Origin of the sequence: Enterovibrio norvegicus FF-33, assembly GCF_000286835.2 — a bacterium.
Lineage (GTDB): Bacteria > Pseudomonadota > Gammaproteobacteria > Enterobacterales > Vibrionaceae > Enterovibrio > Enterovibrio norvegicus_A.
Window position 1 is genome coordinate 3,150,795 of the sequence record NZ_AJYD02000038.1, and the last position, 57,671, is coordinate 3,208,465.

General features: G+C 46.6%; 54 protein-coding genes (1 of these 54 only partly in view). 24 read left to right on the forward strand and 30 right to left on the reverse strand.

What is annotated here, in order from left to right; translation table 11 throughout:
• Nucleotides 1–478: 478 nt before the first annotated feature.
• Complete coding sequence (gmhB, locus tag A1OO_RS22050) at nucleotides 479–1,033, reverse strand: D-glycero-beta-D-manno-heptose 1,7-bisphosphate 7-phosphatase (RefSeq protein ID WP_016958043.1); 555 nt, start codon at nucleotides 1,031–1,033, stop codon at nucleotides 479–481.
• Nucleotides 1,034–1,157: 124 nt separating this feature from the next.
• Here gmhB and tsaA point away from each other — a divergent pair, with 124 nt between their 5' ends.
• Both tsaA and A1OO_RS22060 read left to right on the forward strand, forming a co-directional pair.
• Nucleotides 1,158–1,862 (forward strand): tRNA (N6-threonylcarbamoyladenosine(37)-N6)-methyltransferase TrmO, encoded by a 705-nt coding sequence (gene tsaA / locus A1OO_RS22055; RefSeq protein ID WP_016958042.1) that lies wholly within the window; start codon nucleotides 1,158–1,160, stop codon nucleotides 1,860–1,862.
• 66 nt (nucleotides 1,863–1,928) lie between these two features.
• Nucleotides 1,929–3,644, forward strand: a complete 1,716-nt coding sequence (locus A1OO_RS22060; protein ID WP_017004456.1) for a proline--tRNA ligase — start codon at nucleotides 1,929–1,931, stop codon at nucleotides 3,642–3,644.
• A gap of 93 nt (nucleotides 3,645–3,737) precedes the next feature.
• Here the strand turns inward: A1OO_RS22060 and A1OO_RS22065 are convergent, their stop codons facing one another.
• On the reverse strand, nucleotides 3,738–4,670 hold the full coding sequence (locus A1OO_RS22065; protein ID WP_026023994.1) for a GGDEF domain-containing response regulator: 933 nt from the start codon (nucleotides 4,668–4,670) through the stop codon (nucleotides 3,738–3,740).
• Nucleotides 4,671–4,892: 222 nt separating this feature from the next.
• On the opposite strand from A1OO_RS22065, the gene A1OO_RS22070 reads away from it, so the two are divergent.
• The 4 genes from A1OO_RS22070 (at nucleotide 4,893) to A1OO_RS22085 (ending at nucleotide 7,492) form a co-directional block, all read left to right on the forward strand.
• Entirely contained in the window at nucleotides 4,893–6,044 is a 1,152-nt protein-coding gene (locus tag A1OO_RS22070; protein ID WP_017004458.1) for a patatin-like phospholipase family protein, read from the forward strand.
• A 109-nt stretch (nucleotides 6,045–6,153) separates the two neighbouring features.
• A complete protein-coding gene (locus A1OO_RS22075) occupies nucleotides 6,154–7,011 on the forward strand; it encodes a GGDEF domain-containing protein (protein ID WP_017004459.1) in 858 nt (285 codons plus the stop codon).
• A gap of 86 nt (nucleotides 7,012–7,097) precedes the next feature.
• Nucleotides 7,098–7,304, forward strand: coding sequence for a YaeP family protein (locus A1OO_RS22080; RefSeq protein WP_016958037.1), 207 nt, complete (start codon nucleotides 7,098–7,100; stop codon nucleotides 7,302–7,304).
• Nucleotides 7,304–7,492 carry a DUF4250 domain-containing protein gene (locus A1OO_RS22085; RefSeq protein ID WP_016958036.1) on the forward strand — a complete coding sequence of 63 codons (189 nt, stop codon included), beginning with the start codon at nucleotides 7,304–7,306 and terminating at the stop codon, nucleotides 7,490–7,492. The genes A1OO_RS22080 and A1OO_RS22085 overlap by 1 nt, the downstream gene beginning before the upstream one ends.
• A gap of 71 nt (nucleotides 7,493–7,563) precedes the next feature.
• On the opposite strand, the gene A1OO_RS22090 is transcribed toward A1OO_RS22085, so the two are convergent.
• From A1OO_RS22090 to rpsB, 20 genes are all read right to left on the reverse strand, one after another.
• Complete coding sequence (locus A1OO_RS22090; protein ID WP_017004460.1) at nucleotides 7,564–8,913, reverse strand: sodium-dependent transporter; 1,350 nt, start codon at nucleotides 8,911–8,913, stop codon at nucleotides 7,564–7,566.
• Between the two features lie 221 nt (nucleotides 8,914–9,134).
• Nucleotides 9,135–9,446, reverse strand: a complete 312-nt coding sequence (locus A1OO_RS22095; protein WP_016958034.1) for a c-type cytochrome — start codon at nucleotides 9,444–9,446, stop codon at nucleotides 9,135–9,137.
• Between the two features lie 56 nt (nucleotides 9,447–9,502).
• Nucleotides 9,503–10,831 carry a tRNA lysidine(34) synthetase TilS gene (tilS, locus tag A1OO_RS22100; RefSeq protein ID WP_016958033.1) on the reverse strand — a complete coding sequence of 443 codons (1,329 nt, stop codon included), beginning with the start codon at nucleotides 10,829–10,831 and terminating at the stop codon, nucleotides 9,503–9,505.
• Nucleotides 10,832–10,942: 111 nt separating this feature from the next.
• On the reverse strand, nucleotides 10,943–11,905 hold the full coding sequence (accA, locus tag A1OO_RS22105) for an acetyl-CoA carboxylase carboxyl transferase subunit alpha (protein ID WP_016958032.1): 963 nt from the start codon (nucleotides 11,903–11,905) through the stop codon (nucleotides 10,943–10,945).
• A gap of 60 nt (nucleotides 11,906–11,965) precedes the next feature.
• Nucleotides 11,966–15,445 (reverse strand): DNA polymerase III subunit alpha, encoded by a 3,480-nt coding sequence (dnaE, locus tag A1OO_RS22110; protein ID WP_016958031.1) that lies wholly within the window; start codon nucleotides 15,443–15,445, stop codon nucleotides 11,966–11,968.
• 68 nt (nucleotides 15,446–15,513) lie between these two features.
• Nucleotides 15,514–16,116, reverse strand: a complete 603-nt coding sequence (gene rnhB, locus A1OO_RS23670; protein ID WP_017004461.1) for a ribonuclease HII — start codon at nucleotides 16,114–16,116, stop codon at nucleotides 15,514–15,516.
• Between the two features lie 3 nt (nucleotides 16,117–16,119).
• Entirely contained in the window at nucleotides 16,120–17,268 is a 1,149-nt protein-coding gene (lpxB, locus tag A1OO_RS22120; protein ID WP_017004462.1) for a lipid-A-disaccharide synthase, read from the reverse strand.
• Nucleotides 17,268–18,056 (reverse strand): acyl-ACP--UDP-N-acetylglucosamine O-acyltransferase, encoded by a 789-nt coding sequence (gene lpxA, locus A1OO_RS22125; protein ID WP_017004463.1) that lies wholly within the window; start codon nucleotides 18,054–18,056, stop codon nucleotides 17,268–17,270. The genes lpxB and lpxA overlap by 1 nt, the downstream gene beginning before the upstream one ends.
• Before the next feature lie 2 nt (nucleotides 18,057–18,058).
• The gene (fabZ, locus tag A1OO_RS22130; protein WP_016958027.1) at nucleotides 18,059–18,511 is read right to left on the reverse strand and encodes a 3-hydroxyacyl-ACP dehydratase FabZ; all 453 of its coding nucleotides are present in this window, start codon (nucleotides 18,509–18,511) and stop codon (nucleotides 18,059–18,061) included.
• Nucleotides 18,512–18,644: 133 nt separating this feature from the next.
• On the reverse strand, nucleotides 18,645–19,670 hold the full coding sequence (lpxD, locus tag A1OO_RS22135) for a UDP-3-O-(3-hydroxymyristoyl)glucosamine N-acyltransferase (protein ID WP_017004464.1): 1,026 nt from the start codon (nucleotides 19,668–19,670) through the stop codon (nucleotides 18,645–18,647).
• A 12-nt stretch (nucleotides 19,671–19,682) separates the two neighbouring features.
• Nucleotides 19,683–20,192 (reverse strand): OmpH family outer membrane protein, encoded by a 510-nt coding sequence (locus tag A1OO_RS22140; RefSeq protein ID WP_016958025.1) that lies wholly within the window; start codon nucleotides 20,190–20,192, stop codon nucleotides 19,683–19,685.
• Between the two features lie 22 nt (nucleotides 20,193–20,214).
• Nucleotides 20,215–22,614 (reverse strand): outer membrane protein assembly factor BamA, encoded by a 2,400-nt coding sequence (bamA, locus tag A1OO_RS22145; RefSeq protein ID WP_016958024.1) that lies wholly within the window; start codon nucleotides 22,612–22,614, stop codon nucleotides 20,215–20,217.
• A gap of 35 nt (nucleotides 22,615–22,649) precedes the next feature.
• Nucleotides 22,650–24,005 (reverse strand): sigma E protease regulator RseP, encoded by a 1,356-nt coding sequence (rseP, locus tag A1OO_RS22150; RefSeq protein ID WP_017004465.1) that lies wholly within the window; start codon nucleotides 24,003–24,005, stop codon nucleotides 22,650–22,652.
• Nucleotides 24,002–25,198, reverse strand: a complete 1,197-nt coding sequence (gene ispC, locus A1OO_RS22155; protein ID WP_016958022.1) for a 1-deoxy-D-xylulose-5-phosphate reductoisomerase — start codon at nucleotides 25,196–25,198, stop codon at nucleotides 24,002–24,004. The genes rseP and ispC overlap by 4 nt, the downstream gene beginning before the upstream one ends.
• A 66-nt stretch (nucleotides 25,199–25,264) precedes the next feature.
• Nucleotides 25,265–26,113 (reverse strand): phosphatidate cytidylyltransferase, encoded by an 849-nt coding sequence (locus A1OO_RS22160; RefSeq protein WP_017004466.1) that lies wholly within the window; start codon nucleotides 26,111–26,113, stop codon nucleotides 25,265–25,267.
• 10 nt (nucleotides 26,114–26,123) lie between these two features.
• A complete protein-coding gene (locus A1OO_RS22165) occupies nucleotides 26,124–26,894 on the reverse strand; it encodes an isoprenyl transferase (protein WP_017004467.1) in 771 nt (256 codons plus the stop codon).
• Between the two features lie 75 nt (nucleotides 26,895–26,969).
• Nucleotides 26,970–27,527, reverse strand: coding sequence for a ribosome recycling factor (gene frr, locus A1OO_RS22170; RefSeq protein WP_016958019.1), 558 nt, complete (start codon nucleotides 27,525–27,527; stop codon nucleotides 26,970–26,972).
• Between the two features lie 56 nt (nucleotides 27,528–27,583).
• On the reverse strand, nucleotides 27,584–28,312 hold the full coding sequence (gene pyrH / locus A1OO_RS22175) for a UMP kinase (protein ID WP_016958018.1): 729 nt from the start codon (nucleotides 28,310–28,312) through the stop codon (nucleotides 27,584–27,586).
• 86 nt (nucleotides 28,313–28,398) lie between these two features.
• Complete coding sequence (gene tsf / locus A1OO_RS22180; RefSeq protein WP_016958017.1) at nucleotides 28,399–29,244, reverse strand: translation elongation factor Ts; 846 nt, start codon at nucleotides 29,242–29,244, stop codon at nucleotides 28,399–28,401.
• 130 nt (nucleotides 29,245–29,374) lie between these two features.
• Complete coding sequence (gene rpsB, locus A1OO_RS22185; protein ID WP_016958016.1) at nucleotides 29,375–30,103, reverse strand: 30S ribosomal protein S2; 729 nt, start codon at nucleotides 30,101–30,103, stop codon at nucleotides 29,375–29,377.
• Nucleotides 30,104–30,422: 319 nt separating this feature from the next.
• Between rpsB and map the strand changes: the two genes are divergently transcribed.
• The 3 genes from map (at nucleotide 30,423) to A1OO_RS22200 (ending at nucleotide 34,447) form a co-directional block, all read left to right on the forward strand.
• Nucleotides 30,423–31,220 carry a type I methionyl aminopeptidase gene (gene map, locus A1OO_RS22190; RefSeq protein ID WP_016958014.1) on the forward strand — a complete coding sequence of 266 codons (798 nt, stop codon included), beginning with the start codon at nucleotides 30,423–30,425 and terminating at the stop codon, nucleotides 31,218–31,220.
• Nucleotides 31,221–31,280: 60 nt separating this feature from the next.
• Nucleotides 31,281–33,902 carry a bifunctional uridylyltransferase/uridylyl-removing protein GlnD gene (gene glnD / locus A1OO_RS22195; protein WP_017004469.1) on the forward strand — a complete coding sequence of 874 codons (2,622 nt, stop codon included), beginning with the start codon at nucleotides 31,281–31,283 and terminating at the stop codon, nucleotides 33,900–33,902.
• Between the two features lie 167 nt (nucleotides 33,903–34,069).
• Nucleotides 34,070–34,447, forward strand: coding sequence for a DUF3461 family protein (locus A1OO_RS22200; protein ID WP_016958012.1), 378 nt, complete (start codon nucleotides 34,070–34,072; stop codon nucleotides 34,445–34,447).
• Nucleotides 34,448–34,532: 85 nt separating this feature from the next.
• Here the strand turns inward: A1OO_RS22200 and truC are convergent, their stop codons facing one another.
• Together truC and A1OO_RS23390 are read right to left on the reverse strand one after the other, a co-directional pair.
• Nucleotides 34,533–35,264, reverse strand: coding sequence for a tRNA pseudouridine(65) synthase TruC (truC, locus tag A1OO_RS22205; protein ID WP_016959418.1), 732 nt, complete (start codon nucleotides 35,262–35,264; stop codon nucleotides 34,533–34,535).
• 6 nt (nucleotides 35,265–35,270) lie between these two features.
• Entirely contained in the window at nucleotides 35,271–35,597 is a 327-nt protein-coding gene (locus tag A1OO_RS23390; protein WP_026023997.1) for a YqcC family protein, read from the reverse strand.
• Between the two features lie 176 nt (nucleotides 35,598–35,773).
• On the opposite strand from A1OO_RS23390, the gene A1OO_RS22215 reads away from it, so the two are divergent.
• From A1OO_RS22215 to A1OO_RS22230, 4 genes are all read left to right on the forward strand, one after another.
• Nucleotides 35,774–36,817: a DUF3549 family protein gene (locus A1OO_RS22215; protein WP_016959416.1), complete on the forward strand. Its 1,044-nt coding sequence runs from the start codon at nucleotides 35,774–35,776 to the stop codon at nucleotides 36,815–36,817.
• A complete protein-coding gene (locus A1OO_RS22220) occupies nucleotides 36,814–37,122 on the forward strand; it encodes a DUF3301 domain-containing protein (RefSeq protein ID WP_016959415.1) in 309 nt (102 codons plus the stop codon). The genes A1OO_RS22215 and A1OO_RS22220 overlap by 4 nt, the downstream gene beginning before the upstream one ends.
• Before the next feature lie 1,591 nt (nucleotides 37,123–38,713).
• Nucleotides 38,714–38,947 carry a DUF2789 family protein gene (locus A1OO_RS22225; RefSeq protein ID WP_017004471.1) on the forward strand — a complete coding sequence of 78 codons (234 nt, stop codon included), beginning with the start codon at nucleotides 38,714–38,716 and terminating at the stop codon, nucleotides 38,945–38,947.
• A gap of 79 nt (nucleotides 38,948–39,026) precedes the next feature.
• Nucleotides 39,027–39,320, forward strand: coding sequence for a hypothetical protein (locus tag A1OO_RS22230; protein ID WP_017004472.1), 294 nt, complete (start codon nucleotides 39,027–39,029; stop codon nucleotides 39,318–39,320).
• 12 nt (nucleotides 39,321–39,332) lie between these two features.
• On the opposite strand, the gene A1OO_RS22235 is transcribed toward A1OO_RS22230, so the two are convergent.
• On the reverse strand, nucleotides 39,333–40,106 hold the full coding sequence (locus A1OO_RS22235; protein WP_016959411.1) for a Zn-ribbon-containing protein: 774 nt from the start codon (nucleotides 40,104–40,106) through the stop codon (nucleotides 39,333–39,335).
• Nucleotides 40,107–40,111: 5 nt separating this feature from the next.
• The gene (syd, locus tag A1OO_RS22240; protein WP_017004473.1) at nucleotides 40,112–40,657 is read right to left on the reverse strand and encodes a SecY-interacting protein; all 546 of its coding nucleotides are present in this window, start codon (nucleotides 40,655–40,657) and stop codon (nucleotides 40,112–40,114) included.
• Between the two features lie 62 nt (nucleotides 40,658–40,719).
• Here syd and queF point away from each other — a divergent pair, with 62 nt between their 5' ends.
• From queF to xni, 5 genes are all read left to right on the forward strand, one after another.
• Nucleotides 40,720–41,565, forward strand: coding sequence for an NADPH-dependent 7-cyano-7-deazaguanine reductase QueF (gene queF, locus A1OO_RS22245; protein ID WP_017004474.1), 846 nt, complete (start codon nucleotides 40,720–40,722; stop codon nucleotides 41,563–41,565).
• A 65-nt stretch (nucleotides 41,566–41,630) separates the two neighbouring features.
• The gene (locus tag A1OO_RS22250) at nucleotides 41,631–43,901 is read left to right on the forward strand and encodes a GGDEF domain-containing protein (protein ID WP_017004475.1); all 2,271 of its coding nucleotides are present in this window, start codon (nucleotides 41,631–41,633) and stop codon (nucleotides 43,899–43,901) included.
• Between the two features lie 131 nt (nucleotides 43,902–44,032).
• Nucleotides 44,033–45,589, forward strand: coding sequence for a GGDEF domain-containing protein (locus A1OO_RS22255; RefSeq protein ID WP_016959405.1), 1,557 nt, complete (start codon nucleotides 44,033–44,035; stop codon nucleotides 45,587–45,589).
• 238 nt (nucleotides 45,590–45,827) lie between these two features.
• Nucleotides 45,828–47,198: a nucleotide 5'-monophosphate nucleosidase PpnN gene (gene ppnN / locus A1OO_RS22260; RefSeq protein ID WP_016959404.1), complete on the forward strand. Its 1,371-nt coding sequence runs from the start codon at nucleotides 45,828–45,830 to the stop codon at nucleotides 47,196–47,198.
• An 80-nt stretch (nucleotides 47,199–47,278) separates the two neighbouring features.
• A complete protein-coding gene (gene xni / locus A1OO_RS22265) occupies nucleotides 47,279–48,052 on the forward strand; it encodes a flap endonuclease Xni (RefSeq protein WP_026023998.1) in 774 nt (257 codons plus the stop codon).
• Nucleotides 48,053–48,186: 134 nt separating this feature from the next.
• Here the strand turns inward: xni and rlmM are convergent, their stop codons facing one another.
• The 4 genes from rlmM to A1OO_RS22285 all read right to left on the reverse strand — a co-directional run bounded on the left by rlmM (nucleotide 48,187) and on the right by A1OO_RS22285 (nucleotide 51,219).
• Nucleotides 48,187–49,254, reverse strand: a complete 1,068-nt coding sequence (gene rlmM, locus A1OO_RS22270; RefSeq protein WP_017004478.1) for a 23S rRNA (cytidine(2498)-2'-O)-methyltransferase RlmM — start codon at nucleotides 49,252–49,254, stop codon at nucleotides 48,187–48,189.
• A gap of 68 nt (nucleotides 49,255–49,322) precedes the next feature.
• Nucleotides 49,323–49,700, reverse strand: coding sequence for a DUF423 domain-containing protein (locus tag A1OO_RS22275; RefSeq protein ID WP_017004480.1), 378 nt, complete (start codon nucleotides 49,698–49,700; stop codon nucleotides 49,323–49,325).
• Nucleotides 49,700–50,317: an alpha/beta family hydrolase gene (locus A1OO_RS22280; RefSeq protein ID WP_017004482.1), complete on the reverse strand. Its 618-nt coding sequence runs from the start codon at nucleotides 50,315–50,317 to the stop codon at nucleotides 49,700–49,702. Before A1OO_RS22280 ends, A1OO_RS22275 begins: the two co-directional genes overlap by 1 nt.
• Nucleotides 50,314–51,219 carry a transcriptional regulator GcvA gene (locus A1OO_RS22285; RefSeq protein ID WP_016959399.1) on the reverse strand — a complete coding sequence of 302 codons (906 nt, stop codon included), beginning with the start codon at nucleotides 51,217–51,219 and terminating at the stop codon, nucleotides 50,314–50,316. Before A1OO_RS22285 ends, A1OO_RS22280 begins: the two co-directional genes overlap by 4 nt.
• Nucleotides 51,220–51,624: 405 nt before the next feature.
• On the opposite strand from A1OO_RS22285, the gene A1OO_RS22290 reads away from it, so the two are divergent.
• From A1OO_RS22290 to phaC, 6 genes are all read left to right on the forward strand, one after another.
• Complete coding sequence (locus tag A1OO_RS22290; RefSeq protein ID WP_017004484.1) at nucleotides 51,625–52,848, forward strand: aminotransferase class V-fold PLP-dependent enzyme; 1,224 nt, start codon at nucleotides 51,625–51,627, stop codon at nucleotides 52,846–52,848.
• Nucleotides 52,849–52,863: 15 nt separating this feature from the next.
• Nucleotides 52,864–53,286, forward strand: coding sequence for a cysteine desulfurase sulfur acceptor subunit CsdE (csdE, locus tag A1OO_RS22295; RefSeq protein WP_016959397.1), 423 nt, complete (start codon nucleotides 52,864–52,866; stop codon nucleotides 53,284–53,286).
• Nucleotides 53,287–53,837: 551 nt separating this feature from the next.
• Nucleotides 53,838–54,578, forward strand: coding sequence for an SDR family oxidoreductase (locus A1OO_RS22300; protein ID WP_016959396.1), 741 nt, complete (start codon nucleotides 53,838–53,840; stop codon nucleotides 54,576–54,578).
• Nucleotides 54,579–54,628: 50 nt separating this feature from the next.
• Entirely contained in the window at nucleotides 54,629–55,840 is a 1,212-nt protein-coding gene (locus A1OO_RS22305) for an acetyl-CoA C-acetyltransferase (protein ID WP_017004488.1), read from the forward strand.
• A 54-nt stretch (nucleotides 55,841–55,894) separates the two neighbouring features.
• On the forward strand, nucleotides 55,895–56,242 hold the full coding sequence (locus tag A1OO_RS22310) for a phasin family protein (protein WP_017004490.1): 348 nt from the start codon (nucleotides 55,895–55,897) through the stop codon (nucleotides 56,240–56,242).
• 62 nt (nucleotides 56,243–56,304) lie between these two features.
• A protein-coding gene (gene phaC / locus A1OO_RS22315) for a class I poly(R)-hydroxyalkanoic acid synthase (RefSeq protein ID WP_016959393.1) crosses the window boundary here: on the forward strand, nucleotides 56,305–57,671 show its 5' portion. Its footprint extends 451 nt past the window's final position; the window shows 1,367 of its 1,818 coding nt (coding positions 1–1,367); the start codon lies at nucleotides 56,305–56,307; its stop codon lies off the right edge, out of view.

Consider the following 57,671-nt stretch of genomic DNA (forward strand, 5'->3'; position numbering starts at 1 on the left):
CATCCCCATTTCCGAAAAAACAGGTCTAACGCTCAATGAATACTGAATTACTTTTTTGCCCTAAGGCAAATCTGCATTGACTGTGTTGACAGTGTTACTCCGAAGAGCTCAACCATCTTGGGTCACTCAGTTCATTGATAAATCTTATGTCTATCAAGTACGAGTGCCCACACAGATTGTATAGGTCAAATTGTTAAAGAGCTTGCTCAGGCTTGCTGAGCGGAGAGAGATTTAAACTCAACTCCATTTTTGAGTCAAGCACTTTTGCTTTCCTCACGTTAGCTGCGAACTTTGCCGTGCCAACAGGGAGCGCATTATAGGGAGAGAATTCGTATTGGCAATACCTTTCCAGTTAAAAAAACGCTTTTTCTCTAAAAAATCGCTCAACCGTTCAAAAGATCATCAAAGTGATAAAAAAACAGCCCAGACGGGCTGTATTTGGGTCGTATGTATTCGCTTAAGTTTTTTATCGTTACCGCTATCGCGTTTTTAAATACCCTGGCACATCAGCAATACTATCTAATACTACCGTTGCCAATGCTTCACCATCTTCAGTGAGCGACTTACCAGTGCGTACAAGAATTTTAGTTTCCACCCCCGCAGCACTTGCAGCTTTCATATCATCCGCTTTATCACCAATCATTACTGAATGAGTCATATCGATACCAAGGTGCTCTTGCGCGGATAAAAACATACCAGGCTTTGGTTTTCTGCAATCACAGTCTTTTTTGTACTTATCATCACCATGCTCAGGATGATGTGGACAGTAGTAGATGCCGTCAAATTCGACACCTTGATCTTCAAAATTCCAATCCATCCATTCGGTCAGAGAGATAAAATCATCTTCACTATAGTAACCGCGAGCAATGCCAGATTGGTTTGTTACCAATACGAGCAAATAGCCCATTTCTTTGAACACTCGGCATGCATCGAAAACGCCTTCAATATATTCAAAGTCATCGACCTTGCTAATGTAACCATGATCGACATTAATTACGCCGTCTCTATCAATAAATACCGCTGGTTTGGCCAATGCTCTGCCCTCTATTATGCTGAGTGCGCGATTATGACACGCAATTCGCTCATCATCTATTGTCTAGCCGCTGCCCAAGCTAACTATGGTAAAGTCTGTGTTAAAAGAATCAGAGATAAATACTATGAATTACTCACTTACGCCTGTGGGTCACATTCAGTCCCCTTTCAAAGAAAAGTTCGCCGTACCTCGCCAACCCGGTCTTGCACCTAGTGCAACCGCATCTATCGCACTTTGTGGAGAAGCGAATCAAGATGATGCCGTTCGTGGGCTCGAGCAATTTTCACATATATGGTTACTTTTCTTATTCGACCAAAATTTAGCGAAAGGCTGGACACCGACAGTTCGCCCACCACGTCTTGGTGGCAATGAACGAGTTGGCGTTTTCGCCAGCCGTGCGACCTTTCGCCCTAACGGTGTTGGTATGTCCGTTGTCCCCATCACTGGCATTAGAAAGATAGGACGTCAGGTCATTATCGATATTGGCAGTTGTGACCTAGTGGATGGCACACCTGTCGTCGACATCAAGCCTTATATTCCCTATTCCGATTCGATCACTGAGGCAAAAGGCGGATATGCGGCGGAAATACCTGACACGCTCGAAGTTACCTTCAGTGACGACGCTAGAAATCTACTTTTAAAACAAAACGACGGCGCGCACAAAATTCAAGTGATTCAAGAAGTACTCGCTCAGGATCCTCGCCCCGCATATAAAAAGGGGAAATCGGACGACAAGGAGTACGCCGTCCATCTCTTCGACTTAAACATCAAGTTTACCGTTGATGAACCGCTAATCACTGTGAGTACCATAGAAGCCTTTGGCGATTAAGGCTCTCACTGGTAATATGGCGCCCTTATACCTTCCATACTGTAAATAGATAAACGGATAGCTTAGATGCGTACCAGTAAATACCTTCTTTCTACGTTGAAGGAAACACCAAACGACGCCGAAGTAATCAGCCACCAGCTGATGCTACGCGCAGGAATGATCCGCAAACTGGCTTCAGGTCTATATACCTGGCTACCAACCGGCTTGCGCGTTCTTCAAAAGGTTGAAAACATCGTTCGTCAAGAAATCAATAACGCCGGTGCGATTGAAATATTGATGCCTGTTGTTCAACCCTTTGAACTTTGGGAAGAGACAGGTCGTTCTGAAAAGATGGGGCCAGAGCTTCTTCGATTCAGTGATCGTCACGAGCGTCCGTTTGTTCTGAGCCCGACGGCGGAAGAAGTGGTCACTAGCCTTGTTCGTAACGAAGTGAACTCTTACAAGCAGCTGCCATTGAACCTGTATCAAATTCAGACCAAATTCCGTGACGAAGTTCGTCCACGTTTTGGTGTGATGCGTGCACGTGAATTCTCAATGATGGATGCATACAGCTTCGACATCGATAAAGAAGGTCTAGAAAAATCTTACGAAGCTATGCATGTCGCTTACTGCGCTGCATTTGATCGCATGGGCTTGGATTACCGCCCAGTGCTGGCCGATACCGGTGCAATTGGTGGTTCTGCGTCACACGAGTTCCATGTACTGGCAAACAGTGGCGAAGACACTATCGCATTCTCAACGGAATCTGATTATGCAGCCAACGTTGAAATGGCCGAAGCCGTTGCTCCTGCTGGTGAGCGTGCTGCGCCAACTCAGGAAATGACGCTGGTTGACACCCCTGAAGCGAAAACCATCGCACAGTTGGTTGAGCAATTTGATCTGCAGGTTGAGAAAACAGTTAAAACACTGTTTGTTAAAGCCTCTGATGCCGTTGACGCAGATATCGTAGCCTTGCTCGTTCGTGGTGATCATGAACTGAACGAACTCAAAGCCGAAAAATTGGCTCAAATTGCAGCCCCGCTTGAGTTTGCCACTGAAGAAGAAATTCGTGCTGTCGTCAATGCCGGTCCTGGCTCGCTAGGTCCAGTGAACCTGACTGTTCCATTCATTGTTGACCGCAGCGTGGCAGCGATGAGTGATTTTGGCGCAGGTGCAAACATCGATGATAAACACTACTTCGGCATTAACTGGGGTCGTGATGTAGAACTTGGCGAAGTGGCTGATATTCGCAATGTCGTTGAAGGCGACCCAAGTCCTTGTGGCCAAGGTACCATTTTGCTGAAACGCGGCATTGAAGTCGGTCATATTTTCCAATTAGGCACCAACTACTCTGAGAAAATGAACTGCGGCGTATTGGGCACTGATGGCAAGAATGTGATTCTTGAGATGGGTTGCTACGGCATCGGTGTATCTCGTGTTGTTGCGGCAGCCGTCGAGCAAAACCACGATGACAATGGCATCATCTGGCCACACGCAATTGCGCCATTTACCGTTGCTATCGTTCCAATGAATATGCACAAATCTGAGCGGGTTAAAGAAGCGGCAGAGAAATTATATGCTGACCTAACGGCTGCCGGTATTGAAGTATTGTTCGACGATCGCAAAGAACGCCCAGGCGTGATGTTTTCTGATATGGAATTGATGGGCATGCCTCACACCATTATTATCGGCGAACGCAGCATGGAAAACGGTGTGTTTGAATACAAACACCGTCGTGATGGCGAAAAAATGCCTGTCGAAATTGAAAATATGGTTGAGTACATCAAAGCGAAACTGGCTTAAGTTCTCCCCGTATCGAAGAGCGCCTCCTTATGGGAGGCGTTTTTTTTAACAAGGATCTTAAATCCTTATTTGAGCTTTGTTTAAGTCACTTTTTTAAACGATGTTTTCTGAGAATGTCACGTGGTTTCTGCCTGTTTCTTTCGAACGATACAATGCTTCATCTGCTCTCTTGAAATAGGCTTCAACCCTTGCCACTTCTGCACCCGCTTCTATGAATGTAGCGCCAAAACTCATGGTCACTGCAATCAGCTTCTCGTCATAAACAAAGTCATGGTGCTCAATGGCAGACCTAATTCGCTCAAGCACTTTCACCGCATTACAATCATCTTTCACCGAGAACAAAAGAAGAAACTCTTCTCCTCCTATTCGCCCAAGCCGATCATAAGGGCGTAGTTCCTGAGTCAGCAAGTCACCGAGTTGACGCAAGATCGCATCTCCCGCTGGGTGACCATATTTGTCATTAATACGTTTAAACCAATCAATATCACACACCGCAAAACAGAGATTTTCTTTAGCGCGATGAGCTCGTGAAAAATCTTCACGTATCCGCTCAAACAGAACGCGTCGATTAAGGAGCCCCGTCAACTCATCAAAACTCGCGAGATGATCGAGCCTAGTCATGGCATCGACTAAACGCGATTGAAGCTCAAGTGTACGCTTACCGACTTCTACTCGGGCTTTCAGCACTTGGGTATTGAAGGGTTTAGAAATGTAATCATTGGCCCCTTTGTTCAAACCTTGCACAATGTGCTCTGCACTATCTCGAGCCGTACAAAGAATAATATAAGGAGGGTTAGCCGTATCAATTTGACGAATTTTCTCGCAAAGCTCAATGCCACTGTAACTGGGCATCTCCCAATCAAGAAGAAGTAGTGAAGGCGGATCTGCTTGCATCATCACCTCCAACGCTTCCAAACCGTCGTAGGCAACCACCGTTTTGATTCCCCATTTTATCAGCAGCATTTCAACCAACTTGGCCGTTGCTTTGTCATCATCAGCAATTAATGCTGTTAAAGGAGGAGTCATGAATTCGCCAAAGAAATAAAAAGTGAACAGAAATATACCATTTACTGTTCTCTTTCTTCGATGGCATTGATACGCCATGCCGTCTCTTTTGGCGCTTGATCACAATCAATTCAAAAAGTTAGTTGAATAGGCGTAGGTAAAATCGAGTATGGCTCAAATACAACTTTTCTAAGTCATACTTAAAATTGACCCATACGACAGTCCAAGTAGAGTGTTAACACAATGGCATCAAAGACTGATTCAAAAGCACCGCAGAAAAAAATCGCGCTCTTATTGAGCGGAGGTGGGGCTCGCGCGGCTTATCAGGTGGGTGTGATGAAAGCAATTTCAGAATGGTACCCGCGCGTTCACGCCAGTCCTTTCACCATATACTGTGGAACGTCAGCTGGGGCGCTCAATGCAACCTCTCTTGCTTGTCATACGTCATGTTTTCGACTCGGCGTCAAAAAACTGTCATGGCTTTGGTCAAATCTTCACACAAAGCACGTATTTCAAAGCTCTTTCCAAGGCATGCTACTTCACTTAGGTCGACAGGCTTTTGCCCGCACGCAAGCACGTTATCATGATGCGCCGCCATTTGGCTTACTTGATAATCGCCCATTACGTAACCTGCTTAATAATGTCATTAATTTTAGCAAGATAGAACACCAGATACTGGCGGGAAACCTCCACGGATTAGCGGTCACCGCATCAAACTACCACACCAGTAAATCCGTCACGTTTTACCAAGGACACGCTGACATACCGGTTTGGCGTCGATCTCGTGCTATCGGAATAAAAAGTCAAATCAATACCGAGCATCTTCTGGCATCATCCGCGATTCCGATCGTTTTTCCCGCATCCAAGATTGGTCACAGTTTTTATGGCGACGGTTCCGTTCACCAAATTGCCCCGCTCCGTCCCGCGCTTAAAATGGGTGCTGAGAAGGTGCTTATTATTGATCTTGCCCCTCAAGCACCCACCACTCACAGCAGTATTGCTCCTGCTCCCGGTTTGGCTATGCTCGGCGGGCATCTGATGGATGCAATATTCGCCGACACCCTTTCGGCAGACCTTGAGCACTTGGATCGTATGAACAACCTCGCCTTGGCCGTGGATAAAAGTAAAGCCGATAATTTGGCACTACGGCAAGTTGATGCCCTTCACCTCTCCCCCTCATCACCCTTTGAACCATTAGTTGAACGGTACTATTGTCATATGCCTCTAGCAGTACGCAGCCTAATGAGAATTTTGGGCATAAGTCCTTCTGAAGATGCAGCAATTACTAGTTATCTGTTATTTGAACCGAAATATATCAACCACTTAATTGACATGGGCTACCAAGATGCTCAAAATCGTCGATCCGATTTAGTGAGCTTTCTATCAAGTGAATAGCCAGATAAAATAACGGACGAGCAGTTGCGCACCAATAACCTGGAACGCTTTTTGCTTCTATTGATTAAAGCATGAACGGTCATGGTTATTGGTTTCTGAGGCAGTTTCGATGAGTACGCAACTGGAACAACTCAAAAAAGCAGCAATACAGTCTCGCCGAGTACCTCTTGGTGCGGATCAGCGTCTAATGGTGCTGCAGAAGCTTCAGGGTCGGCTTGAAATCGATAAATTGTTTGAAGTGTTTACCAGGGAACTGGAAAAGCAAATCGACATCAATCGTTTAATATGGGAACACGATGACATCTCTCATATTGTTCGACGTGGCGGCTCTTCTGATTTTCGACAAACTTTTTCTATCAAATTTGCTCAATCGCCGTTGGGAATGCTTCAATACAGTACACCTTATCAACTAGACAACGATGAAATTAGTTTGATTCATACCTATCATCGTCTTCTCGCTGGCCCTCTTAGCAATGCAATCGAATATAGTCGCGTTCGAAATCTCGCGATGTTGGATAGTCTCACTGGCCTAAACAATCGAACCAGCTTTGAGCAAGATCTCCGCCAATCTGTCGCACTGACGGAAAGAAAAAATCACGGTTTGATCTTGATGATTTTCGATATGGATAACTTTAAGCAAGTTAATGACACCTATGGGCACCTTGATGGTGACAAAGTATTACGCCGATTTTCACTGTTATTGAAAGAAGCCATACGAGCCTCTGATCGATGCTATCGCTTAGGTGGGGATGAGTTTGCAGTTTTGCTAACACCCGCAACTCGCGAGTCGGCACAACTGGTTAACGACCGCCTTAAAACGCTACTTTCCCATGACACTCTTCTCACCGCGCATTCTATCTCCAGCTCTGTGGGCTGCTCAGCATATCGTCAAGGCGATAACGTCACCTCTATGTTTGAACGAGCTGACCGCAGTATGTACCGCAATAAAGCAAGTCGCCGCCGATAACATCATTTCGCCCCCTCAATGATTAAGACTCCATCCTAGCTTCCTTTTACGGTATATTTCACTCAAAGTATTTCCAAGGAGTAGCAATGAAAGTCTACGATTGTTGTGATTTAATCCGCCAACGTTACGCGGAAATTGGTAGTGGTGATCAAGGTTATATTCCTAACGCTATCGCTTGTGCCGTGAAAACATTAAATGCAATCGCATCTGACGAATCGGTTCCAGAAGAAGCTCGCGAGCAAGCCGCATTCGCCGCTGCAAATCTTCTGATCAGTGACCATAAGGATGCGTAATGGATCTGACACGATTTGAAACCATGGACACTGTAATGCTCATGAGCATTGTGAATATGAAACTACGCGATGAATTTCCATCACTAAGTGAATTGGCAAAGTACTTTGATATCGATACTGTTGCATTGCAAACAAAACTCGCCGGTGCCGGTTTTGAATACATTCCTGAGCAAAATCAGTTTCGTTAATTTACGCTAAACGATTAACAAGCCAATAAAAAAACGGAAGCCTAGGCTTCCGTTTTCGATCTTTTTAATAATTACGCAAAAGACATCCAAATCACCGCTATCACCAGTGCAGGGCAGACAAATTTCACATAGGTTGGCCAGATTTTCCAAAAAATCCCATCTTCAATGTTGTCATAACCTTGACATAATTCTTGAAGTTTTTCACTACGCTTCCAAACCCAACCACCGTAAAGGCAAAACAGTAACGCGGCAAGAGGCTGAAAATATTGAGTGGCAATGTTTGCAACCAAACCGAACATGCTGCCGAAGTTAAACACAATCACCACACTAAACAGCGCAATCAATCCCCCAAGGAACCAACTCGCCACTGAACGCTTCGTTCCCAAGCGTTCATTCATTAGAGATACAGGGCATTCCAACATAGAGATCGATGATGTGAGCGCTGCTATTGTCATCAACACAAAAAATATCAATGCGATGAACGCACCTCCTGCACCTAACCCTTCAAACAACATAGGCAATACATCAAACACTAATGTGGATGAACTTAGCAATTCGCCCTTCGCATCATATATTTCGACGCCTTGCTGCATTGCCGCAAACATGGCAGGAAGAATAACTAAGCCAGCAATAACAGCAACAGCGGTATCCACTAGCGTGACATTAAGTGCCATTTTGGGGAGGTTTTCTTTACGGCTCAAATAAGAGCCATAAATCAGCATTGAGCAACCGCCAATCGTCAGTGAGAAGAAACCTTGTCCCATGGCTGCAAGTATCAAATCACGATCCATCACCTTGGAGAAATCAGGGATCAGATAGTGCGCAAGACCTTGAGTTGCTCCCGGCAATGTCATGACATAAACAAACAATATGCCAAACAAGACAAACAACGCAGGCATCAACCGAGTGGACCACTTCTCTATGCCCTCTTTCACACCTGCTTGAACAATTAAAATGGTGAGGAGATAAAAAATTGCCGCGCCAAACAAGTTTCGTTCAACAGAGAAACCTTTTAGCCAGAGAGAAGCCTCATGCATACCGACGATATCTGCGCCTGCAGCCAGCATGAACGACACTAACCACCCACCAACAATGCTATAAAATGCAAGCACGAGGCATGGAACCATCAGGCCAATCAAGCCAACACTGCCACCGAGTGTTTTGGAAAGCGGCGAACGGCCTAGCTTACGCATGCTGTCAATGGGGTTTGCTTGACCATGGCGTCCAATTGCCATTTCAACAACCAACATTGGGTATGCCACAACAAGGATCATAAAAAGATAAACCAGCAAGAACGCTCCACCGCCATTACTTGCTGCTTGAGTAGGAAAGCCCCAAATGTTACCTAACCCGACGGCAGCACCTGCTGCGGCGAGCACAAAACCTATTCTTGAGCTGAAATGCTCACGTCCTGCAGCCATTGCTTTAACCTCGCACAATGTATCAGTGAGCTAGTACAATAGTAAATTCTAGTTTTTATAGCAATAGCAGCAAATTCGATCGAACAAAAAACGCACTGACCACACAAAAAATTGCGAGAAAGCTCGATACCAGAGCATCATCAACGTGCAAGATCCTCTGATATCGACAAATAAAAAAGCCACAACATAACGCTGTGGCTTTTCATAAGGATCCGGTGTGCCTATTTCATCTGTGAGAAATACGCTGCAAGGTTTTCCATGTCCGCGTCACTCAGCATTGTGGCCTGTGGTGCCATCACCATAGATTGCCCGCCTTTACGCTCGCCACTCTTATAAGCTTTCAAGGCTGAGACAATATACTGCGCATTCTGACCAGCTAGATTCGGGTAGCCTGGAATCATAGCAATACCATTTGCACCATGACACGCAGCACACACTGCAGCCTTCGCTTTGCCCGCTGCTGCATCACCTGCTGCAAATGATGGTGTCGCTAGCATTAAAGTAACCAGACCTAAAGGTAGTAGTTTTTTCATCGCTTCCTCGCTTTATTGTTTTCCAGTTTGCATAAATTCTTGCACGTGGAATCCATTCACGCACTGTATGGATGGTGTTTGTGCCAGACAAGCTCACATTCCTGTCCATCGAACCCTTCACAGACAAACAAATCAGCAACAGCAGCAAGCTGCTCACCGTAAAATATCAACGGGGTTCTTCTACGCTGCCAAGTGGGCACACCATATTCCTGAAAAAGCTTTTTAAGCTTTCGCTTACCTTGCCTTCCCAATGGATGAGCAAATAAGCCTTCCGGATTAAAACTGACCGTAACAGCTTCACTCTCACTGGGCAGTCGAAGCATTAAGCCATTTAAATCTTCACGCTCGATCAATGACAATTCACCGATACTGTCAGGCAAAGCTGCAGCACAATTTAGTGCTAACGTGTGCTGCCAAGCAGAAACATCTTCAGCGTTTATCACACAATATAAACTTTGCTGAAAACGCCTTACCTGCCAATTACCGAGCTGCACTAAAGGATTTGCATCCTCACCTGCATTGATAACGGAATTGAACACTTCGCTGAGTTGAACTTGGGACAAGTTGAGACCTGCCGTCTGTTTCAGCCATCGCCTCAACAGCGACGATTGCATTCGAGAAGAATAAGCGCTTAACAATGCCAGTGACATCCCGCCATCTGGTTGCTGAAGACGCACATCATGTTCAGCTAGCAACTCATCCAACAATGCTTCTTGCGCTGCGCACAATTTGGCAGTTCGGTTGATCGCCCGAACAAACCCTGGCCACCTTTCTCTCGCCTGAGGAAGCCATGCTTGTCTGATAAAATTACGATCAAAACGGCAATCCAGATTACTTTCATCCTCAATCCACGCTAATCCCTGTTTATTTGCGTACTTTTCGATATCTTGACGCATTACGGTCAATAGTGGTCGCAACAAATGGGCATGACCGAGCGGCCTAATCTCTGGCATCGCTGCCAGCCCTGCGGGGCCACTGCCACGTTTCAATGCCAATAAAAACGTTTCAGCTTGATCGTCTGCATGCTGCCCTGTCAACACCAAGGCTTCGGGTTCGACAACTGATGCAATGGCCGAATATCGAGCCTCTCGGGCTGCTTTTTCTAGGCTTTCACCACGCTTATCGAAATCAACATGCAAGCCCTTGAAATCTAAACCGACCTCAACAGACCAACCTTCGCATTGTGCCAGCCAAGCATCGGCATTTTCACTGAGTCCGTGGTGCACGTGAATCACAAGGTAACGATGTTGAGGATGAATATCACGGTAGGTAGAGAGTAGGTCCAGCATGACACGCGAATCTACCCCACCACTGAATGCCAAGACGATTTGGCGAGGCGTGAGTGCATAAGCATCTAGGACATTTTCAAACTGGGAGAACAGCATAAGTGCCTCAAAGACATTGAATTGTCGTCATAATAGCATCCGAATGAAAAAAAGGGCCATTAGGCCCTTTTTTGATATTCTCGTATTTTCGCTCGCTTTCGCGATTGCCAATCAGCAGTAACCGTAGCTTAGTAAGCGTTGGTAACGTCGCTCACGCAAGGCATCCGTGTCCAGTTGGTCAAGCTCTTCTAATTGCTTGACCAAAAGTGCTTTGATGTTGTCAGCGGTAAACGCTGAATTTCGATGCGCACCGCCCATTGGCTCTTCAATGATGTTATCAATCAAGCCAAGCTCTTTCAGACGCGGTGCTGTCATACCCATCGCTTCTGCTGCTTGTGGTGCTTTGTTTGAATCGCGCCATAAGATCGATGCACAACCTTCTGGGGAAATAACCGAATAGGTTGAGTATTGCAGCATGTTGACGAAATCGCCCACGCCGATAGCCAATGCACCACCAGAGCCGCCTTCACCTACCACATTACAGATAACTGGCACACTAAGGCCTGACATTTCTTTCAGGTTGCGGGCAATGGCTTCTGACTGGCCTCGCTCTTCAGCGCCAACACCAGGGTATGCACCTGCGGTATCAATAAAGGTAATGATTGGCATGTTGAAACGCTCAGCCATCTTCATCAAACGTAAAGCCTTGCGGTAGCCTTCAGGCTTTGGCATGCCAAAATTACGGATGACTTTCTCACGTGTTTCACGGCCTTTTTGGTGACCAATAATCATCACTGGACGACCATCAATACGCGCCATGCCACCAACAATGGCTTTGTCATCGGCATAAGCACGATCGCCCGCCAATTCTTCAAATTCGGTGAAGATCAGATCGGCGTAATCCAAGGTGTATGGACGACGTGGATGACGCGCCAATTGCGCGACTTGCCAAGCACCTAAGTCACTGAAGATTTTTTTCGTCAATTCAGCGCTTTTTGTCTCCAATTGCTCGATTTCTTTATCAAGATTGACAGCCTCAGGATCGTCACCGCGTTTGGACACTACACGCAGGGCTTCAATTTTTGCTTCCAATTCAGCAATTGGCTGTTCAAATTCAAGGAAATTAAGACTCATAGAGAAAGAATCCTGTTCAGGTAATTAAGTTGCCCCGTCGTACACGACAGGACAAACGTATCAGTCAAATTCCAGCTCGACCTGTTTATCGCCGAGCAGCGTTTTTAAATCATCGATCAACTTGTCATCAGGCGTAATCCGCCATTCTGTACCTAAGACTAACTTCGCACGTGCATCGTCACGCTGATAATAAAGGTTCACAGGCACGGTGCCAGCGCGATAAGGTTCTAGGATTTCGCTAAATCGTTCAAAAAATTTGTTATCAATTTGCCTGTCAGTCACAGAGATAGCAAGACTGCGCAGGTACTTTTCGCGCGCTTGAGAGAGATCAAGCACTTCTCGTGCCGACATTTTAAGGCCACCGTTGAAGTCATCAAAGCTGACCTGTCCGGATATGACCAAAATTCGGTCTTTTTCAATGAAATCTAAGTACTTTTCTAATACATCTGAGAACAGCATCACTTCCATGCGTCCCGACCTATCATCCAAAGTTAGGATCCCGATGCGCGATCCACGCTTTGTGGTCATCACTCGGGCGGCTATCACTAATCCAGCAACGGTAGAAACAACATCACGCTTTGTTGCATGAGCATCTTCCAAACGCCAAGTAATATAGTGTTTTAGCTCTTTCACATAGCTGTTGATTGGGTGACCCGTTAAATACAACCCTAGCGTTTCACGCTCACCTTCAAGCCATACTTTTTCTGGCCAGTGTGGTACGTTCGCATACTTGTGTTCGACTTCCTCGGGTTCATCTGTCAACACACCAAACATATCAGCCTGACCAAACGATTCTGCTTGGTGATGCTGGCTTGCTGACTTAATCGCGTCATTCAGTGATGCCATCATCGCTGCGCGATGCGGACCTAATCGGTCCATTGCACCCGATTGAATCAATTTCTCTATCACGCGTTTGTTTACTTTTTTGGTATCTATACGCGCACAGAAATCGAATAAGTCACGGAAGTAGCCGCCTTTTTCACGCGCTTCAATGATGTTTTCAATAGGCGCTTCACCTGCACCTTTAATCGCGCCAATGCCGTAAACAATTTCACCTTTATCGTTTACATTGAAGCGATACAATCCAGCATTCACATCCGGTGGCAGCATGGTCAACTTCATGCGGCGACATTCTTCCACCAAGCCGACAATCTTGTCGGTGTTATCCATATCCGCAGTCATTACCGCAGCCATGAACTCCGCAGGATAGTGAGTTTTGAGCCATAGTGTTTGGTATGAAACAAGTGCATATGCCGCTGAGTGCGATTTGTTAAAGCCGTAACCTGCGAACTTTTCGACCAAGTCGAAGATCTTCATCGCCAACTCGCCGTCGACGCCGTTCTTTATCGCTCCGTCTTCAAACGTTGCCCGCTGCTTGGCCATTTCTTCTGGCTTTTTCTTACCCATAGCACGACGAAGCATGTCTGCCCCGCCAAGGGTATAGCCAGACAGTACCTGAGCGATTTGCATGACCTGCTCTTGGTACAAAATAATGCCGTAGGTTGGCTCAAGAATTTCTTTTAGCGAATCGTGTTGCCACTTTTCATCTGGATATGACACGACTTCTCGACCGCGCTTTCGATCGATAAAGTTATCTACCATGCCTGATTGCAATGGACCCGGACGGAACAGCGCCACCAGTGCGATCATATCTTCAAAGCAATCTGGTTGAAGACGTTTAATGAGATCTTTCATGCCGCGAGATTCCAACTGGAATACCGCGGTGGTTTCAGAGTTTTGTAAAAGTCGGAATGACGCCATGTCATCCATTGGGATCGCTTCAATGCGTATTGGCTCTTCACCTTCGGCTTGAAGGCGAGGGTTGACCATTTTAAGCGCCCAATCGATGATGGTCAGTGTACGTAAACCCAAGAAGTCAAATTTGACTAAGCCAGCGGTTTCTACATCATTTTTATCAAACTGGGTAACGGGAAAGTGACCTTCACTATCACAGTATAGCGGCGCAAAATCGGTAATCGTGGTGGGTGATATAACAACACCACCAGCGTGTTTACCTGCATTTCGGATACTACCTTCAAGGATTCGACACGTATCAATCAGCTCACGAACTTCTTCATCAGCTTCATAAAGATCGCCCAGTTGTGGCTCGACATCAAACGCCTTCGCCAGCGTCATGCCAGGATCCGGTGGCACCATTTTTGAAATACGATCAACGAAACCGTAAGGATGACCAAGTACTCGCCCCACATCACGGATAACCGCTTTTGCTGCCATGGTACCGAAAGTAATGATCTGTGATACGGCATCTCGACCATAGATTTCCGCTACGTGGTCAATAACCTTATCTCGTTTGTCCATGCAAAAGTCGATATCGAAATCGGGCATGGATACTCGTTCAGGGTTAAGGAAACGCTCGAACAGCAAATCAAATTCCAGTGGATCGAGATCAGTGATTTTTAGTGCATACGCCACCAGTGAACCTGCACCCGACCCTCGCCCAGGTCCTACCGGAATATCATTGTCTTTCGACCACTGGATGAATTCCATCACAATAAGGAAGTAGCCTGGAAACCCCATTTGGTTGATTACCTGCAGCTCGATATCTAATCGCTCGTCATATTCAGGACGGAGCTTCGCTCGTTCTTGCGGGTCAGGGAACAAAAGTTCAAGACGCTCTTCAAGGCCTTCTTGCGATTTTTTCACCAGAAACTCCCCTATCTCCAAGCCTTCGGTAGGGAAGTTTGGCAGGAAGTATTCATTCAAACGCACAGTCACATTGCAGCGTTTGGCGATTTCGACAGTATTGGCGAGTGCTTCCGGAATATCGTGGAATAACTCACACATTTCGTCTTCAGTGCGAAGGTATTGCTGTGGACTGTAGTTTTTTGGGCGACGTGGATCTTCGAGCGTAAAGCCATCATGGATCGCAACGCGAACCTCATGAGCATCAAACAGATCAGCCGAAAGGAAGCAGACTTCGTTGGTCGCAACCACAGGCAGGTCGAGTTCAGAGGCCAGATCCAAAGCAAAATGCAGGTAAGCTTCTTCGTCAGGGCGACCTGTTCGGGTAAGCTCGATGTAATACGCATCTGGAAAGTGAGTCTGGTAAAACGCTGCACACTGTTTAGCTAGCGCCATATTGCCTTTTAGCAATGCTTTACCCAGATCACCTCGCCGTCCGCCGGACAACAAGATCAGCCCTTCTTTTAACTCCAACAGCCATTCAAGATCTATGACTGGCTGATGCTGAACATGACCGCGCAGATAGGCTTTTGATATCAGTAAGGTCAGGTTTTTATAGCCAATGTTATCTGCTGCAAGCACCGTTAATTGACAAAGATCATCACCAAATGCATCAGATTGGACTTTGAAATCAGCGCCAATAATAGGCTTAACACCATTGCTTTGCGCTGTGTTGTAGAACTTCACCAGACCACATAGGTTCGTAAAGTCAGTCAATGCCATCGCGGGCATGCCAAGTTCGCCAACTTTTTTTACCAAAGGCGGCACTTTGCCAAGGCCGTCAACCATGGAATAGTCACTGTGAACACGAAGGTGGATAAAACGTGGGTCTGACATAGTACTCGTACGTTACTGATTGATGGTTAGATAGGATAGTAGAGGGGAGCGACACTCCCCTCTACGTATTATGCAATGCCTAACGCTTTCTTGACAGGTTTAAAGCTCTTACGGTGCTCTGCGATGGCACCATGCGCATCAAGTGCTTCAAAATGTGCCTTGGTTGGATAACCTTTGTGCTTGGCGAAACCGTATTGCGGATATTGAGCATCCAGCACTTCCATTTCACGATCACGCACGACTTTTGCAAGAATCGATGCAGCGCTGATTTCAGCCACTCGCAAATCCCCTTTGACGACGGCTTGACCTGGCATAGTTAATCCAGCAGGCACGCGATTACCATCGACCAATACAAAGTCTGGCTGAACCGACAGACCCGCTACTGCACGCTCCATCGCTAACATGGTAGCAGCGAGAATGTTGATGTCGTCAATTTCATCTGCCTCGGCTCGCCCCAAAGACCACGCTAACGCTTTTTCTTTGATGATCTCAAACAGCGCTTCGCGCTTCTTCTCGGTTAGCTTTTTGGAGTCCGTCAGCCCTTCAATCGGATTGTTAGGATCCAGAATAACAGCCGCAGTCACAACCGCACCGACTAACGGCCCTCGGCCCACTTCATCAACACCAGCAATGAGTTTGGCTTCAGGATAAACAAAAGGTTCGAAATCCATGGATTAACGCCCTATCAGATTAAGTACGGCACGAGCTGAAGCTTTGTCTGCATCGCAACGAATAACTTCATGTAAACGCGTGAACTCAGCCATCAGCGCATCATTATCGTGATCAAGGTAACGAGAGACCTCTGTTGCCAATGCCTCAGGCGTACAATCTTCCAACAACCTTTCAGGCACCAACTCTCGTCCCGCGAGAATATTCGGCAAAGAGACAAATTCGGTTTTTACTAAGCGTCTTGCGATCCATGCGGTGATAGCATTCACTTTGTACCCGACGACCATGGGCCGCTTAACCAACATGCATTCAAGTGCGACCGTACCGGAAGCCAGAAGTACCACATCTGATGCTGCTATGACGTGACGAGCAGTATCATCGACCAGAGTAAAGTCCAGGTCAGGCGCGGTTTCTTTCCATGCCTGTTCAAACTGTGCGCGACGGGTTTCATTTACCAGGGCAACGGCAAATCCCAAATGGGGATATTTCGCTTTAAGCAACTGACAGGTTTTGATAAACGTCGGGGCAAGCATTTTCATTTCACCACCACGACTTCCAGGCAAGACGCCCAAATACGTTTTGTCATTATCGAGGCCGAGCAAGGCTCTAGCAGCCGCTTTATCACTAACTAAGGGAATGTCGTCCGCCATGGTATGACCAACGAAATCACACGGCACATCAAATTTATCGTAAAACGCTTTTTCGAACGGCAGAAGCGCCAACACCAAATCAGTGGCTGCCGCAATTTTGAAAATACGTTTTTGACGCCAAGCCCAAACACTGGGACTGACATAATGGACGGTTTTAATACCAGTATCTTTGAGCGATTTTTCGAGGCGAAGGTTGAAGTCTGGTGCGTCAATGCCGACAAACACGTCGGGCGGATCCGCAACGAAGAAGTCGACTAACGCATGCTTGATTTTCAATAGACGAGGCAAGCGACCCAGCACTTCCACAATGCCCATTACCGCCAGCTCTTCCATATCAAACAATGTCTCGCATCCTAAAGCCTTCATCCGAGGCCCACCGATACCGACAAACTCTGCATCTGGATATTGCGCTTTAACCGCTTTGATAAAGCCAGCACCTAAAATATCGCCGGAGATTTCCCCGGCGACAATTCCAATTCGTAACGGCTTTGTTGCAACAACCATTAGCGAATGATACCTCGGCTTGAGTTATCAAAGAATTCAACAAACAGTTGAAGTGCTTCTTCGTCTTTCGCCATTTCCGCTATTTGCTTTTTCGCTTCTTCCAGCGTTTTGCCAGATCGGTAAACTTCTTTGTATACCGCACGAATCGCTTTTATTGCGTTCTTGTCAAAGCCACGACGTTTGAGGCCTTCAACGTTAATACCAAATGGTGCACAGTGGTTACCTTGCGCCATAACGTAAGGAGGGACGTCTTTGACAACAATAGAACCACCACCAAGCATACTGTGGCTGCCAATTGTGCAAAACTGATGAATGGCAGTCATACCGCCAACAATAGCAAAATCACCCACAGTAACGTGGCCCGCTAGGGTTGCATTGTTAGCAAAGATACAGCGATCGCCAATAACGCAATCGTGAGCAACGTGTGCGTTAATCATGAATAAGTTATCGCTACCCACTTGGGTGTGACCGCCATCTTGAACGGTACCTCGGTGCATGGTCACGCTTTCACGAATCGTGTTGCGATCGCCAATTTCCAATGTGGTCGGCTCACCTGCGTATTTAAGATCTTGACACTCTTCACCGATAGAGGCGAATTGGAAGATCTTATTATCTTGGCCAATTTTTGTCGGACCTTTGATAACTACATGAGTTTTTACTTCGGTGCCTTCACCGATTTCCACGCCAGTACCGATGAAGCAAAACGCACCAATTTTAACATTAGCGCCTAGGGTTACCCCTTCTTCAACCACTGCGGTTGGATGAATTTGTGCAGATTCATGGATCACTGTTAAAACTCTCTTCTGGCACACTTCAGGTCTGCAGAGCAGACAACCTTACCATCTACTTTTGCAACGCCAGTAAAGGCAGCAATGCCACGACGCTCTTTAATGAACTCAACTTCCAATACCATTTGATCGCCAGGCGTCACTGGTGCACGGAACTTGGCATTATCAATACTAGCAAAGTAGTAAAGCTCATTTTCCTTTGGGTTTCCGAATGTTTTGAACGCCAACAAACCCGTAGCTTGCGCCATGGCCTCGAGGATCAATACACCTGGGAAGATAGGAAGTTGAGGGAAATGCCCCGTGAATTGAGGTTCGTTAACCGATACATTCTTGATAGCATGAAGGTATTTACCTTCCTCAAAATCAATAACGCGATCAATAAGAAGAAATGGGTAACGATGCGGCAGCAGTTCTCTAATTTCGTTAATCGTCAGCACGTTGTTTTCGCGAATCAAAGTAATATTCCCGTATGAAAAGCTTATTATTTGTCGTTGAGAACGGAAAATGGCCTACACTGCAGACTACGGCGAAATTGAGCATTTTCTCAATGTGCAGCAAGCCACCAGAGTAGGCCATCTAAGACAGCGTTTACTTGCTATCTTCTAATTGTTTTTCAACGGCTTTTAGTCGTTTATGCAAGTCTTCGATCTTCATAACGCGCGCAGTTGTTTTACGCCAATCGCGGTTAGCTTGAAGTGGAATGCCCGAAGAATACATACCAGGCTCAGTGATAGGTCTCATCACCATCCCCATACCAGTGATCGTGACGCCATCTGTAATTTCAATGTGACCATTTATTACGCAGGCACCGCCAATAATGCAGTGCTTGCCAATTTGGGTGCTCCCCGCAATGACGGTTGCACCTGCAATGGCGGTATTTTCACCGATCTCGACATTATGCGCGATCTGACAAAGATTGTCGATAATCACACCATCAGCGATCACGGTGTCATCCAGTGCACCACGGTCAATAGTAGTACATGCACCAATTTCGACACGATCACCAATGACAACACGTCCAACTTGTGGGATTTTCACCCATTGCCCGTTGTCATTGGCATAACCAAAGCCGTCAGAGCCAATCACAGTGCTTGACTGTACCAAACACGATTCACCTAGCTGAACATTGTGATAAACGCTGACATTTGCCCAAAGGCGAGTATTCGCACCCAGTTTAGTGTTCTTACCCACAAAACAGCCTGCACCGATCTGAACATGATCACCCAGTTCGACACCGTCTTCAATCACAGCGTTGTGACCAATTGACACGCCCTCGCCCAACGTTGCTGTGGGCGAAACGTAGGCACTCGGCGCGATATCCGTCGCACAGCGAGGGGTGCTATCGAGCAATTGTGCTGTCAGCGCGTAGCCCAAATACGGGTCTTTAATTACCAGCACATTGCCATTGCAATAAGCGAGGTCGGCTTCCTTGACCATCACTGCACTTGCTTGACACTGTGCGAGGTGCTTACGGTACTTACTACTAGATAAAAACGTGATTTGTCCTTCACTCGCTTTATCCATTCCCGAAATTGAACGAATGATGACATCGCCGTCACCATGAAGTTCTGCACCCAGTTTTTCCGCTAATTCAGCGAGCGTAATAGAAGCCATTTTCTACCTTACTTATTTGACTGCTTTCAGTACTTTCTCTGACAAGTCATCTTTCGGGCTTGCATAAAGAACTGCCTGGCGATCTAGCACCATGTCATAGCCCTCTTTTTTCGCAAGACTCGTGATGGTCTTTTGCAGTTTTTCTACCAGTTTACGTTGTTCTTCTGAGCTGCGTTTGCGCTCATCTTCTTTCAGATTGCTGACCTTAAGTTTATAGTCAGAATCAAGAGATTGCAGTTGACGCTGAAGCTTAGTTCGCTCGCTATCACTCATTAGCTCGCCATTACGCTTCAGTTTTTCAATGCCTTTTTTCAGTTGGTCTTCCAAACGTTCAACGGTAGCAATACGGTCTTTAAATTCTTTACGCAGCTTTTCGCTCACATTGCTTTGTTTGGCCATTTGAGCAAGCACTGGACCCGTCGCTACGTAACCAATTTTTTGCGCAGCCTCTGCCGCTGTAGCAAACATAGAAGCACTGAAGATGGCAAGGCTCAGGCCTGCCGCTTTGATAATAGGTTTCAAACTTTTCTCCTAGTCTTGAAAATCAGAACGTTTGGCCAATCGTAAAGGTGAAGAACTCCTCGTCATCACCTTCATAACTCTTAATGGGTTTTGACAGCGAGAACACTAATGGTCCCATTGGTGATCGCCATTGGAGTGCCGCACCGTAAGACGCACGATAGTTGCCCGGATCGCTATAGTCGTAAATGTATTCTTGTCCGCTGATCACTCTCGCGTTGTCGAGATCGTACTCGGTATCCCATACCGATGCTGCATCAACAAAAACGCTGGTGCGAATCGAGTTTCGCACCTCTGGGGACACAAACGGTGTAGGTACGATCAATTCCATACTCGCCAACGCAATGGCATTACCACCCACAGAATCGTTGCTGCCTACAAGAGCTGGGTTATTCCCTGCACCTTGATCGTATACAGCTTTCGGGCCAGCCGTGTTAGAGCGGAATCCACGTAGTGTCGAGTAACCACCCGCATAGAAGTTTTCATAAAACGGCAGTAAGTAATCATTTTCATCGTTCTTACCGTAACCATTGCCGTAACCGAGTCGACCACGCATAAGCAACGTAAAGCTATGGGATTCAGTAAGCGGAATATATTGCCTCACATCGTATTGCGTTTTGAAGTACTGGGTGTCAGAGCCCGGTACTGTCATGCGAAACGATGCACGTTGATAATTACCAGCCGTTGGGAAGAAGCCTCGGTTAAGGTTATTGCGACTCCAGCTTACCGACCAATCAAAGTCATCGACTTCCAATCCACCGTTATCGGTCACATTGTCTTCCATCGAATCGAGGAACTTCTGGATTTGGTAATAACCACCCAAGTTTTCAATCTGACGATGTGTATAGCCAAGAGAAAAGTCGAAATAATTCAGCTCATTAAAAGGGAAACCCCAGGTGAGACTGGTGCCATAACTTTTATCGGTATAATCCACGATGTTTGCATCAGACGCTTCAAACTCGTTAAAGAATATCTTTCCGCCAAGACTGATACCATCAAGCGTCCAATATGGGTCGCGATAATCCAACGTCAGGTTTTTCTGATAATCATTCACCATGGCATTAATACCAAAGCGATTACCCGTACCTGCAAAGTTGTCTTGTTGCAGACCAGCCTGGAAGCTAATACCTGATTCCGTGCCGTAACCAATACCAAAGTTAACGCTGCCTGAGTTGGTTTCTTTAACGAAATACTCTACATCGACCTGATCATCAGTACCTGGTACTCGCGTTGTACGCACATCAACGGTTTCGAAAAAACCCAGTCTATTGAGTCGCTCTTTACTGGTTTCAACCGATTTGGCGTTTAACCAAGAGCCTTCCATTTGACGCATTTCACGACGTAACACTTCATCACGTGTAATTTGGTTGCCCGAAAACTTGATATTACGGACATAGACACGTTTACCCGGTTCAACGTTAACATTTAATGCGACGCTGTTTTCATCATCATTAAATTCTGGAATCGTCGCCACCTGCGGGTAGGCATAACCTTGCTCTCCAAGCTTGCGCTTTATCTCGTCTTCCAGGCGAGTGACTTTCTCACCGCTGTAGACTTCACCATCCTTGAAAGGGACAAGCGATTCAAATGAAGCGCTGTCTTTACCACCACGCACATTCACGCCGGACACGATATACGGTTCACCCTCATCAATGTTCAAGGTGATGTAGACGCCTTTCTTATCTGGGGAGATAGAAACGTTGGTCGATTCGACACGGAACTTTAGGTAACCACGATTAAGATAGAACGAACGCAGACTTTCCAAGTCCCCTGCGAGCGCTTGCTTTTGGTATTGTTCATTGGCAAGGAAATTCCACCAAGGAACGTCCGCTCGTAACTTAAAATTATTTTTAAGTTCTTCATCACCGAACACGTCGTTGCCGATGAAGTTAATTTGCTGGATGGTGGCCGAAACCCCTTCGGTAAACACGAATTTCACATCAGCACGATTACGCGGCAGCGGAGTGATAACCGTTTTGACTAGCGCGTTATATTTACCCACGCTGTAGTAGAAATCTTCGAGGCCTTTTTCGATATTTGACAAGGTGGTGCGATCTAGCGCTTCACCGACACGCAAACCCGATGCAGAAAGATTCTCTGAAAGCTGCTCTTCCTCGATGGCTTTATTACCCGAGAACGAAATGCTCGCAACCGTGGGGCGCTCAATGACCTTAACCAACAGGTCATCACCGTCACGAAATACGCGTACGTTCTCAAAGTTCCCAGACGAGAATAGGGATTTGATAATCCCTGACACTTCGCCTTCATCAATATTATCGCCAACTCGCACCGGCATCGCGAGCAAAGCCGCACCGAGACTGACTCGTTGAAGCCCCTCAAATCGAATGTCTTCCACTACGAACTCATCGGCCGTAACGGAACTAGAAAATAGAAGAGAGGCCAGTAAAAGTTTTTTCATCGCCATTGCTGCTCTGAGTGTTCCTTGCTATACGCTGATTTTTATAGACGGGCAAAATCGTTAAATAATGCCACGCCCATCAGTACCACGATAATGGCTGAACCAACCCGATATCCCATATCCTGTACACGTTCAGAAACAGGGCGGCGTGTTACGGCTTCTATGCCAAAAAACAACAGGTGCCCGCCGTCAAGAACCGGTAACGGTAACAGGTTAATAATGCCTAAATTCACGCTAATCAGCGCGAGAAAACCGAGAAAGTATACCAGACCGAAGTCTGCGGTCATCCCTGCACCTTTCGCAATTGAGATAGGCCCACTCAAGTTTTTCACAGCCACATCGCCCGTGAACAACTTTTTAATCATTTGTGCAGTCAGTACCACAATTTGCCATGTTTTATCTATGGCAGCTGGAATGGCATCCAATGGACCATACTGCAACGTAAACCGGTAAGTCTCTGGCCATTCACCTACTTGTGGGGCAAAGCCAGCATAACCTACGCGTGTGTCACCGTGCTCTCGAGCATCTGGCGTCAGCGCTAATTCTAACTCACGTCCATCTCGCAGAACAGTCATTGGCAGCGACATCTCTGGGTGGGCACGAATCACACTCACCACAACATCCCAGCTCTCAATAGGTTGACCGTCGACCGTGAGTAATTTGTCACCTTCACGTAAACCCACACGCTCCGCTGCGCTACCTTCCACCACTTGTGCGATCACATTGGTGATGTCGGGCGTAAACGGGGTAACTCCCAAGGTGCGAAGCGCCGATTCGGATTCAGGGTCGAAGGACCAAGAAGACAAATCCAATGATTTATCGACAGTGTAACCAGCGCTTTCACTTGGCAGCACTGACATCGTCATCTCGTCATCGCCAATGTGCGAGATAAGTTGCAAGTTAACCGACTCCCAATCTGGCGTTTTGATACCAGATACCGCAGTAAGTTCCATGCCACTTTCGATTCCGGCTTGTGCCGTAATAGATTGGGGAGCTACCTCACCAATTACTGGCTTAACCGCCGGTATGCCTATGATCATCACTAACCAATATGCGACGATAGCAAACAGAAAATTAGCCGCAGGCCCTGCGGCCACGATGGCGCTACGCTGCCAAAGAGGACGGTTGTTAAATGCCATTTCTTTTTGATCGGCAGGCACGTCGTCAACGCGCTCATCCAGCATTTTGACATAGCCACCTAACGGGATCATGGCGATGGTGTATTCAGTACCATCTTTGCCAACACGCTGCCAAAGTGCTTTACCAAAGCCAATTGAGAAACGCTCAACTTTAACGCCACATCGTCTCGCTACCCAGAAATGGCCATACTCATGCACGGCAACCAGAATGCCAAGAGCAATAATAAAGAAGAATAAATTCCAGAGGATGCCGCTCATCGTCCCGACCTCGTAATACAATCTTGTGCCATTAAACGCGCCTTAGTATCTATGTCGAGTAGACTTTCCATGTTTGATGGTTCCTGAAGCTCAGCCCGTTGTAACACAGCATCGTTGATTTCAGCAATCTGCATAAAACCTACGCGACCATTGAGAAATGCGTCCACAGCCACTTCATTCGCAGCGTTAAGCGTTGTCGTTGCAGCCTGCCCAACGTAGCAAGCATCAATCGCGAGCTTCAGACACGGATAGCGGTCAAGATCTGGTTTTAAAAAGGTAAACTCACCAATCTCGCTAAAATCGAGAGGCTTCACACCAGCATCAATTCGTCCAGGATACGCCATAGCATAGGCAATCGGCGTACACATATCTGGGAGTCCCATCTGTGCCATGACTGAACCATCACGGTATTGAACCATAGAATGGATCACTGACTGAGGATGAATAATGACATCGAGTTGATCACGCTTGGCATTGAATAACCAACGTGCCTCGATGTATTCCAATCCCTTGTTCATCATAGTGGCAGAATCAACAGAAATTTTTGGCCCCATCGACCAATTAGGATGTGCAATAGCCTGAGCAGGTGTTACATCGCGTAATGCATTGATATTGGTATAGCGAAAAGGGCCGCCAGAGCCTGTAAGTAAAATTTTACTTACACCTTCAGAGGCAAGATCGCAGATCCCTGGATTAGCTTGAATTGAGGTAGGCAAGCATTGAAAAATGGCATTGTGTTCACTATCAACAGGTAGCAACTGAGCACCATATTGATGTACAGCGTCAATAAAAAACTGCCCTGACATCACCAACGCTTCTTTGTTTGCGAGTAATATACGTTTTCCAGCTTTTACGGCTGCCATCGTTGGCATTAGACCCGCCGCACCAACAACAGCCGCCATGACGGTATCAACATCGTCATGTGAAGCTATCGCGCACAAGCCATCAATGCCACTTAATACTTCCGTTTTGCAGCCTTGATTTTTTAGCGCCAAACGTAATGATTTGGCCGCAACTTCATCTGCCATAGCGGCAAACGTCGGTTTCCACTTAAGACACAGCACAATCATTTCGTTGACATTCGCGTTTGCAGCGAGCGCAAATACTGAATATGCCGAAGGATTCTTTTCAACTACAGCTAACGTACTGGTTCCAATAGAACCCGTTGCACCAAGAATCGTTAAATTATGCATAGAAAACTCTAATCATTGTTTCGCCCAGCCAGAATGCGAATCACCGGCCCAAGGCCGGTGATTCCTTTAAGCCAACCAGAAATACAATACAGTGAAAACTGGAAATGCGGCTGTCAGACTGTCAATTCTATCGAGTATCCCACCATGACCAGGAAGAATACTCCCGCTGTCTTTCACGCCAGCAACACGCTTGAACATGCTTTCAGCTAAATCGCCAAGTACGGAGGCAAACGAAGTCACCAGCGCAACGAGGCCAAGCATGGGAAGTGAAGAGAACGGAATTGAAAAATATTGCGCTGCACCAATGGTGACAGCAACAGAAGCAATCAAACCACCAATGAGGCCTTCAACCGTTTTGTTAGGACTCACAGACGGTGCCATCTTGCGCTTACCGAAGCGCTTTCCTGCAAAGTAAGCCCCCGTATCTGCAGACCACACGAGCAAACACACGATTAATACCAGTTTGGCACCAAGATAAGGCTCAAGCTCATAGTCGTATGCTCGCAGTAACAGTACGCTCCATAAAAATGGTAGCAAGGTTAATACGCCAAAGCCTTGTTGCAGTGCAGCATTGTTAGCCCACCAACTCGCTCCTTTGGGATATTTCAATACCATGCCCGTTGCGAGTAGCCACCAAAGTGCACCCGCTAACGCAATTGCGCCACCATTAAACGAAGACATATCCAACCCGTTTCCTGTCACTGGCAACAAGAACGCAGAACCAAGAAGGACAATAGCAGGTAAAGCAAACGCTCCTACACGAGAAGACGATGCGACAAATTTAGTCCATTCCCAGTGACCAAGCAGGGTAACGCTGGCCACGGCAATAATGAAAAGTTGAAACGGCAAAAAAAAGATACCTGCGATAACTAATGGCGCTAACACAGAAGCCGTTAAGACACGTTGTTTCAGCAAACGAAACCCTCTATTTTTCTACTTGTAACATGGCCTTAACTTGCTCACCGGTGCAGCCAAAACGGCGCTCGCGGTTGATAAACCAAGCAATGGCTTCAGTAAGACTGGTCTCATCGAAGTCGGGCCAAAATTGTTCAGTAAAATACAGCTCTGCATAAGCTGCCTGCCACAACATAAAATTACTGATGCGACATTCTCCACTGGTTCGAATCATCAAGTCCACATCTGGCAAGCTCGATGTTGTCAAATGTGCTTGGATGTCAGCTTCTGTCAGTTGATCGGCTAGAATTTCTCCTCGCTCAACCTGACCAGCCAGCTTTTGTACCGATTGAAAAATATCCCATTGCCCGCCGTAATTGGCAGCAATGTTCAATGTTAGCCCTGAATTGCTTTCCGTCAGTGCTTCAGCTGCAGCAATCTTATCCTGCAATGACTTGCTGAATCGCGATGTATCGCCGATTACCTTGAGCCTTACGCCATTTTTATGAAGGCGTTTCACTTCACGTCCCAGAACCGTGACAAATAGCTCCATCAATAGGCTGACTTCTTCTTCTGGACGTCGCCAGTTTTCACTGCTGAATGCAAACAGGGTTAACACTTGAATGCCGAGGCTATTGGCAGTAGAAACCGTCTTTCGAACAGCATCAACACCGGCTTTGTGCCCAAACATTCGGGCTTTGCCTCGTGCTTTTGCCCAACGGCCATTCCCGTCCATAATGACGGCAATATGTTTTGGAAGCAGACTAGGATCTATCTCTAGATAGGAAGATTGGGAGCTCATCATTATCCTTCGCAATTAAAAAGCGCTGTACTGCTAGCACAGCGCTTTGGCAATGGAATCAGAGTGTAGCCGGAATTAGACTTCCATCAACTCTTTTTCTTTCGCTTCAAGAATCACGTCAATATCTTTAACGGCAGCATCTGTCAGCTTCTGAATATCGTCTTGACCGCGACGCTCGTCATCTTCTGAGATGTCTTTGTCTTTCAACAGGCCTTTAAGGTCACTGTTGGCGTCACGACGAATATTACGTACAGCCACACGGCCTTGTTCAGCTTCAGCGCGAACGATCTTAACCAGATCACGACGACGCTCTTCTGTCAACGGAGGCAATGGAACGCGGATAACCGCACCAGCTGACATTGGGTTTAAACCCAGGCTAGATGTCATGATTGCTTTTTCAACAGCTTGAATTACCGATCTATCAAAAACAGTAATCGCCAATGTACGTGCATCTTCAGCAACAATAGAAGCCAATTGCTTCAACGGTGTTGATGCGCCGTAATAGTCAACTGACAGACCATCAAGTAGTGCAGGATGCGCACGACCTGTACGGATTTTAGACAGAGTACTCTTCAGCGCTTCAACGCTTTTTTGCATGCGTTCTTTTGCATCTGCGTTAATTTCATTGATCACGAGATTATCCTTGAAGATTCTTTTTTCTAATTAGCGGATTATGCCACTAATTTTGATTAACCGTTATTAATTAGTGTGCCTTCTTGCTCACCCATCACAACTCGGCGCAAAGCACCTGGCTTATTCATGTTAAATACACGCATCGGCATCTTGTGATCACGTGCCAAAGTGAAGGCAGCTAAGTCCATCACTTTCAATTCTTTTTCTAGCACGTCTTGGTAAGTGAGGTGGCTGTAAAGCTCCGCATCTGGGTTTTTCGCTGGATCATCGGTAAATACACCATCAACCTTGGTGGCTTTGATCACGATGTCTGACTCGATTTCAATACCGCGCAAACACGCCGCTGAGTCAGTAGTGAAGAATGGATTACCGGTACCTGCAGAGAAAATTACCACGCGACCATTGCGAAGCTGACTAATAGCTTCAGCCCAGTTGTAGCTGTCACACACACCCTGCAGAGGGATTGCTGACATTACTCTTGCATTCACATAGGCACGGTGTAACGCATCACGCATCGCCAGACCGTTCATCACAGTGGCCAGCATACCCATGTGGTCACCCACAACCCGGTTCATACCTGCTTCGGCAAGACCTGCTCCACGGAATAGATTGCCACCGCCGATAACCAAGCCAACTTGGACACCTAGTTCAACCAGTTCTTTGATTTCTTGAGCCATACGGTCAAGCACAGCGGGATCGATACCGAACCCTTCCTTTCCTTGCAGCGCTTCGCCGCTCAATTTAAGCAAAATTCGTTGATAAGCTGGTTTTGGGTTTGTAGTCATTATCACTACCTTTAGGCACTTGCGTCTACGGATGGGATTGTAAAAAGACCGCAGGATTCTGCGGTCTTTTGGGTTCTGAAAAAGGATTAACCTTTTTGAACTGCAGCTACTTCATCTGCGAAGCTCATTTCTGGAGCTTTCTCGATACCTTCACCTACTTCTAGGCGAACGAAGTTAGAAACTGATGCGCCTTTCTCTTTCAAGAATTCGCCAACAGATTTCTTAGGTTCCATGATGAATGGTTGACCCGTTAGAGAAACTTCACCGGTGAATTTCTTCATGCGGCCAACAACCATTTTCTCAGCGATTTCTTGAGGCTTGCCTTCATTCATCGCGATTTCAACTTGGATTTGTTGTTCTTTCGCTACTACGTCAGCGGGTACGTCAGATGGGTTAACGTATTCTGGTTTAGAAGCAGCAACGTGCATAGCAACGTGCTTAAGAACTTCTGCGTCGCCTTCACCAGCAACAACAACACCAATACGCTCGCCGTGACGGTAAGAAGCGATTGATACGCCTTCAACGTAGTTAACACGACGGATAGAGATGTTTTCACCGATCTTAGTTACTAGAGCGATACGTGCATCTTCAAATTGCGCTTGCAGTTCTTCTACAGTCGCTTTAGAAGCTAGAGCCGCGTCTGCAACTTCGTTTGCAAATGCAGTGAAGCTGCTGTCTTTAGCAACGAAGTCAGTTTGGCAGTTAACTTCAACAAGAGCTGCAACACCGTCAGCATCTTTGATGATGATAGTGCCTTCGGCTGCGATGTTACCTGCTTTCTTAGCAGCTTTCGCAGCGCCACTTTTGCGCATGTTTTCGATTGCTAGTTCGATGTCGCCGTTGCTTTCAACAAGCGCCTTCTTACATTCCATCATACCTGCGGCAGTACGCTCACGCAGTTCTTTAACCAGGGCAGCGGTAACAGTTGCCATTGTTCAATCCTCGATTCGAAACTTTTGGGTAAAAATCAGGGGCCATATATTGGCCCCTGCTAACCTACTTAGCTTACAGTGCCGTTCATGACAGCCTGATGGCTAAGAACGCTCACAAGGAGCAATTGTATTACTCAGCGACTTCAACTAGCTCGTCTTCAGCTTGAGCTACGATGTCCTGGCTACGGCCTTCAGAGTAAGACTGAGCTGCAGCGTTCAGGTACAGTTGAACTGCACGGATTGCATCGTCGTTACCTGGGATAACCAAATCAACGCCATCCGGGTCAGAGTTGGTATCAACTACCGCGTACACTGGGATACCCAGGTTGTTTGCTTCTTTAATAGCAATGTGCTCGTGATCAGCATCGATAACGAACAGTGCGTCTGGAAGACCACCCATGTTTTTGATACCACCCAGAGATTTTTCAAGTTTCTCCATTTCGCGGGTACGCATCAGGGCTTCTTTCTTAGTCAGCTTCTCAAAAGTACCGTCAGTTGCTTGAACTTCTAGCTCTTTAAGGCGCTTGATTGACAGACGAACAGTTTTCCAGTTAGTCAACATACCGCCTAACCAGCGGTTGTTCACGAAGTACTGGTCACAGCTTTCTGCTGCTGTTTTAACAGATTCGCTAGCGGCACGCTTAGTACCAACGAAAAGTACTTTACCTTTACGCTCACCAACTTTAGTCAGTTCGCCAAGTACTTTGTTGAACATTGGTACAGTTTTTTCTAGGTTAATGATATGAACCTTGTTACGTGCACCAAAGATGAAAGGCTTCATCTTAGGGTTCCAGTAACGGGTTTGGTGACCAAAGTGAACACCAGCTTTAAGCATGTCGCGCATTGAAACAGTAGCCATTTAAAAATCCTCTCGGGGTTAGGCCTCCACATATCCCATACAGCCGACCCGCAAAGGGCACCCCGGCGCATGTGTCGATATGTGTGTGAGTTAAGTTAATTGTATTGTTGAAACCACCAACATAGAACCTGAAATTCAGATTAACCAAGAAGGCGCATTTCGGCGCGCTTTATACCATAAAAACGCCCCTCAAATCCAGTATAAAAAAACATCTCGTCTAACGAGTAAGGTTTCCACAAGGCGATGCGATTGATAATATGTAGCGATAGCATTCCATTCCTCCTTTGTTTTATCGAAGGGAGCTAACTGAGAGAAAGCAATGAGCGTCACTATAAAATCAGCTGAAGAAATCGAAAAAATGCGTGAGGCCGGCCGCCTTGCTGCTGACGTGCTAGAGATGATCGAACCGCATGTAAAAGCAGGCGTTACCACTGAAGAGTTGGACGACATTTGCCACAAATACATCACGGAAACGCAAAACGCGATCCCAGCACCGCTCAACTATCATGGCTTTCCTAAATCAATATGCACGTCCATAAACCATGTGGTATGTCATGGTATCCCGACACCATCAGATGTGTTGAAAGATGGCGACATCATCAACATTGATATCACGGTTATCAAAGATGGTTATCATGGCGACACTTCAAAGATGTTTTTGGTCGGTGACGTCACCGCTGAAGACAAAGCTCTGTGTCACGTTGCTCAAGAAAGCCTCTACCAAGCGCTGAAGAAAGTTAAGCCGGGCGCAAGAATTGGTGACCTTGGCACTGAAATTCAGAAATTCATCAAAAACCGTCCTAAGCGTTACTCTATCGTTAAAGATTACTGTGGCCATGGTATTGGCGCCGAATTTCATGAAGAGCCGCAGGTCGTTCACTACAAGAACAGCGATCGCACAGTGATTAAGGCTGGGATGTGCTTCACTATCGAGCCAATGATTAACGCCGGAAAATTCAACACTGAATTGGACGACAATGATGGCTGGACTGTCTATACCGCCGATAAGAAAAAATCGGCACAATGGGAACACACCATTTTGGTCACGGATACCGGATGTGAAATTCTCACTCTGCGCAGTGACGAAAAACTGCCACGCATTTTGAATAACGCATAAGCTTCAAAAATGTCGGCCTAAGCGCCGACTTTTTTATTTTGGCAAGATTCAAGGAAGATAATGAACGACGTGTTGTGCGAACCATCAGACCTGACAGCGGAGCAACTCAACCTCGCTGAACTTAAAAACCAATTGGTACTTTTCGGTGAAGACCAAAAAAACACGTTTTTGAATCGCGGGTCGGTGAACGATTTGGTTTATCAGCGCTCGGATTATTTTGACGCCTTGCTGTCACGCCTTTGGCAACACTACAACTTTGACCATCATCCAAACCTTTCCCTTATCGCCGTTGGCGGGTATGGGCGCCGAGAGCTTCACCCCCTATCGGACATTGATTTGTTGGTCTTAAGTGAAGGGGGGCTTGATAAAGATTATCAAGGTCGCATTAGCGAATTTATCACCTTGCTTTGGGATCTCAAGCTCGAAGTCGGCCATGCCGTGCGAACACTCAAAGAATGTATCGACGTCGGTTTGGATGATCTGACGGTTGCCACCAACCTTCAAGAAGCGCGTCTACTTTGTGGCAGCGAACGTATTTATCACGAACTGAAAACCCAGATCCATTCCGAACACTTTTGGCCAAGTGCGAAATTCTTCAATGCGAAAGTGATGGAGCAAAAACAGCGTCATGCTCGTTATCATGATACGGCTTATAACCTCGAACCTGATATCAAATCCAGTCCGGGTGGACTTCGTGACATCCACACACTAAGTTGGATTGCTCGCCGTCATTTCGGCGCCACCAGTCTACGTGAAATGAGCAAATACGGCTTTCTGACTGATGCTGAATTTCGTGAGCTTGACGAGTGTCAAACCATGCTCTGGCGCATTCGCTTTGCCCTTCACCTTGAGCTACGACGTTACGATAACCGCCTCACGTTTTCTCACCAACCCTCAGTGGCCGAAACACTGGGTTATCAAGGCGACGGCAACCGGGGTATTGAACTCATGATGAAGGACTTCTACCGCACACTGGGAAGAGTGTCTGAACTCAATAAAATGCTAATCCGCTTATTCGAAATAGCGATAGAAGACGAACCTAACAGCAAAAAAATAGAAATATTAAGTGATGACTTTCAGCGTCGAGGCCGCCAAATTGAAGCGCGGAAACCCGCCCTGTTTCAAGCTCGACCAGAGAGCATCATGGATATGTTCCTGCACATTGCGAATGACAAATCCATCGAGTCGATTTCCGCACCGACGCTTCGCCAACTTCGTACCGCACGTCGTCGTCTGAATCGCTTTTTGTGTGACATCCCAGAAGCCAAAGAAAAATTTATTGAGCTGACCCGTCATACCAATGCCCTGCACAAAGCTTTCCCACTCATGCATAAACATGGGGTGTTGTCTGCTTACCTACCGCAATGGAGTCAAATTGTCGGTCAGATGCAATTTGACCTGTTCCACGCCTATACCGTGGACGAGCACACGGTTCGCCTGTTAAAGCACATCAACGGATACAGCCAAGACGAGAACCGCGACAAGCACCCTATTTGTTGTGATGTATATAATCGCTTGGCAAAACCGGAGCTTTTGTTACTTGCCGCCATTTTTCATGACATAGGCAAAGGCCGCGGCGGCGACCATTCTGTTATAGGTGCAGAAGAAGCGTATGGCTTCTGTATTGAACACGGTTTTTCACGCCCAGAAGCCAATTTAGTGAGCTGGTTAGTGGGGAATCACCTTCTCATGTCAGTGACGGCTCAACGCCGTGATATCTATGACCCAGAAGTCATCACAGAATTTGCGCAAAAAGTACGGGATGAAGAGCGACTCGATTACCTAATCTGCCTTACCGTGGCGGACATTAACGCCACCAATCCAGAGCTTTGGAATAGTTGGAAGCGTACCCTGCTGGCCGAACTTTACTATTCAACGCAAAAAGCGCTGCGCCGCGGATTAGAAAACCCGCCAGATGTGCGTGAACGCATCCGTCACAATCAACATCTCGCGTCTGCACTGCTACGTAAACACGGTCACACGCCACGAGAGATTGAGCTGTTGTGGCAGCGTTTCAAAGCCGATTATTTTCTACGCCATACTCACAAGCAAATCGCTTGGCACAGTGAACATATTTTGCATCACCATAGCAATGAACCATTGGTACTGGTAAGCAAAAACGCCACCCGCGGCGGCACCGAGATTTTTGTGTATAGCGAAGATAGACCCAGCCTTTTTGCACGAGTAGTGGCATCGCTAGATAAGAAAAACCTTAGTGTCCATGACGCACAAATCATGACCAGTAAAGATGGCTTCGCGCTCGATACTTTTATGGTACTCGACGCTAACAACGACGCGATTTCTGCAGATCGTCACGAAAAAATTCGCGAAGGCGTCACGCTTGCATTAATGCAAGACGGTGCGATTACTATTCCGGTGCGTCGCGCACCGCGCAAACTGATGGCATTCAATGTAAAAACCCAAGTGACCTTCTTGCCGACTCGCACAGGTAGACGCACCTTACTTGAATTGGTTGCTTTAGATATGCCTGGATTACTCGCTCGTGTCGGTGCGGTATTTGCTCGCCAAAAGGTGTCATTGCAAGCGGCCAAAATCACTACGATTGGCGAACGTGCAGAGGATTTCTTCATCGTCACTGATGGTGAAAGACAAGCATTGACCGAAGAAACACAGCAGGCATTAAGAGAAGCCTTATTTGATGCGCTGAGTGATGTGAGTTAAGCGCACATGAAACTGGATTTATTCTCATATTCAGCATTTTAGGCGATCTCGACCACAAGTCTCAGACATTGATCATTCCTGCTATTGGGTGTACCTAAACGCTGCTGCTAAAGTGGTATGAATCGAGCAAAAAAATTCATGTTCAGTGTGTACGTAAAGAGGCAGTTATGTATCAGAATCTAAAGAATATCGGTATCGAACATCCAGAAAACATCGAGCGCTATACCCTCCGTCAGGAGGCGAACTCAGACACACTGAAGATCTACTTTCATAAAACGAAAGGCGAACTTTTTGCCAAAAGCGTCAAATTTAAATACCCACGCCAGCGTAAGAATGTGGTCGTAGACAGCGGCAGCGGTCGCTTCCGTGAAGTCACCGAGATCAACCGCAGCTTATCTCTGGTGGTTGATGAGCTAGATAAAATCGTCAGAAAAGAACAAGGCGAACAAGATGTGAAGAAGAAAATCCTGCGAGACCTTCGCCACTTAGAGAAAGTCGTTGCAAGCAAGATCGCAGAGATCGAATCAGATCTAGAGAAGCTGTAGACGTTTCGAGTTTCGCGCAAGATACCTAGAAAAAACCGCCATTTCAGGCGGTTTTTAGGTTTAACAACCATGCGTTAGTTTCTTTTTAAAGTCTATTGCCTAACCCCAAACCTTCTAGCACTCTGCGCCAAACCGGATCGATCGACGCTTCAATGACAATGTCTTCGCCCGTCACTGGATGTTCAAACTGCGTGCGTGATGCATGAAGCAGGAGTTGATGGCACTCAAATTCGTCACGGAACAATCTGTTGTGCCTGCCATCACCATGATTCACGTCACCAACGATATGGTGGCTCAAGTGATGCATATGACGACGAAGTTGATGTTTGCGTCCTGTGTGTGGCTTCATTTCCACCAAGGTATAGCGACAACTTTGGTAACGTCCCATCGCAATCGGTAACTCCGCGTGTGCAATGGGCTGATATTCAGTAATCGCTTCTTTCGCTTCTGGTTCTTTTGTTGCTTTTTTATCGGCGATTTTATCCAACTCTTCTTTGAGTGGATAATCCAGGGTTGCCCCTTCTTGTATCCAACCACGCACAATCGCATGGTACGTTTTGTGAATATCACGACCGGCAAATTTTGGCATCATTTGCGACGCCATCTCAGAAGACAAAGCAAACAAAAGCACCCCCGATGTCGGTCGATCTAATCGATGGAGTGGATAAACATGTTGCCCAATTTGATCGCGAAGGGTTTGCATCACAAACCGGGTTTCGCCTTTGTCCAACCAAGAGCGATGCACAAGCATCCCTGAAGGTTTATTCACGGCAATCAGCCATTCATCACGGTAGATAATTTCAAGTTCAATTTGCATAAATGATCACTGCGAAGAAAGAGAAAAAAGGGCATCAATATCGATGGACACGCGCGTAATTTCCTCGTGACCTTGCGCACCTTGAAGTGCCTCTTCTACATAAGGAGAGATAGAAAACGAAACGGGAAGTGGATGCATATGCTCAATAAAAAACTGCATTTTAGGAATGAAAATCCATTGTAACCACTCGGTACATGTCAGGGTATCAATCGCAAACGGCTCCGTGCTCGCCAACGCTTCGACAGAGGGAGAAGCAACTTGCCAGTGGCCATTGCGCTCAAGTTCTCGCTGCAACTGTGCGAGTAGCACCTCAACGTCTTGGTGTTTACTCATAAAATTGCCCTCTTCTTTGGCAACATGGGTTGAAATTTCAATATCGCGCAAGCATATCATCATTCATCACATGCAGTGAAAAGGCCGATAGCCATTCCCACCAACATTCAGGCAGGGATGGATAATGAACGCCTTTCGCTCTCCGCCAACGACGGCCAGGTTATTTAGAAGTTATCATGGAAAATACGCTTTCTCTCAACGCCATTTTCAGTCAGGCAAACTGTGAATTTTTGGCTTTTGACCTTAGCCGACGCGTTACTGAAATCAGTAACAAAGACTTCACTGCCATTGAAGAAAATCGCGTTGCGTACCCGTTTCCTGCTCAGCAGCATGCGCACATGGGTATCGCATTCTGGCAACCCAATCAAACACCTTGGATTTGGTTTTTGAAAATGCCACTAGATGAACGAGGACTCCTGCAACAAGCCGCACTGGGCAATTTTATCCAGTATGTTGCGCAAGCAATGGGCGCGAGTTTCGATAAAACGCTGACAGAAGAAGAGCAAGAAAAACTGGCGGCCAATCCCTACACGTTCAAGCCACAAGATGACAAGAAAGCGATGTTCCATGCTTTCTTAACGGACAAGTTACAACAGCCTGCTAGCCAATATTATGATCATGCCCAGCACTATATGTCAGGCGAGTTAGGATGGGATAAATGGCAAGGCGTTGGCTTGCAAGGGCTTGCTGATCTTAGCGTGAGAATGGAACGCCATAACAACGCGACGCGCATTCGCAAAGCCATGAGCAATATGCCAGACACACCTAAATACGCCCTGCTTGGCTGTTTAGAACATTGTGATATTCCTGACGCATTGGCTGAAAGGATTGAAGAATGCATGGATACGATTTTGGCTGCTGGCAACGCCGATCTGTTTCTGCTTGCCGCGCATGTTCGAGCGTTAGCGGGGGCCTCTCCAGAAAAATGTCAATCGGTCATTGAGCGCATGCTTGCCATCCCCGCGCTGCGACACCGCGAGATGTTAATCGCTATTGCTGGGCGATGCTGGCAGTCTCTGGCCAACGATACTTTGTTAGACGCCTTCCTTATTGCCGTAGCAGAACAAAGCGATCAGGCTTTTTTCCAACAAATGGTTGCTGATCTCGTCATGATCCCATCACTTCGTCCTCAAGTACTGGCTTTATTGCACGGCAGTGCGTCAACTGAGCTAATGAATGCGGTTCAACACTTGCAAGAACACGTCAAGGCATCATCATGATTGCAGATTTATTTTGGATCATCCTTATCGCGGTTGTTGCTAGTCTCTTCTGGCAGCAACGCCGTCAAAGCGAACTAGCAAAGCAATATATCCAACGTCGATGTCAGCAAATTAACGTGCAACTGCTGTCCATTGCGCGCGGCAACCATACGTTCGGCTGGCCTAAAGGCCCACTAAATGTACAAACTCGATACTATTTCGAATTTTCGGTTAATGGATTGGATTGCTATCAAGGCTATGCGGTAATGCAAGGAATGCGCTTGCAGGAAGTGTACATGCCTGCCTATCCAATGGTTGAAGAGTAAATTGATAGTTTGAGTTTCGAGAGAGCTTTGCCACTACACGTGAAAAATCAAGCTCTCGCTTTTTCCTTCTCATATATCGCAACTGCTTTACTTTTTACTCTTCTAAAACAAGAACGGGCACGACTTTCGTCGTGCCCTGAGGTCTTACTTGCAGCTATCCTGCTACGAATGTGCTCCCTGCATCATTCCATGATCAGTGGCCGAATCCTTCAGCTCAATCCTTATCTCTCCGTCCTGGAGGTGTCCTTCGGTCTTACCTTGACCCGTCGAGTCATCCTGTCTCGATTCTCGTCCTCATCCTGAGGGTGTCCTTAACTTCATCCTGAAGTGATTCCTTAAGCCCCCATCCTGGGTTGTCCTAAGTGTCTTCCTGACCAGTAAATATCCTATCTACTGCTACGGTTCCATCCGTGTCCCTAATGCCGCATTCCTTGCTAGTAACACAATCCTTGCGTTACCTGCTCATCCTGAGCTTACCAAGTCCGTGGTGTTAGTTCCTGTTCCGTATGTCAGCATCCTTCCGACACCGCAAAGATTACGCGAACTTCATTTCAAAACAACCAACCCCAAGGTGATTGAACTCACACTTTACAACAGGCAAAACGGTAAAACGGTTAAGTACATGTTTTTTAACACATTTAAATTTCACTCACTTCCTATATCAACACTAAAAACAGTAGAATCCCACGCGTTTGTAAGAGATATCTCACAAGGTTGTGAGCGTTCACCACAGGATCAACATGCTGAGTTTTCAGGTGTAGTAGAGCCCAATCAGTTTATCTATCCGAGTTGTTGCTAATTTGTAGGTAACTTGAATGGTTTTGAGTGGTTTCACCACAAGAAGTAGCGTGAAGCTTTTAGAATAAACGAAGAAGAAAGTTGGGGATGAAAGTCACAGTGAAGAAAAGCCAATTGCCATAAACAAGAACGGGCACGACTTTCGTCGTGCCCTGAGGTCTTACTTGCAGCTATCCTGCTACGAATGTGCTCCCTGCATCATTCCATGATCAGTGGCCGAATCCTTCAGCTCAATCCTTATCTCTCCGTCCTGGAGGTGTCCTTCGGTCTTACCTTGACCCGTCGAGTCATCCTGTCTCGATTCTCGTCCTCATCCTGAGGGTGTCCTTAACTTCATCCTGAAGTGATTCCTTAAGCCCCCATCCTGGGTTGTCCTAAGTGTCTTCCTGACCAGTAAATATCCTATCTACTGCTACGGTTCCATCCGTGTCCCTAATGCCGCATTCCTTGCTAGTAACACAATCCTTGCGTTACCTGCTCATCCTGAGCTTACCAAGTCCGTGGTGTTAGTTCCTGTTCCGTGTGTCAGTATCCTTCCGACACCGCAAAGATTACGCGAATCAATTTTCTACACAAGCCATGATTAACTGATCGATCTCTCACTTTGAATTACTCGTCGACCAAGATTAATTAAGGCATTGATTTTAAACTAATTAATTAATCAACCTTAGAGATTAACATTGAAGAAAGCAGTATAATCTTACCCCTTTGTAAGAGATCTCTCACAAGCGGTAAGGACACCTTGCCAAACCAGCTTCTATACTTTCTGAACACTTTAAGGAGGGCATTGCCGATGGAAGTATTTGATCACAACTTAGCACACCTTTTTCTGCAGCTTGGCTTGCCCGAAGACGACGCTGCTATCCGGGACTTTATCAACAAGCATTCACTTTCTGACAGTGAAAGTTTGCCTGCGGCAGCGTTCTGGACAACCAGTCAACGTCAATTTTTAGAAGAAGCAAAATCACAAGACGCTGACTGGGTAGAACAAATTGATACCCTCGATACCTTATTGCGTAAGGCATAAACTTCCTGTATTCATCATTCCTAGTTACGCTGGTACATTCTTGATGGACAGTAAAGGTTTGATGGAAAGGAAAAACACCATGAGCACTGATTTCACTCCCGCATTGCAGCAAGCCATTGAGGCACTTTTGCGCGAAGGCAAAGAACCGACGGTTGCTTTAGTCAAAAGCCGCTTGAATCAATCCGTGCCTATGCCGCTGATCATCAGTGCGCTGCAGCGTTGGAAAAAAAACGGCAAAGTACCGAAGATAGAGATAATCGAGAAAGTAAACGATGCCGATGCAAGAATCGAAGCGTTGGAGGCTCAAGTGAGAGTGTTGACCCAACGACTTGATGCATTGGAACAACACAGCAAAAACAACAGTGAGAGCTAGCTCTTTAGGCGATTATTGAAAGTCCCACGACAAGTTAGACACTATTCGACATGTATCGCATTTGAAATGAAACACATCATGGAGGGGCTGCTCAAGCAACCAGTCACCTCCGCATTTTGGGCATTTTCTGCCCAGCTCAGACTCCGCACTTTTTCCGCCCACTCGATACTGATAATAATATGTCGGCACCTTGGTTAAATGCTCGATGCGACCTCTAATTTCCCAGCCCTTTCGAAACAGCAGACTATCCGCGTCCTGGATTTCAGCCAGTGCCGCATACTCCGCTTTAAACGCACCCGCCATCTGAATTTCATCACACGCCTGCCACTCAGTTTGCCATTTCACTTCCGCTTTATGATCGCCATTGAAGGTCGCAGGAAGGCGATATAAGGGAATAGGCAACAGTGTTTCACCACAGCGAAGCGGTGAACAAGTATGTACATACGTGGTGTAAAGCACCTGCCAAGAGCGATCTTCGTCTAGCGCACTTTCTTCAGAATTGATGTCACGCCCAAGTACTTTAAGCTTAGGCGACAATAAACCCGCATCAGACAGCTGACGAATTTTTAGTGCCACCTGTGGGCTGTGGTGTTTTGGATTGAGGCTGTCTTTTTCTGGGCACACTGCGCGAACATGAAACACCCCATCCCCCATGACCATCGGAAACTCTCGACCTAATACTTGCCCGTTGTAGCGCAAGGTATCCATCAGCCCATTGACCGCGCGATCAACCGCTGAAATCGTCGTGTCATCAAAACATTCGAATGTCAGTTCTACCACGTACATAATTGTTAAACCTCAGGCGTCAACAAGCTAAGAAAGGTAACGACATCGGGCGCAAGCACACTGCGCTCTTTGGTTCCGATTCGTTCTTTGATGACTTCGCCGCTTACATTGCAAATGGACACTAGGTCCAGCTCATCATCGGTCGAGGCGATGAACACGGTTGGGTTTTGCTTTAGGCGCTTTTGCATCAACAAGTGACCAAGCATATTTTCTTGCAGGCGCGGCAAGTCTTCGTCACTCCATACCTGAATAAGCTCAAGTGGCTGACCATTCAACGTTGCGGACATATCGCCACAATAAAGACCCGCATAAAAAGCCTTAATATCATCATGCAAACTAATTCCAATGCCGTCTTCAACATTGCTGAAATCTGCACGCTCATCGCGCTTAACAGGCTGCCAGATCACAACGTCATCGGTTTCTTGAACCACGCAAGGCGATATGAGCCCACGATAAGCATCGCTCTGTGGCTGAGAGCCATGTTGCGCATTCCAAGCATCGACAAAGCGCTCGCTAAACGACCAAAGCGCGTTAGTGACAGAGTGATTCATTAGCAAGATTCCTCAAGATTCAGTAAACTTTGCGCATTCTAATCGATCCGTGGCAAAACCGTATGAGCAAATATCAAGATGCAAAAGAACTTGCTGGCCTGACATTAGGACAGAAAACGGACTATCAGGAGCACTACGCCCCTGAACTGCTGCAACCCGTTCCGCGTAGCCTTAACCGCGATGACCTTAATTTGGGGGACTCGCTGCCTTTTACCGGCTACGACATTTGGACGCTCTACGAATTATCCTGGCTTAATGCTAAAGGACTGCCTCAGGTGGCCATCGGTGAAGTGCGTCTTTCCGCCACCAGCCCGAACCTGATTGAATCCAAGTCATTCAAACTCTATTTAAACAGCTTCAATCAAACCCGTTTTGAAAACTGGCAAAAAGTCGTGGATACACTGGCTAAAGATTTGTCGGCCTGTGCGGGTGAAGATGTCGATGTCACCATCTTACCTCTCGATGAATTCAGCAATACGCCCGTTGTCGCGCTTGGCGGTGAGAACATCGATGATCAAGATATTGAGATTACTGGCTATGCCTTTGACTCGAGCATCCTCGAAGATGCAGCTGAAGGACCTATCGTCAGCGAAACCCTTAACAGCGATCTATTGAAATCAAACTGTCTGATCACCAATCAGCCAGATTGGGGGTCAGTGCGCATTGCGTATAAAGGCCCGCGAATTAATCGCGAGAAACTACTGCGTTATATTGTGTCGTTCCGTCGTCATAATGAGTTTCATGAACAATGTGTCGAACGCATATTTACCGATCTCATGACGTACTGCCAGCCTGAGATGTTAACCGTCTATGCACGTTACACACGTCGTGGTGGTTTGGATATCAACCCATATCGTACTAACATGGGTAAAACGCCAAGCGAAAACAACCGACTCGCTCGTCAATAACCCTGAAGCAGGCTCAGTATCTCGTATCTGGGCCTGTATCTTCACTACCATAGACTCAGCCAATCATGCGATTTTTGACAACCGCACTGCTTTTCTTTTCGCTGCTAATGAGCGCTACAGTCAGCGCTAAGCTCAATTCAACGCCAATCCTGACGGAAGCAGATGCCTTGCTGCAAACCTCGCCAGAGCAAGCTTTGCAAGTGACTGAACGCTACCTCATGCAACGTCGATTATCTGACAGCACGAATCGCCCACACAGCAACAATGACGCAGATCGTTCTATTCGAACCCCGCTAAATACCGTGCACGCCCATTTGATCGCCGCAAAGGCGCATGGAGCGCTAGGCCATCGAGAGGCGGCGTGGGCAGAACTGGCAAAGGCAAAATCAGTCGCACAAAGCAACGAATTAAAGCGAGCCACTTTAGAAGTGACATTGGCCGAAACCTCGCTGTTGTATTCTCTCAACAATAACCCTGACGCCGCACAAGACCTTGTAAAGTCTCTGCTCGCCGAATTATCGCTACTCGATGACATGCAATCTTGCCGAATTGAGCGTTTGAGATTTGAAGCTTCGTTACTTAATGCCATCATTGTCACCACACAAGAAGACGAGCAACAGAGCATTGCGCAATTTAATGCTGCGCTCAAAGCGTTAGGTGAGACACCAGACTTAAAACACAAAGTGCGTTATCAAATCGCACTGGGTAATTATTTCCTCAGTATTAACTCTTACGAACGTGCATTATCGGAATTACTTAGCGCTTACTGGCAAGCCAGTGAAAATGATTTCGCGGTGCAAATCGCCAGTGCGAATATCTCGTTAACCAAACTGTATCAACAACAAGGCGTGCTTGATAAAGCACTTCAACATGCAAACCAAGCGGCGGAGTTCTACGAGCACTACGATTTGAAGCGCGGCTTATCCGAAACACAGACACTTCTCGCCGCGATTTATAGCCAACAAGGCCGCTATAACTTTGCATTGGTTCATTATTTCAATGCGTTAGAGCTTGAAACCATGCTCTCTCGCACCGTGAACATCGCCGACATCAACGTGGCTATCGCCAACACATACCTCAAATTACAGAGCTATCCGCAAGCTGAAGAGTACGTCAATAACGCCATAGAGATTGCTGAACATTCCTCGCTTATCGAGGAGCTTTCCCAAGCGCTTCTTGTAAAAGGTGAACAAGCATTTCTTACCCTACAGACTGACATCGCCATAGAGGCCCTCAAACAAGCACTAAGTCATGCTGAAACATTGAAAAACCGTCCTCTAATGCTTGAAAGCCTTGCGCGCTTATCACAGGCCTATGAGCAAAAAGACGACTTCGACAACGCACTGCACTTCCAACGTCATTATGATCGACTCAACAAGCGTGATGAGAAAAAACGCCAGATCCAAGAAGTTGAGTCGTTTAAGCACCGGCAGCGCGTTATTGAGCGTCAACTTCAGTTTGATGACATGCAGAAAAAGCATGCAGACGACACACAAACCATTGTTGAACAAAAGAAGATTAACCTATTTCTTTTGGGCAGCTTGAGCGTGTTGCTGCTCGTATTAGTGTTGAGAAACCGTGCGGCAGGCATGCGATTAGAGCAATTGCAGGAGCTTCGAAAAGAACTTTATACTCACCCGCGAAGTGGCTTACGTAACTTGCGAATGCTCAACGACAGATTGTCGAATTCACTCGCCAAAAGCAGTGCACATTTTGAGCAATGGTATTTAGGTGAAATGATCCATGAACCACTAAGCGATAAACTCAGCTTTGCCATGTTCGAAGTGCCGTTTCTAAAAGTGGTTTATCTGCAGCATGGCTACCACCAAGGTTTAGAGTTAGAACGAAAAATGGGAGATTACCTAAAATCACGTCTCCAGAAACCAGCACGTCTCTATCACTTTTCGGATGCCATGTTCATTTATATTGAGCCCAACGCCGAAACCCTGAATGCCCCCGAAAAATTGGCCACCAAAATTCAAATGTTGGTGGATGGCTTTGTCCAAGAATCTGGACTCAGTGACGTTGATAACCGTCTACGCGTTGGTATGGCCGACTACCCTTTCCTTCCTCGCGCCTTCACGTCAATCAACGACAAGGAGCTTATCGACATCCTGCTAATGGCAACCAGTGCCGCCCGTCAGGCCTGCAAAACCCAGCACTCTAGCCAATGGGTTCATATCAGCGCAATTGACTCAACTCCCGCCGCTTGTTTCGCGAATAACAACGTTCGCCAAGCCTGTTTAGATGGCATAAGTACGGGGTTGCTTAAGGTCAAAACTTCAGCACATGGCGAGATTAACTGGCAGACGGTTCACGAATCTGACAAAAACTAACGCCAATTTATTGATAAAGCAGGCAATAAACCGTTATAGCTAGGCGTTGCGCGTGAGCGCTTGTTATTTATCAGCCCCAATAGTCGGTGCAAGTGCGCTCTAGACGGGGGTTTGGAGATATAGTCGTATTTATGTCCAACTTCTCGTCAGATGAAGACGTCATTACACTGAAAGAAAAGTTGCAGCACTCTCAGCTGGTATTCCGGGATTTAGCACTTAAATCCCGGCGCGAAGCGACGATCTTAAAAAGGCTCATTTCACGCCTTATCGCCGCCTCTCAAGCGCATGAAGACCCACAGCTCAACGAGCGGTTGTCTCAGATACGACGTGATATTGACAGTCAGGATGATGTCAGTAGATTGATCCCTCAACTTGCATTGGTAGAGCGAATGGTCAACAGACATAATCAGGCAACGGAGAAAGCCAAAGACGCACTGGAATGCCAATTTCAGCAAAGTGGTGAAACGCTCAAGTGTTTGCCAGGCCTCCCTGCACAGTTAAAACGTGATCTCCGTAACTTACTGATTAACCCTGACAATCAACAACAAGATGGTCACCATAAAATTGTGGCACTGCTACAACTATACGAACGTGCACTCAAATTGCTGTCTCTGCCTTCAAATGGGCTTTCTGCCAAAGATCTTCTGAACATCGATCGCATCCACCAACTTTGTACTGAACTACAACATCTCATCACCGAACTCGATTTTGACGGTGAAGTGGGCGACAAACTGCTGGATATTAGAAGTCGACTTCTACTGACTCCGGATTCACAAACCCTGCTTGAGCTAACGCTTGAATCTGTCCAACTCATTCTTGATGGCACCCGAAACGAGCGTAAATCTTCACAAGTATTTTTGTCTCAGATCAACGAAGATTTATCGGTTCTTCAGCGTCACAATGGCCGCTCTATTGATAGCTCTCAAGCCATTTCATCACAACGAAGTTCACTCAATGATGAGCTCGCTTCATCTGTAGAAACGATTCAATCTCAGCTTAGAGAGGCTGAGTCTCTCGAAATTCTGCGCCCTAAAATATCTCAGGTATCAGTAAACCTTGAATCATTGGTCGCGCGTAACAGAGAACTTGAAGAACGCGAGCAGCAACTGCTAGAACAGCTTCAGCATAACGAGCAGAAACTGGATGCCTTGTATCAGCAAACCATGGACTACCGCCGTCGTCTGGGCGATCAAGAGCGTAAACTGCTGTTAGACCCGCTCACCAAGGTCTATAACCGAGCGGCTCTGGATGACCGCTTGGAGCACGAGTACCGCTGCTGGATTCGCTACGAAACACCATTTTGCCTTGCCATGATTGATATCGACCACTTTAAGAGTGTCAATGACCAGTACGGACATCTAGTGGGTGATAAAGTTCTCAAGGTTGTCGCACGAACCATTCATCAGTGTTTACGTGACACCGACTTTATCGCGCGATTTGGTGGCGAAGAGTTCGTGGTGTTGCTGCCCGATGCAGACGAAGAAACCCGAAAAACACTGCTTACTAAAGTACGTGAAACTGTCGCCAAACTGCCCTTTAAGTTCAAAGACAGCCGCTTGACGGTGACGGTTTCTATTGGTGCCAGTATGTTTAGAGAAAATGATAATACCGTCGAAGTGCTTGAGCGTGCTGACAATGCGCTATATAACGCTAAACACAACGGTCGCAACAAATTGGTGTGGGCATAATCCCCACTTTAACGATTTTTCGTTCCATTTAGCATCCCCTCAGCCAGCATTGGCGGCCCCTCATATCTCGATACATTTTTCTTTTATTGCACCAAACTGGCTAAACTTAATATCTATGTGTATGGTTAATTAACACACTGATTTTTATAGTATTGAAATTGTAACTCTTTGATTGAGTTGGTGTAAAAATACGCCGCTCAACGTTGTACAGTGTGTTTTCTTCGCACAGGAGGTGACTATGATCACTCATATCAGCCCAGTCGGGGCAATGGATCTACTCTCTCAACTTGAGGTCGACAGACTCAAAGACACAGCAAAGAGCGATTTGTATCGCCTCTACCGCAACTGCTCATTAGCGGTACTCAATTCGGGCAGCCATACCGATAGCTCGAAAGAATTGCTTGAGCAATACAAAACGTTCGACATCCGCGTCATGCGTCGTGAACGAGGGGTGAAGCTTGAATTGGTGAACCCACCCGATCATGCTTTTGTCGATGGGAAAATCATTCGGGGTATCCAAGAGCACATGTTTTCGGTGTTACGCGATATCATTCACGTCAACGTGCAGCTCGAACATGCGAAGATATTTAATCTCACTAACTCAAACCACATTACCAATCTGATTTTCGATATTCTACGCAACGCAAAAGCAATGGTTCCGGGGCGCGATCCTAATCTTGTGGTCTGTTGGGGCGGACACTCCATCAACCCGATTGAATATCAATACACCCGTGAAGTTGGCCACGAGCTTGGCCTACGCGAACTCAATATTTGTACTGGCTGCGGCCCTGGTGCAATGGAAGGTCCAATGAAAGGTGCTGCTATTGGCCATGCTAAGCAGCGTGTCACAGGCAGTCGTTTCTTAGGGTTAACCGAGCCTTCGATCATTGCCGCCGAGCCACCGAACCCCATCGTCAATGAACTGGTCATCATGCCTGATATCGAGAAACGCCTCGAAGCGTTTGTTCGTGTGGGGCATGCAATTGTCATTTTCCCCGGCGGTGCTGGTACGGCGGAAGAGCTACTCTACTTGCTGGGTATTTTAATGCATCCTGACAATGTTGATCAGCCTATGCCTGTCGTACTAACAGGACCAAAAGAAAGTGAAAGTTACTTCCGTGTCATTGATGAATTTGTTCGTGATGTTATTGGTGAAGAAGCCACTAAGTACTATCAAATTGTCGTCGGCGACCCAGCTAAAGCAGCTCGCATCATCAAGCAAGGTATGCCTGCGGTGAAAGAGCACCGTAAATCCACTGGCGATGCGTACTCGTTCAACTGGTCTCTAAAAATTGCACCGGAATTCCAGCTGCCTTTTGAACCCAACCATGAAAACATGGCGAACCTCGATCTGCACATGAACCAGCGTCCTGAATTGCTGGCATCCGCATTGCGTCAAGCCTTCTCTGGCATCGTCGCGGGTAATGTGAAAGAAGAGGGTATTCGTGAAATTGAACGTAACGGCCCATTTAAAATTAATGGTGATGCCGTCTTAATGAAGAAAATGGATAAGCTTCTACGCGGTTTTGTTGAGCAGCAACGAATGAAATTGCCCGGAACTGCTTATGTCCCTTGCTATGAGATAGTGCAAGGCAAAGGTAACGGATAGAAACGGTTAGCCTTTCATTTATCTCTCAAGCAATTAGAATGGCCCTATTGGGCCATTTTTATTTAGCGGACACACCATTCATGTCTATTCATCTCGTCATCATTGATGCAATGAATCTTATCCGACGCGTTCATGCCGCCCAACCGGATCCGAACGATATCGACGGCGCTGCGCTGGTCTGCTGCCGTGCACTGAAGAAAATCATTAAATCGTCCGAGCCTACGCACATGGTTGCCGTATTCGATCATGCAGAGCAAGACAGAGGTTGGCGTGCAGAGCTGATCCCTGAGTACAAGCAAGGGCGCAAACCCATGCCAGAGCCCCTTCAACATGGCTTAAACAAAATTCAGGATGCCTTCTGGGACATGGGTATTGACTCACTGCTCTCATCTGGCGATGAAGCAGACGACATGATTGCCACACTCGCGGTGAAAGTTGCGAGCAGAAAGGGACAAGTCACAATTGTCTCGACCGACAAAGGCTATTGCCAGTTGCTCCAACCCACACTGCGTATTCGCGATTATTTTCAGCAGCGCTGGTTAGACAGTCCTTTTATTGAAAAGGAGTTCACCGTGCAGCCTCGCCAGCTTGTCGACTACTGGGGATTGGTTGGAATTAGCTCCAGCGGAGTGTCGGGTGTACCAGGTATTGGCCCGAAAACTGCGGCTACTTTGCTTCAGCGATATAACACGTTAGAGCAGTTGTTCACCGCAGATGATATTGAGCCTAAATGGCAGAAGAAATTGGACGGAAATGAAGATTTAGCACAGCGCTGCAAACAAGTAGCGACGTTAAAAACCGATATTACGCTCGGCTTTAATCTTCAAGATATTCGCTACACGCCTGACGCTTAATCCGCTTTTCACAACACAGTTTGCCATCTAACTAACATCACTCAGGCTAAGCATGAGTATGTGTCACCGCGCATGAATAACTAAACGGCAGCCATTTGGCTGCCGTTTCATTATGTGCGTTTTTCAACGTCGTATCAGTCTAGTCGACGAAGGTGTACCGTCACTTCTTCACGATCGTGATACAGGTGCTTAGCTTGAATTTCAAACTTCACGCCGTTTTGAATCAAAAACTTTTTCAAGTTATCAATGTCTTCTTTCACTTGCTCGTAGCGTCGATTCATCGGCAGCTTCAAGTTGAAAATGGCCTCTTTGGCCCAACGTTCAATGATCCATTCACCCATTAACTGCGCAACGCGATACGGCTTTTCGATCATGTCACAAACCAACCATGTTACGTTTTTACGTGGCGGCTCAAACTTGAACCCATCCGCAGCATGGTATTTAACCTGACCCGTTTCCATGAGACTTTCTGCCATCGCGCCATTGTCTACGGCATGGACGAACATTGAACGTTTCACTAATTGATACGTCCAGCCCCCCGGACACGCGCCCAGGTCAACCGCCCACATCCCCGGAGCAATTCGCTCATCCCAGTCATTACGTGGGATAAATGCGTGAAATGCTTCTTCTAGTTTCAGCGTTGAACGACTTGGCGCATCAGCAGGGAATTTCAAACGATGAATTCCCATGAAATGTGGCGAGTTGTTGTTGCTCAGTGAATAACCCACATAGCAACAACCTGGCGCAGTAAAGTAGATATGTAGCACAGGTTGCTTAAGGTTTTCTTTCGCCAGCAAAACACCGCGTTTACGCAATGCTTGACGAAGCGGAACCGTGAACTTACGGCAGAATTTAAGCAAGTCTTTACCTTGGTTAGTGTCCGGTGTTTCAACACGCAGATCACCGCATTTTGGTAACTCGCCGCCTAACGCCAAGATCGGTGAAATACGGTCACCTGGATCAAGATCAGACAGTTGCTCAACAACCGCAAACATCTGACGCGCAAAAATGAGCGACTTCAGAGGAAGCGTTTGAAGCAATTTCTCTGCATCGCCTTGCTGATAGCATTCAAACAACACATAGCCTGCATTTTTCTCTACGCGAGGAAAGCCGTAAACGCCTGCAGCTGTCGCTTTGTCTTGAATCTCACCTGCACATTCTTTTTCAAAGCCTTGACGGCAATACAATAAAATCTGATTCACACGATGCCTTTAAATGCCGTGGTAAAAATAACGCGCAATTATACCTCAGAAAACGTGATTCAGCGCACCTAACTCGTTTGTCGCCATAACGACCACGCAGCCAGCCCCCAGCCAATCAATAAACTCATGCCGCCAATAGGCGTGACAGGCCATAGCCATCGCCAATCCGTCAGCGCTAGACCATACAAACTTCCACTAAAACAAAGAATGCCCACCACGATAAAACCACCAGCAATAACCAGTAATCGCTGCGGTGCAACCATCAACCAAAGACCCAATACGATAAGTGCCAGCGCATGCCAGAGCTGATACTGAACACCCTTTTCAATAATTGAGAGCGCATAGGGCGTGATCTGTGATTTCAATCCATGCGCAACAAAAGCCCCCAACGCCACAGCCATCGCAGCGAAAAGACAGCCAACAGCCGCAAATTTGTTCCCCTTCATCAACCACCCCCCAATACAAATTCGGCAGTTTTATCTGCCGCCAATTGGCGGTTGCTCGCTTCAGTGTGTCCCGATACTTTACGCGGCTTCATGCTATGGTCGCCATCAGGCACGAAGATCACGGTCACTTTTTCGGATAGCGGATAGTTTTCGAGCTCTACACGGTTACCAAACGTATCGCGTTCCCCCTGTAAAATGAGCGTGGGTTTGGCAATTGTCGAGAGATGCTCACCTTTGTCCTTCTCGGGCTTACCGGGTGGGTGAAACGGAAAACCAAGACATACGATACCTTCAACGTCATCCCGCTCGGCTAAATGGCTTGCCATACGCCCCCCCATCGACTTGCCCCCGATGAAAGTCTTGCCTGAACCAAAGACGTCAATGACTTCATTGAAAGCCTCAAGTAGCTTTGGCGCTCTGTCTGGAGGACGTCGTTTCCCATCCTCTGCACGTTTAACCATATACGGGAAGTTGAATCTCACAACGCGAATGCCATGTTCTGCGATTTTTCCCGCCACATCCGCCATAAAGTCGTGGTTCATATCTGCGCCAGCACCATGGGCAAAAATAAAGGTCACGTCAGCGTGCTCTGGTCCATTAATGACGACATTGTTCATGCAGAAATACTCTCCTGTTCTGCCGCGGCTTTTGCTAACACCCAATCACGGAATGCCGTAATTCTTCCTGAATCAGCATCTCTTTGCTGACTGACTAAATAAAAAGCATTTTTGCTCATCAGAAAATGTTCGAACGGACACACCAAGCGCCCAGATTCAAGCTCAGGTTGCGCGAGTACGTTATTACTCAAGGCGATCCCTTGCCCAAGCGCTGCAGCCTGCAACACCATTGCTGAATGGCTAAAAATGGGACCATAGTTAAGATTAATATCAGTAATCTGATAGTACTTTGCATAAGCTGTCCAATCTTTACGTGAACGGTCGTGAAGCAAGGTGTGGTATTTGAGATCTTCCAGCGTGTTCAACGGCTTTTCGCTATGAAACACTGCAGGGCTGCACACTGGCAAGAGAAACTCAGGGTATAACTCATCACAGCGCAAACCGGGCCAGTTTCCGCGACCATAATAAATGGCGACATCGACATCATCAGTCAATGAGCCCTCTTCCAAATCAACGGCTTTAATCCGCACATCGATTTCAGGATGAGCCTGATTAAAATCCGATAAACGCGGCACTAGCCATTGAATGGCAAAGCTAGGCGGTAAACTGATCGTCAATGCCCCTTTCGCCCCGCGCTCCAATACTCTGTCAGTAGCATCCGCCAGTGACACAAAAATATCTTTAATATCGAGGAAGTAACTTTGCCCTTCCTCAGTGAGTAGCAAGGATCGATTACGACGCCTAAATAGCTTTAAACCAAGAAACTCTTCTAATGCCTTTATCTGATGACTCACCGCAGCTTGGGTGACGAACAACTCTTCTGCTGCACGCGTGAAGCTTAAGTGCCGCGCTGCTGTTTCAAACACTCGAAGAGAATTAAGGGGTGGTAGACGTCTGGCCATTTCTCGCCCTCATGAATAAGTTTTTCTAATGTAGAACATTATAAAATGTCCATTGTTCAGTCACCAGAGAAAACCTATAGTTTGCGTGCGCCATGAGATAAGCGTTCCCTACGTGCGTTTTATATTGTGGTTGCGATGTTGTGTTTGCATATTTCGGCCTCAGCCGAGTCTCGGTAGTCACATCTACCTTTGAATACATACCGTATTTTTACACCTTACTATGAAATAGTTTTTCATCGCACCGAGCATTTCACTCGGTGCTTTTTTTTGCTCAAATTTCACTGGTGGCAATCAATCCATCTTATTGGTCAAGCAGAGAGCATCAAACACTTTCTCTTGAGTTAACGACATAGAAAAGCGATCATCAACACCCTGTATCCCATTCAATAACGTGACGCCCAGATAATGACAACTCGCCCTTTTAATGTTGAAGCCATCCGCTGCGATTTCCCATCGCTGGATCAGTGCGTTAATGGACAACCTCTGGTCTATCTTGACAGTGCTGCCACCTCACAAAAGCCGTTGTCTGTCATTAAATGCATCACCGATTATTACTCTGGCGCTAATGCTAACGTTCACCGCGGCTCCCACTCTTTAACCGCATCGGCGACACAGCGCTTTGAATCGGCCAGACAAACGGTTGCTGATTTCATCGGTGCATCTGTCGACGGTATGGTTTGGACCCGCGGCGCAACCGAAGCGTTGAATCTCATCGCACAAAGCTACGCAAGACAAATACTCAAAGAAGGCGATGAGATCCTGATCAGTGAAATGGAACACCATGCCAATATTGTCCCGTGGCAAATCGTTGCAGAACAAACTGGCGCAAAAATCGTCAAATGGCCAATAGAACCCGTTCACTGCCAGCTTGATATGTCGGTGTTCGATTCACTGCTCAACCCTCGCACAAAATTAGTCGCAGTGGCCCATATCAGCAACGTAACGGGCACGCGAAATCCCATAGAAGCCATCATAAAAAAGGCACACGGCCTCGGGGCAATCGTCGTGGTAGATGGTGCACAAGCTATCGTGCATGAACGCATCAACGTCAAAGAAATGGACGCGGATTTCTATGTATTTTCCGGCCACAAATTGTTTGCCCCCGCAGGCATTGGTGCGCTTTATGGCAAACCCGCCATGTTGGAGGCAATGCCCCCCTGGCACGGCGGTGGGAAGATGGTGGAAAACGTCTCTTTTGAAGGGACGACCTATACAAGCTCTCCCGCCAAATTTGAAGCAGGTACGCCAAACGTCGCGGGGGCTCTAGCATTGGCTGAAGCCATTACGTGGTTAAATGGCGTCGATCGTGATGGCGCAGAAAAGCACATTGCATCACTTCAAGCGCAACTGGTTGATGGCATTCAAAATATTGAAGATCTGTCGATTATTGGCCTCCAAGCAGGAGCGAGCGTGGTGGCGTTCCATATCGATGGTGTGCATCACTCTGATATTGCAACCTTGCTTGACCAACAGGGCATCGCCATACGCTCTGGACAACATTGCGCGCATCCCTTAATGGATGCACTTGGCATCAGCGGGTGTGTACGAATCTCTATCGCCTTATACAATACCTCTGATGATATTAAACACTGCATCACCGCCATTCAAAAAGCTTGTGATTTACTCTAAGAAATAATGATGACTATGACTACATTTCCAGCACACCCTTTTGGTACAGACATTACTGCTGCAAATATCACTGAAATAATGGAAAAATGCCGTAACTGGGAAGACAAATATCGTCTAATTATTCAACTGGGTAAGCAACTACCTAATTTAGATGAGCAGCTAAAGTCAGAAAGCATGCCAATTCCCGGCTGTGAAAGCAAAGTCTGGCTAGTTTGGAGAATTGAAAACAACCTTTATCATTTTGCCGCAGATTCTGATGCACGCATTGTAAAAGGTTTGTTAACAATAGTGATAGCAGCCGTTGAAGGAAAAAGCCGTGAAGATTTAGTGGCATTTAATTTTGAGGCGTACTTCGAAAAAATGAATTTATTAGATCACCTTAGCCCATCTCGAAACAACGGAGTTCGTGCAATAGTAGAGCAACTTCAGCGAATATAATGCCCAAGATCAACACAAATCCCTTCATCAATTCAAAATGATAACTGACCACCTTACCGTACATTACACTTTTTAATGCTGAGACCTCAGTCAATAATTCCGACATTGAAGTTGCGTATTTTAGCTTTTATTCCTTTACTAAGTTTGCTTATTCTTTGCTCGGTATGCGCCATTATTGAAAATCTAAATAATTAGGTGTCTCTCTCATAAAAAATAAGCATTTTACCCAGATTAAAATCAAAAAGATCCAACCGGAAACCAAAGATTAACACCTCGTTAACCTTTGGTCATTTATTGTGGATCTAGATCTTGTTTTACCAATTCTCCCTCCATTCCTTTTGCCTTATTCAAAAGATTGTATATCTTTGAACTCAGTGGTCACAAAACCATCATAATAATAATTTAAAGTACTACTGAAACTAGTTGAGTTTCACTGGTTTCAACCCTTACGCGCTAATACTAAATAATTAACGGTGCCTGTATTTTTGGACTTCCAGATGCAGTTACAGGGGTCATGTTTCAATTGCTTGTTGTTAAGAATGGAGTCATCAATGAAGAAACTCGCGCTCATCACCGGATCAAAAGGTGGTATCGGCTCAGCGATCACAGAGAAACTGGTAAGTCAGGGCTATCGTGTTATTGCTACCTACTTCACCGGAAACCTACAGTGTGCCGAACAATGGTTCGATGAGAAGAAATTCACATCTGACCAAGTGCGCCTTTTCGAACTAGACGTTACAAACACAGAAGAGTGTGCAGAACGTCTCCCGCTCTTGCTATCTGAAGAAGGCACTATCGACGTTGTGGTTAACAACGCGGGTATCACCCGAGATGGTCTTTTCAAAAAAATGGCAGCCGAAAACTGGCGCACAGTTATCGATACCAACCTGAACAGCCTGTTCAATGTTACTCAACCTCTTTTTGCTGCAATGTGTGAAAAAGGCGGTTGTCGCGTCGTCAACATCTCCTCAGTTAATGGACTGAAAGGTCAATTTGGTCAAACCAACTACTCTGCTGCGAAAGCCGGCATGATTGGTTTTACGAAAGCATTGGCAATGGAAGGTGCGAGATATGGCGTAACGGCAAACGTCGTGGCCCCTGGCTACACAGCAACCCCAATGGTAGAAGCGATGCGAGAAGAAGTGCTCGAATCTATCAAAAGTGAGATTCCAATGAAACGTCTGGCTCGTCCAGAAGAAATTGCGGAAGCAGTGGCATATCTTGCTAGTGATGCAGGTGCCTACATCACCGGGGAAACGCTGTCAGTCAATGGCGGTTTATACATGCACTAAGGTTCACGTATTCACTCGTTGTACGTGCTCTAAAAAAGGAAAGAGTTAACATGGAAAAAGTGTATATCGTTGCCGCCAAACGCACGGCGATTGGCGCATTCACTGGCTCACTGAAAGACACACCAGCAGGCCAACTTGCCGCCGTTGCTATCAAAGGCGCATTAGCAGCCGGTAATATCGCACCAGATGCTGTTAACGAAGTCATCCTTGGCAACGTTGTTAGCGCAGGTCAAGGCATGGGTATTGGTCGCCAAGCTGCTATCTTTGCTGGGCTGCCTGAAACAGTTCCCGCTTACGCCATTAACATGGTATGCGGAAGTGGCATGAAAGCTGTCATGGATGCTGTCGCTCACATCCGTTGTGGTGATGCCGAAGTGGTTGTCGCTGCTGGTGTAGAGAACATGTCTCAAATCCCATTTGCTGCATCGGGCTCTTTGCGCGGCGGCCAAAAAATGGGTGACATCGGTTTAAAAGATCTTCTTATCAACGATGGTCTGACTGATGTATTCAACCAATTCCACATGGGTGTAACAGCAGAGAATGTTGCAGAACTCGTCGGTCTAAGCCGCGAGCAACAAGATGCTTACGCTCAACAAAGCCAACAAAAAGCGGTTGCTGCGATTGAAGCGGGACGATTCAAAGATGAAATCGTACCGGTTGAAGTGAAGCAACGACGTCAAACTGTTTCTTTTGATACTGATGAATACCCTAAATCAGACTGCACGCAAGAAGGCCTGGCGAAATTGCGCCCGGCATTTAACCGTGAAGGTTCTGTCACTGCGGGTAATGCATCAGGTCTGAACGATGGTGCCAGCGCGGTAATTGTTGCCTCTGAAGCTGCAGTTAAACGTCTGGGATTGAAGCCATTAGCAGAAATTACCAGCTACGCGCAAGTTGGGTTAGATCCTAAAATAATGGGCTTAGGCCCAGTGGGTGCTGTAACCGAAGCTCTGAAAAAAGCAGAGCTCTCGATTTCCGATATGGATCTGTTTGAACTCAACGAAGCCTTTGCCGCTCAGGCTCTAGGTGTTGTCCACCAATTGGCTGACACACATAACGTAAGTCCAGAAGCGATTTTGGAAAAGGCAAACGTTAACGGTGGCGCAATTGCATTGGGTCACCCTCTCGGCGCATCAGGTAACCGTGTTTTGGTTTCCCTGATCCACGAGTTGGAAAAACGCGAAGGCACATACGGTGTTGCTTCGCTCTGTATCGGTGGCGGCATGGGGACGGCAGTGGTCGTCAAACGTGCTGACAGCTAAGACGGTTTAAACAAAACCCCCTTGGATCTAATTAATACACTCAGGAGATACACCATGTACACAGATATGTTCAAAACATTCTCAGAGCAAACCGAAAAAGCACTGTCACCTTACGTGAAATTCAACAAACTGCTGGCTAAAAATGTTGAAACCCTAACCGAGCTTCAGCTGACTGCTGTTCGCACATACGGCGACATGGGTTTGTCACAAGTTAAAGCCGCTAGCAGCGTTACCGATGTAACGTCTATGACTGCATTTGGTGGCCAACAAATGGCAGCGATGACGAAACTCTCTCAGCAAATGATGGATGACAGCAACAAGCTGCAATCTATCGCCAAAGAGTTCAAAGAGGATCTCGAGCAACTGACTGCTGATAACGTGAAAGCAGCTACTCCAGCTTAAACTAGGTCGTCAACCCATCCTCTTTTCGAGGGTGGGTTGTTTCCGATCAAGAGGGTTTACACATGTATCAGAACTTCTTCTCGGACTACCTTGTAAAACTCCAAGAGAGTAACCAGAAATGGTGTAAGGATGTTGAGCAAGGCAAGGCAGCCGTAGATACCCCCTTAAATAAAGCGATGCAAGAGCAGAGCATGCAAGATACTGCAAAGCTTCTTGAGGGCGCTTCAAGTCAACCCGCCGCAATGCTGCAAATTCAAATGCAGTGGTGGGAACAGCAAATGCAAATTTGGCAAAACGTTGCACTAGAAGCCAACCAAACCAATATTGTATCGCCAGAAAAAGACGACAAACGATTCCAAGATGAAAGCTGGCAGGATGAAAAATTCTACAATTTCATCAAGCAATCATACCTATTATTTGGCCGCACCTATTTAGAAACAATCAACGCAGTTGAAGGCTTAGATGAGAAAGCGAAAGAGCGTCTGACGTTTTTCTCTCGCCAAGCGATTAACGCGATGTCACCTAGCAACTTCGTGGGCACAAACCCAGAATTGCTTAAGCTTACCTTAGAAAAAAAAGGTGAGAACTTGGTGAAAGGCCTTCAACAGCTCCAAGAAGATATCGAATCAAGCTCTGACATTTTAAAAGTACGCATGACCAATACCAATGCCTTCCGCATTGGTGAAGATGTGGCAAACACGCCGGGTGATGTCGTTTACAAAAATGAATTGTTTGAGCTCATTCAGTACCGCCCAATGACCGAAACAGTGAATGCAACGCCACTGTTAATCGTTCCGCCTTTTATCAACAAATACTACATTTTGGATCTTCGTGAGAAGAATTCAATGATGCGCTGGCTGGTAGAACAAGGCCACACCGTATTTATGATGTCTTGGCGCAACCCAGGTATTGAGCAGCGTGATGTTGAATTCGGAGATTACATCACCGAAGGTGTAGTGAAAGCCGTTAGCGCGATAGAAGACATCACCGGTCAGTCGCAAATCAACGCTGCTGGTTATTGCATTGGCGGTACAGTATTGGCATCGACCATAGCCTACTATTCGGCTAAGCGCATGAAGGCTCGCATCAAGTCAGCCTCATTTTTCACTACACTGCTCGATTTTGCGCAGCCTGGTGAAGTCGGCGCTTACATCAACGAAAGTTTAGTCAGTGCTATTGAGTTACAAAACAATTCTCGCGGATACATGGATGGTCGCTCTTTGAGTGTCACCTTCAGCTTACTTCGCGAAAACAGCCTGTACTGGAACTACTATGTCGACAATTACCTCAAGGGCAACAGCCCTGTCGATTTCGACCTCCTATACTGGAACAGCGACAGCACCAATGTCGCCGCAACAACACATAACTTTTTGCTGCGCGAGCTTTATCTCAACAATCGTCTGATTGAAGATAAAGGTGTCAAAGTGGG

What these genes read in the sequence shown, in the direction of transcription:
- tsaA (WP_016958042.1), top strand. Translation starts at nt 1,158, where the DNA reads ATGAATTACTCACTTACGCCTGTGGGTCACATTCAGTCCCCTTTCAAA.
- A1OO_RS22060 (WP_017004456.1), top strand. Translation starts at nt 1,929, where the DNA reads ATGCGTACCAGTAAATACCTTCTTTCTACGTTGAAGGAAACACCAAAC.
- A1OO_RS22065 (WP_026023994.1), bottom strand. Translation starts at nt 4,670, where the DNA reads ATGACTCCTCCTTTAACAGCATTAATTGCTGATGATGACAAAGCAACG.
- A1OO_RS22070 (WP_017004458.1), top strand. Translation starts at nt 4,893, where the DNA reads ATGGCATCAAAGACTGATTCAAAAGCACCGCAGAAAAAAATCGCGCTC.
- A1OO_RS22075 (WP_017004459.1), top strand. Translation starts at nt 6,154, where the DNA reads ATGAGTACGCAACTGGAACAACTCAAAAAAGCAGCAATACAGTCTCGC.
- A1OO_RS22080 (WP_016958037.1), top strand. Translation starts at nt 7,098, where the DNA reads ATGAAAGTCTACGATTGTTGTGATTTAATCCGCCAACGTTACGCGGAA.
- A1OO_RS22085 (WP_016958036.1), top strand. Translation starts at nt 7,304, where the DNA reads ATGGATCTGACACGATTTGAAACCATGGACACTGTAATGCTCATGAGC.
- A1OO_RS22090 (WP_017004460.1), bottom strand. Translation starts at nt 8,913, where the DNA reads ATGGCTGCAGGACGTGAGCATTTCAGCTCAAGAATAGGTTTTGTGCTC.
- A1OO_RS22095 (WP_016958034.1), bottom strand. Translation starts at nt 9,446, where the DNA reads ATGAAAAAACTACTACCTTTAGGTCTGGTTACTTTAATGCTAGCGACA.
- tilS (WP_016958033.1), bottom strand. Translation starts at nt 10,831, where the DNA reads ATGCTGTTCTCCCAGTTTGAAAATGTCCTAGATGCTTATGCACTCACG.
- accA (WP_016958032.1), bottom strand. Translation starts at nt 11,905, where the DNA reads ATGAGTCTTAATTTCCTTGAATTTGAACAGCCAATTGCTGAATTGGAA.
- dnaE (WP_016958031.1), bottom strand. Translation starts at nt 15,445, where the DNA reads ATGTCAGACCCACGTTTTATCCACCTTCGTGTTCACAGTGACTATTCC.
- rnhB (WP_017004461.1), bottom strand. Translation starts at nt 16,116, where the DNA reads ATGGATTTCGAACCTTTTGTTTATCCTGAAGCCAAACTCATTGCTGGT.
- lpxB (WP_017004462.1), bottom strand. Translation starts at nt 17,268, where the DNA reads ATGGTTGTTGCAACAAAGCCGTTACGAATTGGAATTGTCGCCGGGGAA.
- lpxD (WP_017004464.1), bottom strand. Translation starts at nt 19,670, where the DNA reads ATGGCTTCTATTACGCTCGCTGAATTAGCGGAAAAACTGGGTGCAGAA.
- bamA (WP_016958024.1), bottom strand. Translation starts at nt 22,614, where the DNA reads ATGGCGATGAAAAAACTTTTACTGGCCTCTCTTCTATTTTCTAGTTCC.
- rseP (WP_017004465.1), bottom strand. Translation starts at nt 24,005, where the DNA reads ATGAGCGGCATCCTCTGGAATTTATTCTTCTTTATTATTGCTCTTGGC.
- ispC (WP_016958022.1), bottom strand. Translation starts at nt 25,198, where the DNA reads ATGCATAATTTAACGATTCTTGGTGCAACGGGTTCTATTGGAACCAGT.
- A1OO_RS22165 (WP_017004467.1), bottom strand. Translation starts at nt 26,894, where the DNA reads ATGAGCTCCCAATCTTCCTATCTAGAGATAGATCCTAGTCTGCTTCCA.
- pyrH (WP_016958018.1), bottom strand. Translation starts at nt 28,312, where the DNA reads ATGACTACAAACCCAAAACCAGCTTATCAACGAATTTTGCTTAAATTG.
- tsf (WP_016958017.1), bottom strand. Translation starts at nt 29,244, where the DNA reads ATGGCAACTGTTACCGCTGCCCTGGTTAAAGAACTGCGTGAGCGTACT.
- rpsB (WP_016958016.1), bottom strand. Translation starts at nt 30,103, where the DNA reads ATGGCTACTGTTTCAATGCGCGACATGCTTAAAGCTGGTGTTCACTTT.
- map (WP_016958014.1), top strand. Translation starts at nt 30,423, where the DNA reads ATGAGCGTCACTATAAAATCAGCTGAAGAAATCGAAAAAATGCGTGAG.
- glnD (WP_017004469.1), top strand. Translation starts at nt 31,281, where the DNA reads ATGAACGACGTGTTGTGCGAACCATCAGACCTGACAGCGGAGCAACTC.
- A1OO_RS22200 (WP_016958012.1), top strand. Translation starts at nt 34,070, where the DNA reads ATGTATCAGAATCTAAAGAATATCGGTATCGAACATCCAGAAAACATC.
- truC (WP_016959418.1), bottom strand. Translation starts at nt 35,264, where the DNA reads ATGCAAATTGAACTTGAAATTATCTACCGTGATGAATGGCTGATTGCC.
- A1OO_RS23390 (WP_026023997.1), bottom strand. Translation starts at nt 35,597, where the DNA reads ATGAGTAAACACCAAGACGTTGAGGTGCTACTCGCACAGTTGCAGCGA.
- A1OO_RS22215 (WP_016959416.1), top strand. Translation starts at nt 35,774, where the DNA reads ATGGAAAATACGCTTTCTCTCAACGCCATTTTCAGTCAGGCAAACTGT.
- A1OO_RS22220 (WP_016959415.1), top strand. Translation starts at nt 36,814, where the DNA reads ATGATTGCAGATTTATTTTGGATCATCCTTATCGCGGTTGTTGCTAGT.
- A1OO_RS22225 (WP_017004471.1), top strand. Translation starts at nt 38,714, where the DNA reads ATGGAAGTATTTGATCACAACTTAGCACACCTTTTTCTGCAGCTTGGC.
- A1OO_RS22230 (WP_017004472.1), top strand. Translation starts at nt 39,027, where the DNA reads ATGAGCACTGATTTCACTCCCGCATTGCAGCAAGCCATTGAGGCACTT.
- A1OO_RS22235 (WP_016959411.1), bottom strand. Translation starts at nt 40,106, where the DNA reads ATGTACGTGGTAGAACTGACATTCGAATGTTTTGATGACACGACGATT.
- syd (WP_017004473.1), bottom strand. Translation starts at nt 40,657, where the DNA reads ATGAATCACTCTGTCACTAACGCGCTTTGGTCGTTTAGCGAGCGCTTT.
- queF (WP_017004474.1), top strand. Translation starts at nt 40,720, where the DNA reads ATGAGCAAATATCAAGATGCAAAAGAACTTGCTGGCCTGACATTAGGA.
- A1OO_RS22250 (WP_017004475.1), top strand. Translation starts at nt 41,631, where the DNA reads ATGCGATTTTTGACAACCGCACTGCTTTTCTTTTCGCTGCTAATGAGC.
- A1OO_RS22255 (WP_016959405.1), top strand. Translation starts at nt 44,033, where the DNA reads ATGTCCAACTTCTCGTCAGATGAAGACGTCATTACACTGAAAGAAAAG.
- ppnN (WP_016959404.1), top strand. Translation starts at nt 45,828, where the DNA reads ATGATCACTCATATCAGCCCAGTCGGGGCAATGGATCTACTCTCTCAA.
- xni (WP_026023998.1), top strand. Translation starts at nt 47,279, where the DNA reads ATGTCTATTCATCTCGTCATCATTGATGCAATGAATCTTATCCGACGC.
- A1OO_RS22275 (WP_017004480.1), bottom strand. Translation starts at nt 49,700, where the DNA reads ATGAAGGGGAACAAATTTGCGGCTGTTGGCTGTCTTTTCGCTGCGATG.
- A1OO_RS22280 (WP_017004482.1), bottom strand. Translation starts at nt 50,317, where the DNA reads ATGAACAATGTCGTCATTAATGGACCAGAGCACGCTGACGTGACCTTT.
- A1OO_RS22285 (WP_016959399.1), bottom strand. Translation starts at nt 51,219, where the DNA reads ATGGCCAGACGTCTACCACCCCTTAATTCTCTTCGAGTGTTTGAAACA.
- A1OO_RS22290 (WP_017004484.1), top strand. Translation starts at nt 51,625, where the DNA reads ATGACAACTCGCCCTTTTAATGTTGAAGCCATCCGCTGCGATTTCCCA.
- csdE (WP_016959397.1), top strand. Translation starts at nt 52,864, where the DNA reads ATGACTACATTTCCAGCACACCCTTTTGGTACAGACATTACTGCTGCA.
- A1OO_RS22300 (WP_016959396.1), top strand. Translation starts at nt 53,838, where the DNA reads ATGAAGAAACTCGCGCTCATCACCGGATCAAAAGGTGGTATCGGCTCA.
- A1OO_RS22305 (WP_017004488.1), top strand. Translation starts at nt 54,629, where the DNA reads ATGGAAAAAGTGTATATCGTTGCCGCCAAACGCACGGCGATTGGCGCA.
- A1OO_RS22310 (WP_017004490.1), top strand. Translation starts at nt 55,895, where the DNA reads ATGTACACAGATATGTTCAAAACATTCTCAGAGCAAACCGAAAAAGCA.